We start from the raw sequence: 54,166 nt of genomic DNA, 5'->3' as shown, positions 1-54,166 counted from the left end.
GGAGACGGAACGCCGGTTCTACCTGGCCAACCAGGTGGACCTGCACGTCCGCAACTCCGACGGCGAGGTCTACTTCGAGGTCGAGATGCATGACGCGTGGGTCTGGGACATGTACCGGCCGGCCCGCTTCGTCAAGAACGTCCGCGTGATGACGTTCAAGGACGTCAACGTGGAGGAGCTGGAGAAGCCGGACATCTCGCTGCCGGACGAGGCCGGTTTCGGCGGTAGCTGACCGGGCGCCGCGGTTGTCCACAGGGCGGGTCGCGGCTCATCTCGCAGAAGAGCACCATGCCTGGCATGGTGCTCTTGCTTTCGGCCCTCCTGGTCCTGTCCGGCCTCCCGGCGGCTCTTGAGCGGCCCACTCCGGCCTCCGTGCCCGGCCCGGGCCCGGCGCCGGTCGACCGATGGCGCGCCGGTGGAGAGTTCGGCTGGCCGGTCGATGCCGCGCGGGTCGCGCGGCGGTTCGACCCGCCTCCGCAGCCTTGGCTGCCCGGTCATCGCGGCACGGATCTGGCGGCCGCGCCAGGCGCGGTGGTCCGGGCCGCCGGTGCGGGGACGGTCGTGTTCGCCGGTCAGGTCGCGGGACGCGGCGTCGTCAGCGTGGCGCACGCCGGCGGGCTGCGCACGACGTACGAGCCGGTCGTGGTCGAGGCGCGCAGTCCCGGAGACATCGTCGCGGCGGGGGAGCGGCTGGGCACGCTGGCGGCCGGTCATCCGGGGTGTCCCGAGGCGGCCTGTCTGCACTGGGGACTGCGCCGGGGCGCGGACTACCTGGACCCACTGACGCTGCTCGGGCTGGGGCGCGTCCGGCTCCTGCCGCTGTGATCGCGGTTTCAGCGCAGGGACGCCAGCAGGGGTGGCAGGCGTTCCGCCAGGTTCTCGTACTCCTCCGGGCGGTTGTAGATCTGGGCGCTCAGCCGCAGCCAGCCGCGGCCGCCCCAGGCGTTCACCGCGACCTCGGTCGCCAGCTTGTCGGCGATCTGCTGGCGCAGGGCATGCGCCTCCGGCTGCGTCGTGGCGATCCCCGACGGCAGCGGCAGGATCCGCATGGCCGCCTCGGCCGCGCCGGGTTCCGGCAGGTCGGAGGGCGCCAGGCCGAGACTCGCCCCGACCAGCCGCTGACCGTACGCCGCGAGCGCCGCGTTGTGCCGCCGCACCGCTTCGACGCCCAGGGTGCGCAGCGTAAAGAGCCCGGCCGGCGCGGCCAGCCAGGGCGAATAGTCCATGGTGCCCTGCGATTCCACCGACATCGGGAAACCGGATTCTTGCTCCCAGGACACGACGAGCGGCTCGATCCGCCGGCGCCAGCCGGGGGCGACGGCGAGCAGGGCGGTGCCCCGCGGGGCGAAGGCCCACTTGTGCAGGTTGCCGACCCAGAAGTCGGCGCCGAGCCGGTCGACCCGGACGGGCAGCATGCCGGGCACGTGCGCGGCGTCGACCAGCACCGGGATCTCGTGCTCCCGGGCGGCCGCGGCGATCGCGCGCACCGGCAGCACCTTCGCGGTCGGCGAGGTCAGCTGGTCGATGATCAGCAGCTTGGTCTTGCCGGGCCGCAACGCCCCGCGGATCCGCGACACCACCTCGCCGTCGGAGGCATCCAGCGGCAACGCGACGGTCCGCGCACTGGCCCCGTCCCGCCGGCACTGCCGCCGCACAGCGAACGCGTTGGCGCCGTAGCCGTGGTCGGTGAGCAGCACCTCGTCACCGGACGTCAGCCGGACCGACTGCAGCACCAGCGAGACGGCCGCGGTGGCGTTCGGCACCAGAGCGCTGCCGTCCGGGTCGGCGCCCAGAAAGTCGGCCAGATGCCGTCGGGTATGGACGATGCGGTCGGTCAGCCCCGGCGCAGCGAAGAACGACATCGGATTGCGCTCGACCTCGTCCCGCAACCGCTGCTGGGCGCGCTGCACCCCGATCGGGACGGCACCGAAGGACCCGTGGTTCAGGTAGGCGGTGGCCGGGTCGAGCGAGAAGAGGAGCCGCGCTCCCGGGATGGGCGGGGGCGGATCTCCGACGCTCACGCTCCGATCGTACGTGGTGGCGGCGGGTCCGTCGCGGCCGTTCCCCAGACGGGACGACCCGAGAGTCGTGGCTGGCCGGCGGTCGGGGTCAGGCTCGGGGGTGGGCTTGCTTGAAGGCGGCGCGGAGGCGCTCGGTGGAGACGTGGGTGTAGATCTGGGTGCTCGACAGTGAGGAGTGGCCCAGGAGGTCCTGGACCGCGCGCAGGTCGGCGCCTCCGTCCAGCAGGTGGGTGGCCGCTGAGTGGCGCAGGTCGTGCGGGCTGGTGTGGGGCAGGCCCACGGCCTGGGCGGCTGCGGCCACGATCCGGCGGACCACGGTCTGCTGGAGCCGGCCGCCGCGTGCGCCCAGGAAGACGGCATCGCCGCTGCCGGGACGGACCAGGGGCGGGCGGCCGTGGCGCAGCCAGTCGTCGAGGGCCTTCTCGGCCGGGATGCCGTACGGGACCATGCGTTCTTTGGCGCCCTTGCCGAAGACCCGGATCACCCGGCGGCCCTCGTCGATGTCGGCCGTGTCCAGGCCGCAGAGCTCGCTGACCCGTACGCCGGTTGCGTAGAGCAGTTCCAGGACCGCCCGGTCGCGTACTGCATGGGGGTCGGCCGTGGTGACGACCAGGTCCGCCGCCTGGTCGGCGCGCAACACCGACGGCAGGTCGCGGTGTGCCCTCGGGCTGGCCAGCTGCGCGCCGGCGTCGGCCGGGCAGAGCCCGGACCGGTGCGCCCAGGCGGTGAAGGTCCGGGCCGCGGCGGCCCGACGTGCCTGAGAGGTACGCGCGGCGCCGTCGGTCATCCGCTGCGCGAGCCAGCCCCGCAGCACCGTGATGTCCAGGTCGGCCGGGGCGGCACACCCGGCAGCCGCAGCGTGGTCGAGCAGCGAGACGACATCTCCGACATAAGCTCGCACAGTGTGCGCCGAGCGGTTGTCGACGCGGGCCAGGTGCACCGCGAAGTCGTCGACCGCGGAACGCATCGCGGGCGGCAGCGATTCGTGTACGTCACGGGTGCTCACTGTTCTTGCTCCACGCCCTTATCATTCCGCCTTGGGGAGGTGACGTGTCAGCAGCGCGCGGACGGGCCGGGCTGGGCGGGGCGATCATGCTGGTGGCGGTCCTGACGGCATGTTCGGCGTCGCCGGATCCGGTGGAGCCACGGCCGACCACCCAGGCGGTGGCCACGAACGCGGCGCTGGGTGACGCGCCGCCGCCGGGAGCCGCGTCACCGTCGCCGGAGCCGCCGGAGAAGGTCAGCGAGGCGAACTTCGTGTCGCCGTCCGGCAACATCGGCTGCTACCTGGACGAGTCGGGGGCCCGCTGCGACATCGTCCGCAAGAACTGGCAGCCCCCGCCGGCGCCGGCTGACTGCGATCTCGACTGGGGGTCGGGCATCTCCGTGCACCAGGCGGAAGAGGCGACATTCACGTGTGCTGGTGACACTGTGCTGGGTGGGAAGCAGATGCTCGCCTACGGCAAGTCGCTCCGGGCCGGGGACTTCCTGTGCAGCAGTGACAGCAAGGCGATGCGCTGCGAGAACACCGAGTCCGGTCACGGGTTCACGATCGCGATCGAGCAGTACAACCTGTTCTGATTTTTGTCGGACCCGGCTCATAGGGTCGGTGCATGGCGAGGTGGCAGGAGATCGAGGACGAGTTCGCCGAGTTCGCGGCGAAGGTGCGGGCCCGCTTCGACGCGGGGACCAACAAGACGATCGCGACGTTGCGCCGGGACGGTGCGCCGCGGATCAGTGCGACGGAGTTGACGTTCGACAACGGCGAAGTGACGTTCGGCATGATGGGCGGCTCGATGAAGCTGCTCGACGTGCGGCGCGATCCGCGGATAGCGGTGCACAGCCCGACCCTCGAGCCGCCGGTGGACGCACCGGAGAAGTGGCTCGGCGACGCGAAGCTGGCCGGCAAAGCGGTGGAGATGCCGCCGCCAGGGGAGGAGCCGGTGCCGGGGGCAGGCTACTTGCGGGTCGACGTGACGGAGGCGTCCCTCACTTATCTCGGGGTGCCCGCGGATCACCTGGTCATCGAGTCGTGGGATGCGACCCACGGATACCGCCGCCGGACTCGGAAGTGAAGGGCCGCACCCGGCTCAGGGGCGGGTCAGCTGGACCCGGTCCGCCGGGTGCACGGTCGTGGTGCCGTCCGGTGCCGTGATCACCAGGACCGGCACGCCTTCGGCCAGCCGGTAGGCACGGCGCTCCGCGTCGGTCGGCATGCGGGCGCCGGCTTTCTCGCCGCGGCGCAAGGTGATGAGCTCGGTCGGCTCCGGGACACGGACGAAGGTCCCTCGTGGGCGGTCGACCGTGACCAGGCCCTCCGTGCGGAGCTGGCCGATCGCCTGACGCACGGTGGTGCGGCTGATGCCGTGCTCCTGGGCCAGCCGCAACTCGCTCGGCAGCGGCTCGCCGGGTGCGAGGGCGCCCGACTGGATCTGGTCGCGCAGGAGATCGGCGAGCTGGCGGAAAACCGCGCGATCAGCCGAGGGGTCGATCATGACCTTTACGGTACGTCATCGTATTGCCGGTCAGACGGTTACCTGTGGTGAGGAGGGGCGGGATGGTGGAGATCAGCCTCTTGACCGAAGAGGATCACGCTGAGTGGGAGGCTCTCACCCGGCGCTACAACGAGCACTTCGGCACCGAGATCAGTGACGAACTCTATGACCGGACCTGGCGCCGGATGGTCGCCCGCGACGAGATCCGCGGGGTCGCCGCCCGGCTCGACGGGACGATGGTGGGTCTGGCTCACTACTACTTCCACACCAGCCTGTGGGGAGCCGGCCGCTGTTATCTGGCCGATCTGTTCGTGGCTCCGCAGGCCCGGCGGCAGGGCGTGGCCAGGGCCATCCTGCACTGGGTCGCTCGGGACGCGGAAGAACACGACGCGCCCCGTTTGTACTGGAACACCACGTTGGACAATCGCGATGGGCGGGCGCTGTACGACACCTTGGCGGACTACAGCGGCTTCATCGTCTACAACTACCGACGTGATCAGGGAACGGGCGGGTAGCGCGAAAGCTGTGCCGAAGCGCGGTCGCGGCCGTGGCGGTGTGGGTGCCGCGGACGTCGCGGTGATGATCACGGCAGGCGGCCGATCGCGGCATACGCGACCGCCTGGTAGGGGGTGGCCTCCGGCTGCGGGTCGCGCTCCGGGCGCCACTCGACGGTCGACACCAAGCCCGGCTCGACGAGCTCCAAACCGTGGAGGAACGCCGCGACCTCCTGGCGAGTGCGTGCCTTGAACGGTCCGTGGTCCCTGCTGTCCGCCAGCTCGGCGAGCTGCGCGGCCGTCCTCGGTTCGAGCGGGTCGTAGGTGACATGGGTCAGGGCCACGTACGAGCCGGGGGCCAGGGCGGCTCTGATCTGGTCGACCGCCGCGTGGGCCCGCTGGTCGTCGACGATGAAGTGCAGCACGGCCAGGAGCAGCACCGCGATCGGCTGGCTGAAGTCGAGCACCTCGCGGGTGGTCTCGTGGCTCAGGACCGTACCGATGTCGGTCAGGTCGCCGTCCAGGAACTGGATCGTGCCTTCCGGGCTGCCGATGAGCAGCGCGCGGGAGTGGGAGCCGACCAGTTCGTCGCAGTCGACGTACACGATGCGGCTGGTGGGGTCGACGGCTTGGGCGACCTCGTGCACGTTCGGCTCCTGCGGCAACCCGCATCCGATGTCGAGGAACTGTCGCACGCCCTGCTCGGCGAGGTAGGCGACCTGACGTTCCATGCACCGGCGTAGTTCCCTGGCCGCCAGGCGGATGCTGGGCAAGGCCTGCTGCAAAGTCGCGGCGGAGTCACGGTCGGCCCGGAAGTTGTCCTTGCCGCCCTGCAGATCGTTGTAGCGGCGGGCCGGCGACGGACGGGTTACGTCGATCGGACTCTCGCCGTAGGCGGCGACGTGACGCGTGAGGTCACGTCGCCGCTCCGCGATCAGGGCGTCGGGGTCGCGCGGATCGGGTGAGGGTTTCGTCATGGCGATCGGGGTCCTAGGTCGAGCGTCGGGCATGGCCTGGGGAGGGGCGTGGGGTCGTCAGCCGTTCCGCGCAGGTCTCCACATGCGGTACAGCACGGTGTCGCCGGTGACCGTGATGGCCGGCGGGTCCATGTCCCGGTAGCCGTGCCGCCGGTAGAGGGCCCGGTTCTGCAGACCGGTGGCTTCCAGGTAGGCGGGGGTGCGGTCGGTGTCGAGCCGGCTGTGGGTGTGGTCCATCAGCCGGCTGCCCAGCCCGTGGCTCCACCGGTCGGGGCGTACGGCGAGGAACAGCAGGTGCCAGTGCGGGTCGGTGGGGTGGTGGGCTTCCATCTGCAGATCGAGGTGCTGGAAACGGGGCAGGTGCTCCCCGGCGAGATCGGCCAGGTGTTTCTCGTACCCCTCGGGCTCGTGCGCTTCGTGGGTGCGGTCGAACCAGACGGCGGCGGCGCCGGCGTCTGTGGTCACGACGACCTGTCCCGCGCCGTTGATGGCGTGGGTGACGTAGAGGCGGTACCAGTCCCGGGTGATCGTCCGGCGCCGGGACGGGTCGGGGACGAGATAGTGGATGACCTTCAAGTGGTCGAACGCGTCGGCGATGATGTCGGCCACCGTGTCGATGTCGTCCGGCCCGGCGAGGCGCAGCGTCGGGGTGGTGTCGGTGCTGGTCATGCGGGTGGGTCCTTTCGGTCAGAGGATGGCGGACAGGCCGGAGGACGAGGCGGTGGCGCTGCGGGCACCGCGGCCGATGCCCTCGTAGACGTCGGGCCGGGTGCGCCGCAGGATCAGGCCCCAGGCGGTGCCGGCGCCGAAGATCGTCAGTAGAGCGATGGGCACGATCCGGGCGGGGCCGGTGCCGGGGGTGACGCCGTAGAGGCCGGCCAGGTTGTCGATGGCGAGGTAGGCGACGACCAGCAGGACGGTGGTGGCGAGCAGGGGTGCGATGCGGCGTTGCCACAGGTTTTCGCCATGGGTGTTGCCGGTGAAGAAGCCGATGACGGCGATGCTGGTCAGGGTGTAGAGCAGCAGGATGCCCAGGCCGCCGGTGGTGGAGCCCCAGTAGAACAACTGCACGAGGGGGTCCCAGCCGGCGATGGCGTAGAGGATCAGCACGGCCAGGGCGAGGGTGGTCTGGGCCAGGGAGGCGTTGCGGGGTGCGCCTTTGATGGTGGTGCGGCCGAACAGCCGGGGGAGGACGCCTTCGCGGCCGAGGGCGAAGGTGTAGCGGGCGATGGCGTTGTGGAAGGCCAGCAGCGCGGCGATCAGGCCGGTGCCGAGCAGGATCTTCCCGACGGTGACGGCGGCGTGGCCGAGCATGACGGTGGCTTCGTTGAAGAACAGGTCGGCGCCTTCGGCGGCGGCCCGGTCGATGGGCTTCGGTCCGGCGGCGGAGATCTGCACCCAGGAGGCGAGGGCGTAGGCGGCGCCGATGACGGCGATGGTGACGTAGGTGGCGGTCGGGATGGTGCGTCGGGGGTCTTTGCTTTCCTCGATGTAGACCACCGATTGTTCGACGCCGGCGAACGAGGTCGCGCCGAGCACGATGAGCACGCCGAGGCTGGGTCCGGACAGGTCGCTGATGTTCATGGCCGGGCCGGAGAACGTGAAGCCGGAGGTGAACATGATGGCCAGGCTGTAGAGCACGACCAGGGCGGTTTCGGCGATGACGAGGAAGACCAGGACGTAGCCGGAGAGTTTGACCTCGTTGGCGCCGAGGAGGGCGACCAGGGCCCAGGCGAGGACGGCCGGGATGAACCAGTGCACGTCGAAGCCGAGCCAGTCGCTGAGCAGGGGTGCGCCGATGGCGGCGCCGAACGCGCCGTAGCAGCAGAGTTGGAAGCTGGTGTAGGTGGCCAGGGCGAACCAGGAGGTGCCGACGCCGAACGGGCGGCCGATGCCGTGGGCGACGTAGGCGTAGAACGCGCCGGCGTTGGGGATGTGCCGGGCCATGGCGAGGTAGCCGACGGCGTAGATCATCAGGATGGCGGCGACGGCGATGATCGCGATCGGAAAGCCCAGCAGTCCGGTCGCCGCCAGGGCGAGGGGCACGACGAGGGTGATGACGGTCAGCGGGGCCACGGACGAGGCGATGGCTGAGCCGATGGCGAACGGGCCGAGCCGGTTACGTGCGAGCGCGTAGGAGACGCTGGTCTGGACGACAGAGGGAGGTGCGGACACCGGGGGTTCCTCCTGCAAAAGGGTTGAGGGGTAAGGAGATGCGTGGGGTGGTCAGCGCATGGCGGCCTCGCCGATCGCGGCGTCGGCCGCGTGCAGCAGCTCGCGCAACATCGCTCTGATGCCGGGCTCGTGGGGGTCGGCCAGACCGGTCTGGATCTGCTGGGTGAGCAAGGACCGCTCGTACGGCGACAGCGTGGCCAGGGCGTGGTGGTGCAGCCCGGTGGCCAGGAACAGACCGGCGAGAATGACGTCGGCCCTGGGCAGGGCTCGTCCGGTCTGCACGGCGTGCGTGATGGAGTTCGCCGGTGTCCCGGACGCGTACGAGTCGAAGGGCACGTATCGCACCGTGGTGCCGCCGAACAGCCGGCGGTGCTCTTCCCGCTGGACCAGGCCGGTGCGGGACAGCCGGTCGAGAACTCGGGCCTCCGCGCGGCTGTCGTAGGCCAGGTAAGAGATCCACGCGTTGAGTGGGTGGCCGGGCCGGCGGTGCCGGGTCTCCTGCTGCACCGGCGGTGGCCAGGCACCGCGTTCCCAGGCCCGTGGTCCCCACTGCTCCTCGTGCGCTGTCGCCCGTACCTGCGCCGGGGCCGGCTGGGGAGGCCAGGTCTGCTCCTCGGCCTGCATGGTGACCAGCACCGGGCGCAGCGCCGGATCGCTCGGCAGGGCGGCCGCCCCGTCCTGCGTGCGGAACAGTTCGCCCTCGCGCAGCTCCAGGAACCGGCCGTGGATCAGCTCGGCCAGCAGCCCGGTGGCCAGCCCGACCCCGAGCGGCCAGTCACCGATCAAGCAAGCGCCTTTGACGCCGTCGTGCGCGGCGAGCCACAGATCGTCGGTGAGCCGCGTCGGCTCCGCTGACGGCATGACGATGTTCCTTTCTGCGTGGGGAGTTCGCGGTCGAAGGCGTAGCGGAGTAGCGACCGGTGCCGGCTCCGGACCGGGCGCTCAGCGGGCGGACAGGCGGGGGACGCCGGCGCACGTCCGCCGGGTGTCCTCGCCTGGGTCGAGGTCCGGCTCTGGGCGCCACCACCCTGGGGTCAACAGTCCGGGGTCGACCAGCAGCAGCCCGTCGAACAACCCGCCGATCTGCGCGGTGGGGTGGGGAATCGGCGGCGTGGTGACATCCGGGTAGGGAGCATCTGCAGCGTTGCCGGTCGCTTCTGGTCGGCTGTTGCTGAGATGTGTCAGCGTCACGTAACTGCCGGGTGGGGGCGCTTCGACATGGGCTTTGCGCGCCCCGGAATTGGCGGCCTGGGCGACCTCGTATGTGGCGGCCTGGGCGACCTCGTGCGTGGCGGCTTGAGCGACCTCGTATGTGGCTGCCTGAGCGACCTCGTGCGTTGCCGCGTGAGCGACGCCGTGTGTGGTGACCTGGTGCGCCGAGTGGGCCGGTGCGCGAGCGGTGCCGGGCCCGGTCGGTGCGCTTGCTGGCCAGCTCGCCTGGTGGTGCCAGGCACTCGCGACGTCCGGCATGCTGACACTTCTGGTGTCGCCGCCCGGCTGCAGGCGGGTGACCGGTGCATTTCGTTTGTTCCGGGCCGGAGGGAACGGCAGTCGTGGTGCGGGGACCAGGCGGTCCACACATGGGGCTGAGAGTCCGCACGAGCAACGTCGCCACCACGATCGCCAGACGCGTTTGTGGGACGGCTCGTGCGGGACCGGGTCAAGACGCCGCCTGCGACGAATGCTCATCCGGCCGCCTTTCCGGGGGTCCGATTGTCAGGGTTGGCCATCCGGCTTCCGGCTCTCGAGGCTGCGCCCGTGCGCAATGGCCGTGAACCCGCGACCAACCGGCGGACGGTCGGCTTGGGAAGTCATGCGGTCACCGTAGTTGACGAGCGACTAGCTGTCCTTTGCGAAGTTGACCCATGACTAATAGTCATACGTCTACGGTCGATCATGTGGGAAGCAAGCCGATTCGATTGATGGGCGCGCACGAGATCCGCCTTCGCCTGGGTGGGGTCAGTCGTCAGCGCGCGTACCAGATCACCAGCAGGGCGGACTTTCCCGCGCCTGTCGCCGATCTGGCCCAGGGCAAGGTGTGGGCGACCGAGGACGTCGAGGCCTGGATGAAGGCGCACCGGCGGGACGTCGACGACGCCGAGGCCTGACGCCGCCGTCTACACCGGATCCGGCGGCGCTCGTCTGGCCGGGCGGGCCAGTGCCACGCCGTCGCTCCGGCGTACCACCAGGCCGGCCATCTCCAGCAGGGAGAGCCGGCGCAGCACCGTGCGTACGCCCAGCCCCGCCCTGGCCGCCAGTTCCTCCGGGCCGACCGTTCCGCGGCGGGGGATCGCCTCCAGCACCAGCGCGGAATCCTCGTCCAGGTCGTCCCGGGCGTGATCCCGGCCCCGGGGTATCTCTGCCAGGTACTCGCCGATCCGGCCGACTTCTTCGAGCACCTGGGCCGGGCCGGTCACGACGACCGTCTCCGGATGCCGGCGCAACAGCTCATGACAGCCCACCGACATCGCTGACGTCACCGGGCCCGGTACGACCATGGCCCGCCGCCCCAGCGCGACCGTCCTGCTCAGGGTCTGCACCGCGCCGCTGCGGGCGGCCGCCTCGACGATGACCGTTCCCACTGTCGCCGCCGCGATGACCCGGTTGCGGATCAGGAACCTGTGCCTCAGCGGGTCCGAGCCCGGCGGCCACTCGCTCATCAGCAGACCGCTTTCCGCTATCTGCTCGAACATGGCGGAGTTCCCCACCGGGTACGGCCGGTCGACCCCGCACGCCAGCACGGCAACCGTCAGCCCGTCCGCCGTCAGCGCCGCCCGGTGCGCCGCCGCGTCGATGCCGAACGCGCCGCCGGACACCACCGTCCAGCCGTGGTCGGCCAGCCCGTACGCGAGCTCGTTCGTCACGTGGATGCCGTAGCTGGTCGCCGCGCGGGCGCCCACCACCGCGACCGAACGAGCGAATGCCTCGTCGAGCCGCCGCGCGCCCCGGACCCACAGGCACAGCGGCGGGCGGACGTCACGGTTGATCCGGTCGCCGCCGTCGAGTTCGAGGGTGCTGAGGGTGTCCACGCCGTCCGGCCACTCCGGATCGGCGGGGACCACCACGCGAGCGCCCAGCCGGTCGGCCCGGCGCAGCGTCGCCTCGGCCAGCCTGCGCGGGTCGCCGGCGCTCGACCGGGAGATGACAGCGGCGCGCAATGTCGACTCCGGGATGTCCCCCTCCAGCAGCCGATGGAGTGTGGCCTCGGCCCCTCCCGCCTGCACGAGCTGCCACACGGCCCGGTTGCCGGGCTCGGCCAGCCAGGTGAGGGCGACCCGCGCCATCCGGTCGGCGTCGTCGCCGGGTCGCGACCCGCTCATGCCGCCCTCCCGCCGTCGTCGTCCCCGGACGGGATCGGGGAGGTGAGGGTCAGCCAGGGCCGGCGTCTGCGGCGGTGCCGCCCGCCGAGCGGCCACCTGGTCAAGGCCCTCGACCCGCCCTCCGGCCACAGCGGGAGGACTGGTGCCAGCTCCGCGCCCGATGCGGCCGGATCCCGCGCCGCACCAGACTCCGCAACGACCCGTGGCGAGGTCAGCGCCGCGGATTGCCGGGCATCCCGGGGCGAGGAGGGTGACAGCTGCTGGTCAGGTCTGGTCTCTTCGGTCATGGGCCTCTCCCATTCGTAGTTGTGCCGCCTCGTGGACGTGCGGGCCCGTCGGCCGGTCCCGCCCGTCCAGATCCGCGATAGACCAGGCGAGTCGCAGGATCCGGTCGAATCCCCGCGCCGACAGCGACCCCCGGTCCAGCCCCGCCCGCAACGCCGCCGTGTCCTTCGCCGCGAGTCGCCACGGCGGCCGCCGCAGGTGCGAACCCGGCACTTCCGCGTTCACCCGCCACCCCGCCTCCGACCACCGTTCGGCGGCCGCCGCCCGCGCTCGGGCCACCCGGGCCGCCACCACGGCCGATGACTCGGCGGGGCCGGCGGTCGTCATCAGCTGGGCGGCACTCAGCGGCTGGATCCGGATCTGGATGTCGATCCGGTCGAGCAGGGGGCCGGACAGTTTCGCCAGGTACCGGCGGCGGGCCGTGGCCGAGCACACGCAGAACTGGTCGCCCGCCGGGTTCGCGCACGGGCACGGGTTCGCCGCCAGCACCACCTGCACCCGGGCCGGATATTCGGTGCTGCCCCGGGCCCGGGCCAGCCGCACCCGCCCGCTCTCCAACGGCTGGCGCAGCGCCTGCAGGGTCGCGTTGGCGAACTCCGGGGCCTCGTCCAGGAACAGGACCCCGCGGTGCGCCAATGACAGCGCGCCCGGCCGGGCCAGGCCCGAACCCCCGCCGACCAGCGCCGCCAGGCTCGCGCTGTGGTGGGGTGCCTGGAACGGCGGGCGGCGTACCAGGCCGCCGTCCGGTGGGAGCACGCCCGCGATCGACTGCAGCGCTGTCACTTCCAGGGCCGAGGTGTCGTCCAGCTCGGGCAGGAGTGACGGCAGGCGCTCGGCCAGCATGGTCTTTCCCGCGCCGGGCGGCCCGATCAAGGCGAGGTGGTGGCCGCCGGCCGCCGCCACCTCGAGCGCGTATCGACCCAGCTCCTGCCCGGCCACGTCGGCCAGGTCGGGTCCGCCGGAGGCCGGCGCCGGCTGCGCGGGTGGCGGCTCCAGCAGGCGGTCCTCGCCCCGGACGTACGCGACCAGCCGGTGCAGCGAGTCGACCCCGCGCACCGTCATCCCGGGCACCACCGTCGCCTCGCGGGCGTTGCCCAGCGGCACGATCACCCGGCTGATCCCCGCCCGCGCGGCCGCCGCCACCATCGGCAGCACCCCGCGGATCGGCCGCACCGCGCCGTCCAGGCCGAGCTCGCCCAGCACCACCACGCCCTCCAGCGGTGCCGGTGGCAGCTCGCCCGCCCCGGCCAGCAGCGCGCACGCGATCGCCAGATCGAACGCGCTGCCGTGCTTGGGCACCGTGGCCGGCAGCAGGTTCACCGTGATGCGCCGGTTGGGCCAGTTCTGACCCGAGTTCACCACCGCCGCCCGCACCCGGTCGCGGGCCTCGTGCAGCGCGGTGTCCGGCAAGCCGGTGAGGACGACCGCCGGCAGGCCGGGCGACAGGTCCGCCTCCACCTCGACCAGGTGTCCTTCGACGCCGACGAGCCCGACGCACAGCACCCGCGCGTAGCTCACCTAGAACGCCGCTCGGACGTGCTCGACCACGGTCGCTCCGCGCGGCTGGGGGAGCACCGCCACGACGTCGAAGCGGACCTCCCGGGGGCGCACTCCCGCCTGCTCGAGCCAGCGGGCCGCCAGCCGGCGCAGGCGACGGACCTTGGCCGGGCGGATCGCTTCGGCCGGCGTGCCGAAGGAGGCGCCGCGGCGGGTCTTGACCTCGCAGAAGACGACGTCGTCACCGTCGCGCAGGATCAGGTCGACCTCACCGTCGGCGCAGCGCCAGTTGCGGGCGAGCACCACCAGGCCCTGATCGCGCAGATGCCGTTCGGCCAGTCGCTCGCCGTACGCGCCGACCGCCCTTCTCTCGGTTGTCATGGCGGCGACCGTCGCGCATCCGGGGGTCCTCGCGCGGGACCGGTTGTGGACAGAGGGCGATTGTGGATAACCGCAGCGTCATCGTCGGCATCTGATAAGTCCCAGCGGTGGCATCCGGACCCCGCGTCACCTACGGTGCGAAATCGTGGAAGGACATCGCCGGTACGCCGAAGAGCCGGAACCCAGCTGGTACACGGGGCAGCGGGCAACCGAGGTCCCGAGCCCGTACGCAGCTCAGGTGCCCGAGACGAACCCGTACGACTCGGCTGTGCACGAGCGTCCCAGTGGTGCGTTCCGGTTGCCGGACCAGCGCTCCGCCGACCCGTACTCGGCGCCACCGGCCGGTTATGCGTCCCCCGATCCGGTGACGACCTCCGGCAGCCACGCGTTGTCGTCCGCCGATTCCGGCTCGATCCGGATCCCCGTACGCGGCCCGGAATATCCGGCGGTCCGGCCGAGCAGCGGCGCCACGTCGCTCGCCGACGCCCCGGCCGTGTCCACGGTCACCACGACCACCACGTACGGCGCCACGCCGGAGCCCCCGCCGCCGGCGGCCTCCCCCTACAACGAGCCGACCAGCATGGTTCCGATGACGGGCGGAGGCGTGCGCGCCGGAGCCCCTGACCCGGTGTACCGCTCGCGCCGTCCGGTTTCGGCCATGATGTTCGCCGGCGTCACCGTCGTCCTGTTGATCCCGGCGTTGCTCTTGCTGATCCGGGCCGCGTTCATCGACGACGCCACTGCCCGGGGCGTCGTGCCCGCGGTTCTGCTGACCCTCGGGCTTCCGCTGACCGGTTTCGGGTTGTACTCGCTGGCCGGTGCCGGCCGGGCGAGTGCTCGTGAGGCCTGGCTGCGCCCGCCGCTCGCGTACCTTCCGATCGGTCTGGTCCTGCTGCTGGCCGCCGCGCTCGCCGTCGCTTAATCCGACAAAAGGCCCGGAATTCGGGCGGCGTCCGCCCGGAAGCGGGCCGCGTCGCTCACGGCGTATGCTTGTCGACGGCGACCGCCCCGTGCGGTCGACTTCGCGCGCCTTCTGCACGAGCCATGATTGATCACTCACCGGCTGCACCTGTCCGGCGAGGGTCATGAGCCGTCAGCGACGGTCCTCCCTGGTCCCGATCCTTTCGGGCCCGCCTGGGCCGGCGACCGGGCGCCAGGACGCACACCGCCGGTGAGCGTGACAACCAGGGAATAGCAGGGAGCAATTCACCATGGCCGTCGTGACCATGCGTCAGCTGCTGGAGAGCGGTGTCCACTTCGGGCACCAGACCCGGCGCTGGAATCCGAAGATGAAGCGATTCATCATGACGGAGCGCAACGGCATCTACATCATCGACCTGCGCCAGACCCTCGACTACATCGAGAAGGCCTACGCCTACGTGCGGGACACCGTCGCCGAGGGTGGCCACATCCTCTTCGTCGGCACCAAGAAGCAGGCCCAGGAGGCGATCGCGGAGCACGCGACCCGCGTGGGCCAGCCGTACGTCAACCACCGCTGGCTCGGTGGCATGCTGACCAACTTCCAGACGGTGTACAAGCGGCTCCAGCGCATGAAGGAGCTCGAGGCGATCGGCGACCTCACCGGTACCGCCGCCGGCTACACCAAGAAGGAGACCCTTCAGCTGTTCCGTGAGCAGACCAAGCTCACCAAGACCCTCGGTGGTCTGCGGGACATGACGAAGGTGCCGTCGGCGATCTGGGTCGTCGACACCAAGAAGGAGCACATCGCCGTCGACGAGGCCCGCAAGCTGGGCATCCCGGTCATCGCGGTGCTGGACACCAACTGCGACCCGGACGAGGTCGACTTCCCGATCCCGGGCAACGACGACGCGATCCGCTCGGCCGAGCTGCTGACCAAGGTCATCGCCGCCGCCGTCGCGGACGGTCTGATCAAGCGCTCCGGCCGCAACCGCGGCAACGCCGACGACAAGCCCGAGCCGGGCACCGTCGCCGCCGGTGAGCCGCTGCCCGAGTGGGAGCGCGACCTCTACGAGGGCGCCGACAAGAAGGCCGCTGACACCGAGACCGCCACCGCGCCGGTCGCCGGGGAAGCCGCGCCCGCCGTTGCCGGCAACGACGCCACCTCGGCCGTCGACGCCGTTCCGGACAACCCGACCGCGGTTGCCGAGCCCGTCGCCGCCACCGCGGAGTAACACCTCAAGGACGCCGGCCGCCGCCCCGCGGCGGCCGGCCCCCGGAAGATCCCGGACCTCAAGCATCGAGAGAGAGTCATGGCCAACTACACCGCCGCGGACGTGAAGAAGCTCCGCGACCTCACCGGCGCCGGCATGATGGACTGCAAGAAGGCGCTCGACGAGTCGGACGGTGACTTCGACCAGGCCGTCGAGTTCCTGCGCATCAAGGGTGCCAAGGACGTCGGCAAGCGGGCCGGCCGGACCGCCGCCAACGGCATCGTGGCGCACTCCGGCAAGGCGCTGCTCGAGCTCAACTGCGAGACCGACTTCGTCGCCAAGACCCCCGACTTCGTCGCGCTGGGTCAGACCCTGGTCGAGCACGGCGAGCAGGCCAAGCTGGCCGACGCCGCCGCGCTGCTGGCCTCCACGCTGGCCGACGGCCGCGCCGTGGCCGACGTGATCCAGGACTTCTCGGCCAAGATCGGCGAGAAGATCGTGCTCAACCGCTTCGCCATCCTCGACGGCAACGTCGCGGTCTACCTGCACCGCAAGGCGCAGGACCTGCCGCCGCAGGTCGGCGTGCTGGTGGAGTACACCGGCAAGACCGACGAGGCCGGCGACGACGACGCCCGCGCGGTCGGCATGCAGATCGCCGCCATGCGGCCGAAGTTCCTCACCCGCGAGGAGGTGCCCGCCGAGACCGTGGAGTCGGAGCGTCGCATCGCCGAGCAGACCGCGCGCGAGGAGGGCAAGCCCGAGCAGGCGCTGCCCAAGATCGTCGAGGGCCGGGTGAACTCGTTCTTCAAGGACTTCGTCCTGCTGGAGCAGCCGTCGGTCACCGACAACAAGAAGACCGTCAAGCAGGTCACCGCCGATTCCGGGATCGAAGTCACCCGCTTCGTCCGGTTCGAGGTCGGCCAGGAGTAATCCAGGCACCAGCGCACTGCGCGGGAGGCCGGGACGCGAGACAAGCGCCCGGCCTCCCCGTCACATAGGGTCTCGGAGTCAGCGAAGGAAAGGGCGGACCGGCATGACGATGGTGACCGAGCAGGCTGTCGTGATGGACGAGGTCACGGCGCCCCGGGCCGAGCGGCCCCGGCGGGTCGTGCTGAAGCTCTCCGGTGAGGTCTTCGGCGGCGGCGCGGTCGGTGTCGACCCCGACGTCGTGCAGGGCATCGCCCGGCAGATCGCCACGGCCACCCGCCGCGGCGTGCAGATCGCGGTCGTCGTCGGTGGCGGCAACTTCTTCCGCGGCGCCGAGCTGCAGAAGCGCGGCATGGACCGCAACCGGGCCGACTACATGGGCATGCTCGGCACGGTCATGAACTGCCTGGCCCTGCAGGACTTCCTCGAGAAGGAGGGCATCGAGACGCGGGTGCAGACCGCGATCACGATGGCCCAGGTCGCCGAGCCGTACATCCCGCTGCGCGCCATCCGGCACCTCGAGAAGGGCCGCGTCGTCATCTTCGGCGCCGGCGCCGGCATGCCGTACTTCTCCACCGACACGGTCACCGCCCAGCGCGCGCTGGAGATCCACGCTGATCTCGTGCTGATGAGCAAGAACGGCGTCGACGGGGTCTACACCGCCGACCCGCGGACCGACCCGGACGCCCGCAAGATCGACCACATCACCTTCGCCAGCGTGCTCCAGCAGGGCCTGCGCGTCGCCGACCAGGCCGCGTTCAGCCTCTGCGAGGAGAACGGCCTGCCGATGCTGGTCTTCGGCGCCCAGGGCGACGACACGATCGTCCGCGCCGTCAGCGGTGAGAAGATCGGCACCCTGATCACCACGTGATCCCGCGCTTACCCCACACTTTCGCAACGACCACGAGGAACAAGGAGGCGACGGAGCGGTGATCGACGAGACCCTCTTCGAGGCCGAAGAGAAGATGGAGAGCGCGGTCGAGCACGCCAAGGAGGAGTTCGCCGCGATCCGTACGGGCCGTGCCACGCCGGCGATGTTCTCCAAGATCGTCGTCGACTACTACGGCGCCCTGACCCCGATCACCCAGATGGCCTCGGTCGGCGTGCCGGAGCCGCGCATGGTGATCGTCAAGCCGTACGACGCGTCCCAGCTGGGCCCGATCGAGCGCGCGATCCGCGACTCGGACCTGGGGGTCAACCCCAACAACGAAGGTACGCAGCTGCGGATCAACCTGCCCCAGATGACCGAGGAACGCCGCCGCGAGATGATCAAGGTGGCCCGCACCAAGGCCGAGGAGGGGCGCGTGGCGATCCGCAACGTGCGCCGCAAGGCCAAGGAGCAGCTCGACCGTCTGGTCAAGGACGGCGAGGCCGGCGAGGACGACGGCCGCCGCGCCGAGAAGGAGCTCGACGACGTCACGCACCGCTATGTCGCGGTGGTCGACGAGCTGGTCAAGAACAAGGAAGCAGAGCTGCTCGAGGTCTGATGTCGTACCTCGAGCCCCGCGGTGGGCAGACCCCTTCCGGTGGCCGGGCGTCCGGGCAACCCGACGTCCCGGCCCCGTACGGCCTCGACGGGCCCGCCGAGGAGCCCGACCCGTACGCCGCGCACCGCCGCCAGGCCGCCCAGGAGGCAGCCGAGAGCGGCCCGGTGTGGAACGCCTTCACGCCCGGCCCCGAGCCGGTCGCCCCGCCCTGGGATCCGCCGGTGGCCGCCACCTCGACGTCCCAGGCCGAGTGGGAGCTGACCGCGACCGAAGCGGAGGGATCCCGTGGGCCGGGCCGGCGCCGCGCCGGGCGTGGCGGCAAGCCACCGGTGAAGCCGGCCGGCCGCGCGGGCCGCAACCTGCCCGCCGCCATCGCGGTCGGGGTCAGCATGATCCTGGTCGTCCTGGCCTCCCTGTTCGTCTGGAAGCAGGCCTTCCTCGGGGTCATCGCGCTCGCCGCCGGCCTGGGCATCTGGGAGATGGTCCGGGCGCTCAAGGTCACCGGCGCCCGGCCGCCGCTGATCCCGCTGGTCGCCGGCGGCGTGCTGATGACCGGCCTGGCCTGGTACGGCAGCACCGACGCGCTGATCCTCGGCCTGGTGGTCACCGTCCTGGCCACGCTGCTGTGGCGGGTGGCCGACGGCCCCCAGGGTCTCGGCAAGGACTTCGCCGCCACCGCGCTGATCGCCGTCTACGTGCCGTTCCTGCTCAGCTTCGGCGTGCTGCTGGCCAAGCCCGACGACGGCCACTACCGGGTCCTGATCACCCTGCTCGCGGTGGTGCTGTCGGACACCGGCGGTTACGCGGCCGGCGTCTTCTTCGGCAAGCGCCCGATGGCCCCCACGATCAGCCCCAAGAAGTCCTGGGAGGGCTTCGCCGGCTCGGTGGTCGCGGCGGCTGTCGGCAGTTCCGCCCTGGCGTACTTCCTGCTCGACGTCCCGTTCTACTGGGGCCTGCTGTTCGGTGCCGTGCTCTCGGTGGTCGCCGTGGTGGGCGATCTGGCGGAGTCGATGCTCAAGCGCGACATCGGCATCAAGGACATGAGCAACCTGCTGCCCGGTCACGGCGGCCTGATGGACCGGCTCGACTCGATCCTCTTCGCGGTGCCGACGGCTTTCCTGCTGCTCTGGCTCATCGCGCCGCCGGGGTAGGCATGTGTGCCCGACGTGGGAGACTGGATACGCCATGACGATTCTTCCGGTCATCCCGACCAGCCCCGACACCCCCGACGCGGTGGTCACCCGCCGTCGCCCCGCGATGCCGCCGCGCCACCTCGCCGACCTTGACCTGGCCGGCCGTCGCGCCGCCGTCGCCGAGCTCGGCGAGCCCGCGTTCCGTGCCCAGCAGCTCTCCACCCACTACTTCGGGCGGCTGGTGCGTGACCCCGCCGCGATGACCGACCTGCCCGCCGCGTCGCGCGCCAAGCTCACCGAAGACCTGCTGCCCATGCTGCTCACCCCGCAGCGCGAGCTGGCCTGTGACGACGGCGCGACCCGCAAGACGCTGTGGAAGCTGCACGACAACGCCATGGTCGAGAGCGTCCTGATGGGCTATCCCGACCGGATCACCGCGTGCGTGTCCAGCCAGGCCGGGTGCGGCATGGCCTGCCCGTTCTGCGCCACCGGCCAGGCCGGCCTGACCCGCAACCTATCCGTCGCGGAGATCGTCGACCAGGTCGTCTATCTCGCCGGTGTCGCCGCCTCCGGCGCGGTGACCGGGTCGCCGCCGCGGCTGTCCCGGGTCGTGTTCATGGGCATGGGCGAGCCGCTGGCCAACTACCCGCGGGTGATCGAGGCCGTGCGCCGGCTGGTGGCTCCGGCCCCGGAGGGCCTGGGTCTGTCACAACGGCACATCACCGTCTCCACCGTGGGCCTCGTGCCCGCAATGCGGCGGTTGATCGCCGAAGGGTTGTCCGTGACTCTTGCGCTGTCCCTGCACGCCCCCGATGATGATCTGCGCGATGAGCTTGTGCCCGTCAACCAGCGTTGGAAGGTGGCCGAGGTGCTCGATGCCGCGTTCGACTACGCGGCGCAGACCGGTCGTCGGATCTCCATCGAATACGCCCTGATCAGGGACGTAAACGATCAACCCTGGCGTGCCGACCTGCTTGGCCGGCTCCTGCACGGCAAGCTGGCGCATGTGAATCTCATCCCGCTCAACCCGACGCCGGGCAGCAAGTGGGACGCCAGCCCCAAGCCGGTCGAGCGGGAGTTCGTCCGCCGGCTGCGCGACGCGGGCGTGGCGACCACGGTCCGAGACACCCGGGGGCGGGAGATCGACGGTGCATGCGGCCAATTGGCCGCAAGCGAGCTGACGGTGGTGGACGCTGGGGGCGCCGTCGCCGACGCGGAGGTGGCACGATGACGGGGCTCAGTTCCCTGCGGACGCTGATTTGGGAGACGTTGTGACGAGTCAGGGACAGCGTTTCCGGCGGCGCGCGCTGCGCCGCGGTTACAAGGTCGACGAGGTCGACGCTTTCCTGGACCGGGTCGAGGCGACCCTGGCCGGCGAGCAGTCCGGGGCGCCCGTCGGTGCCCAGGAGGTGCACGACGTCGTCTTCCGCGTGCGCTTCGGTGGCTACGACGAGTGGCAGGTGGACCTGCACCTGGACCGGGTCGAGCGACAGCTGGCCGAGTTCGAGGACCGCGGCGGGCGGGCCTCCGACCCCCGGATGACCCCGGAGCGGATGCAGCCGGAGCCCATGCGGGGCGGCATGCCGGGCGACCGGATGAGCCAGGCGCTGGGCCGGTCCGCGCCGCCCACCGAGCGCCTGCCCGCACCGGTCCGCGACGACCGGCAGTTCGCCCGCGAGGACCAGTACGCCCGCGACGACCAGTACGCCCGCGAGAGCCAGTTCGCCCGCGAGGACCCGTACGGCCGCGAGGACCGGATGCAGCCGCAGCAGCTCCCGCAGCGCCCCCAGATGCCCGCTCCGGACCCGTACGGCCGCTATGAGGAGCCCGGGTACGGTCAGCCGCAGCAACAGCAGCGGCCCCCGGCTCCGGCGGGCTACGACACGGGCAGCTACGACGGCTTCGAGCCGGGCCGGCACGGCAAGACCGACATGACGGCCGAGATCCGCATGCCCGACCGGGACCGGGGTGGCTTCGGCGGCCCGTCGCCGATGAGCGCGCCCCCGATGAGCGGCCCGCCGATGGGCGGCCCCCCGATGGGTGGCGGCCCCGGCGGCAGCCCCGAGCTCTACCGGGTCGATCAGCTGCGCCGCACGTTCCAGCCGCGCCGGTTCGGCAGCGGTTACGACCCGGTGCAGGTGGACCGGCTGTTCGAGAGCATCCTGCAGGCCATGACCGGCCGCGGCCCGATGCCCGTCCCCGAGAACGAGCTCGACACGCTGCAGTTCGGGCTGGTTCCGGGTGGCTACTTCGAGGCCGAGGTCGACGCGGCCCTGCGCGAGGTCAAGGACATCCTGCTGCGCCACCGCTGAGCACGTACGGCAAAGGCCCGCCCCCGTCGGGGAGCGGGCCTTGCTCGTGTCCGGGGGTTACTGGTCGTTCGGCCGCAGGCCGTTGCGGCGCAGCACGACGTCGATGATGACGATGGCGATCAGCCCGACGGCGATGCCGATGATCCAGATGTTCTCGGTGTTGCCCTCGTGGTTTCCCACCAGGTACAGCAGCAGGACCACGGCCGCGCCGATCGCGCCGCGCTGAGCGCCCTTGCGATTGCCCGGCTTGAGCTGGTCGGGCGCGTAAACCGGCTCGTTCTCGGCTGCCACTGTCGGTTCCTCCTCAGGCACGGACACATCTGCCGTCCAGTCTGACACGGGGCCGATGCGGGCATCCGGGCAACCCGGCGGTACCTTCGATGCCGTCGGATATGGGTGAACCGAGGGAGCTGAACGGTGCGGATCACGGGCACTGGCCACGCGAGCATGCGGATCGACACGGCCGCGGGCAGCATTCTGTGCGACCCGTGGGTCAACCCGGCGTATTTCGCGTCGTGGTTCCCGTTCCCGGACAACTCCCAGCTCGACTGGGAGAGCCTCGGCGACGTCGACTACCTGTACGTCTCGCACCTGCACCGCGACCACTTCGACGCCGAGCACCTGAAGCGCTTCATCAGCAAGAAGGCCACGGTGCTGCTGCCGGAGTATCCGACCAGCCAGCTCGAGGACGAGTTGCGGGAGCTGGGCTTCACCAGCTTCTTCAAGACCCGCAGCAACGAGGTGCACGAGCTCGACGGCGGGCTCAAGGTCATGATCCAGGCGTTGATCAGCCCCACCGACGGCCCGATCGGCGACTCGTCGCTGTGGATCGAGCACGACGGCGTCCGGGTGCTCAACCAGAACGACGCCCGCCCGACGGACCTGTCCACCTTCGCCGAGCTGGGCCACGTGCACGCGCACATGCTGCAGTTCTCCGGCGCGATCTGGTATCCGATGGTCTACGAGCTGCCGCAGGCGGCCAAGACGGCGTTCGGCAAGCAGAAGCGCGACCGGCAGTTCGACCGCACCTGGCGCTACATCGACGACCTGAAGGCCGACCACGTCTTCCCGATCGCCGGCCCGCCGTGCTTCCTGGACGACGAGCTGTGGCAGTTCAACGACATCCACGGTGACGAAGGCAACATCTTCCCGGACCAGTCGGTCTTCATGAGCGAGTACGCCAAGGTCGGCGGCACCAACGGCGTCGTGCTGCTGCCGGGCAGCGTGTCCGAGCTCACCACCGGCTCCATCGAGACCACGCACCCCACCGACGTGGACGGGTTCTTCGCCAACAAGAAGGCCCACCTCGAAGAGATGCGCGAGCGCAAGGCGCCGATCATCGCGGCCGAGAAGGCGTCGTGGCGGCACCCCGAGATCGACGTGCTGGGCGAGCTCAAGAAGCGCATCGAGCCGCTGCTCGAGGAGTCGATCTACCTGGCCAAGGGCGTCGGCGGTCCGGTCCGCTTCGACCTGCTGTCCTACGACGGCGAGTCGGTCGAGTCGATCGTGGTCGACTTCCCGGGCAAGCAGGTCCGGCCGTACGCCGACGAGAAGGTCCGCTACCGCTTCAAGACCCAGCGGGAGCTCATCGAGCACCTGATCTTCATCGACGAGGGCGACTGGGTGAACTCGCTGTTCCTGTCCTGCCGCTTCTCGGCGGCCCGGATCGGCCAGTACAACGAGTTCGTCTACGCGTTCTTCAAGTGCCTGTCCGAGGAGCGCCTGCAGTACGCCGAGGGCTGGTACGACGAGCACGAGAAGTCGGTCGACGCCGAGGACACCGAGCTGGGCGGCTGGACGGTGCAGCGCCGCTGCCCGCACCTGAAGGCGGACCTGAGCCGCTTCGGCATCGTCGACGGCAACGTGCTGACCTGCCAGTTGCACGGCTGGAAGTTCGACCTGCCGACCGGCAAATGCCTCACCAGCGTCGGCCACAAGATCCGCGCCGAGAAGACGGCGGCCGAGCCGGCCGCGCGAGCGGAGTAACGCCGGGCCGTCCCGGAGCGCTCTTATCTCTGGCATTGATCGTCAGAGCGCTCCGGGAGGGACCCATGGACGACATCTGGGCTTACCGTGTCAGCCGGCAGGGCGAGACGTCCCTCGTCACCCTGTCCGGCGAGGTCGACATGAGCGCGGAGGACGAGCTGGCCGAGGTCCTGCTGGCTGAGGTGTCGCGTTCCGGCATCTCGTGCGTGGAGATCGATCTCGACGCGGTGGAGTTCCTGGACTCGTCCGCGATCAACGTCCTGGTCCGGGTCTTCAACGCCGCCCGGGAGGCCGGCCGGGAGCTCCATCTCGTCCGGGCCCACCAGACGCCGCTGAAGGTGCTGGAGATGACCGGGCTCATGCCCCTGCTCGCTCCGGGTGGCGGTGCTCCGGTCAGCGGCCCAGGTCAGTGAGGATGCGCTTGGCGGCGTTGTGACCGGCGGCGCCGATCACACTGCCGGCCGGGTGCGCGCCCGCTGAGCCGGCGTAGAGGCCGTCCAGCCCGGTGGCGTACGGCATGCGCTCGTCGAAGGCCACCGTGTTGTCGACGTGATGGATGTGGCCTCCGGTGATGCCGAAGTGCCGCTCGATGCCCGGCGGGGTCAGCGGCATGGTGTCCGCCACCAGCTCCGACGTGCCCGGTGCGTAGCGGTCGACGATGGCCAGCAGGCGCTCGACGTAGCCGGGCAGCTCCGCGTCCCACGACGACGACGCCAGCTCGTAGGGCACCGACTGGACGAACAGGGCCGACGAGTGGTGGCCCGCCTCGTCCTGCAGCGACGGGTCGACGGTCGTGTGCAGGTACCACTCGATGGTCGGTTCCGCCGGCAGCCGGCCGGCCTGCACGTCCGCCCACATCGCGCGCAGCGCGGCCATCGGCGAGTCCGTCTCGGCCAGGCCGGCCAGACCGGCCGAGCCCGGCAGCAGGTGGATCGTCGAGCCGAACGGCGACGCCGCGTCCCCGGGCAGGCAGGAGAAGCGCGGCAGCCCGCTGAGCGCGAGGTTGACCTTCAGGGTCGTGCCGGGGCGGCGGACCGCCGCCATCCGGTCGGTCAGGGCGGTGGGCAGCGCGCCCTCCGGGACCAGGCTCATCAACCTGTACGGGTCACACGAGCCGAGCACCACCCGGGATGAGATCGCCCGCCCGTCGGCCAGGACCACGCCCGTGGCAGAGCCATGGGACACGGTCACCTCGGCGACCGGGGTGCTCGTGAAGATCGACGCACCGGCGGCGCGGGCCGCGTCGGCGAACGTGCGCGAGACCGTGCCCATCCCGCCCGCCGCGATCATCCACGTGCCGTCCGAGCCCGGCAGCCGGCACATGTTGTGCACCAGGAAGTTGTGGCCGGTGCCGGGGTCGTCGGGGCCGGCGTTCAGCCCGGACAGGCCGTCGGTCACCGTGTACATGCTCATCAGCAGTTCGCTCTTGAAGCCGAACCGGGACAGGTAGTCGGCGACCGAGCCGCGGACCAGGTCGATGAAGGTGCTCTGCAGCTGGGGGCGGATGTGCCGGTCGGCGACCTCCTCGACCGTGCCGGGCTCGCGCAGCCAGGCCGGCGCCAGGTCGGCCCGCAGGGCCGCGATCTCCACCTGCATCGCCTCGTCGGCGGCCACGTCGCGCGGCGAGAAGAACCGTTGCATCTGCGCCCGGGTCGCCTCGCGGTCCGTGCCGAACAACAGGTACGGCGAGCCGGGGCCGCCCGGGGTGGGCAGGAAGTAGTGCGGGTCGCGGCGCAGCACCGGGATGTCCACGTCGAGCGTGCGCAGCAGCTCCGGCGGCATCAGCCCGAGCAGGTAGGAACCGGTGGACTGGCCCAGGCCGGGCACCCGCGGGAACGGCCGCTCGGTGCGGGTGGCCCCGCCGAGCACGTCGGCCGCCTCGAGCACGACGACGTCCAGTCCGGCGCGGGCCAGCAGCACGGCGGAGACCAGGCCGTTGTGGCCGGCCCCGATGATCACCACGTCCGCGCGTTCGGGCAGAGAGCTCATGGCAGCGGAGCCTAGCGCGCCAATCGGCTGACGGTCCGGGCCAATTCGACCTCGAAAAGTGGCTCCACGTCCGTCATGGCCCACCTGAGGTGGCCGAAAACCTCCATCGCGACGATGCCGTACAACCGGGTCCAGGCGGCCACGAAGAGGTAGATCACGGGCAGCGGGAAACGGTCACCGAAGGTGTCCAGGTACGGCTTGAACAGCTCGCGCAGGGCCGGGTCGGGCAGGTCGGGCGCCTCGCCGCCGAACGGGTGCCGGGCGTAGTGCTCACCCAGCACCGTGAAGAACGTCTCCCCGAACCGGGCCCCGGCGTCGTTGAGCGGGCCGCAGCGCTCGGCGTACGGGGTGACGCCGGGCACCGGGCTGCCGAACATCAGCGCGAACTCGGCCGGCCGGTCGAGGGACCACCGGCGGAAGGCCCGGGCCATGTGCCCGACGCGGACCAGCGGCTCCTCGTCGCTGTGGGCCTGGGCGGCGTCGGCGACCGCGGCCCGGAGATCGGCGAACAGATCGGTGACGATAGCCAGAATCAGGGCATCAAGGCTGGCGAAGTACCGATACAGGGCGGGGGCGGTCATGCCGAGGTCGCGGGCGATGGCGCGCAGCGAGATGGCGGCCGGGCCACCGGCGACGAGCAGACGGCGGGCGGCTTGCTTGATCTCGGTGACGGTCTCCGCGCGCAGCCGTTCGCGGCGGCTAGGGGGTGTCTCGTCGATCATGGCGTCGCCGAGCCGAGGTCCAGGTTTCGCGTCGCAAGTGGGCCGGGCGGTCGAATACCGGGGTTGTATTCGGCCGTTCGGACCGCGCCGCGAGGCGGAAGCTGGGCCCGGCGCAGGCCGTCATGATCGACGAGACACCCCCTGAGCGTGGTCGTCGTCATAAGAGGGCTCCGTTGACGAGGCTGAACGGTGTTTGCGAGGGTGAACGGCGTTCACTGAGGTGGCCAAGATCTGAAGCGACTCTAACGGGCCGTACGGGAGGCAGACACATGTTCGGCTGGTGGGGCAGGGCGGTCGTCCGGCTGCGCTGGTGGGTCATCGCCGTCGCGTTTGCGCTGGTCGTACTGGGCGCGACCTGGGGCGCCGGGGTCTTCGGCTCGCTCACCGGCGGTGGTTACGACGACCCGAACAGTCAGTCGAACAGGGCAGCCGCGGGCATCGCCGAGCAGCTCGGCCGGCGGGACCCAGACCTGCTCGTGCTCTGGTCCAGCCCCACCGGCACCGTCACCGACCCGGCCTTCCGGACGGCGGTCAGCCAGGCGGTCGGGCGGATCCGGGCCGAGGCGGACGTCGACCGGGTCGCCGCGTACACCGACGAGAACGCGCCACCGGCTCTGGTCAGCACCGACCGGCGATCCACCTACGCCGCGGTCTACCTGCGGGCCACCGACGAGGACGGCCAGGCCGACGCGTACCACCGGATCGAGCCGGCCTTCGCCGCGCCCGGCCTGACCACGCAGGTCGGTGGGGTGGTCGCCTTCACCGACCAGGCCAACACGCAGACCAAGGAGGACATCACCCGGGCCGAGATCTTCTCGCTGCCGATTCTCTTCATCCTGCTCGTGGTGATCTTCCGAGGGCTGATCGCGGCGCTGTCACCGCTGGTCATCGGCGGTATCGCGATCCTCGGGGCGTTCGTCGCGGTGCGGCTGCTGACCTACCTGACCGACATCTCGGTCTTCGCGATCAATGTGATCACGCTGCTCGGGCTGGGCATGGCCGTGGACTACTCGTTGTTCGTGGTGAGCCGCTTCCGTGAGGAGCTGGCCAACGGGCAGGACGTCAACGGCGCCATCCGGGCGACTGTGGCGACTGCCGGCCGTACCGTCGCGGTCTCGGGCCTCACGATCGTGCTGGCCCTCTCCAGCTTGCTGATCTTTCCGCAGCCCTTCCTGGGCGGCCTGGCCATCGGCGGCATGGCCGCCGTGCTGATCGCGATGCTCGCCGCGCTGACCGTGCTGCCCGCGGCGCTGGTCCTGCTCGGCCACCGCATCGACAAGTTGCGCATCCCGCTGCCGCGCAGTTCGCACCCGGGCGCCGGCTGGGCCCGCATCGCGCACAGCGTGATGCGCCGCCCGGTGCTGTACGTCGTCGGCGTGCTGGTCGTGCTGGCCGCCTTCGCGGCACCGTTCCTGCGGGTGGAGTTCGGCGGCTTCGACGAGCGGGTGCTGCCGCCCGGCACCTCCGCCCGGGTCGTCGGCGAACGGCTCGACAGCGGCTTCCCGGGCGGCGGCGAGGACCCGATCACCGTCCTGGTGACCGGGGCGCCGGCCCCCGGGCTGGCCGAGCGGATCGCCGGGCTGCCCGACGTCACCGCCGCCACCGTCACCGCCGAGCGCGGCGCCTCGTCGCTGATCACCGTGACCTACCCGGGTGAGCTGCCCCGCGCCGGGTCCCGCGAGATCGTCTCGCGGATCCGGGAGCTGCCCGCGCCGGCCGGTGCCGAGGTGCTCGTCGGCGGCCGGCCCGCGATCGACCTCGACCTGCTGGAGAGCCTCGCCGCCGGGCTGCCGTGGATGGCCCTGATCATGGCGGTGGCCACGATGCTGCTGCTCTTCCTGGCCTTCGGCTCCATCCTGCTGCCGATCAAGGCGGTGCTGATGAACCTGGTCTCGATCGGCGCGTCCTTCGGCGTGGTCGTCTGGATCTTCCAGGAGGGCCACCTGGAAGGCCTGTTGCGCTTCGAGTCCACCGGCTTCATCGAGCCCAGCAACATGATCCTCGTGCTGGCCGTGCTCTTCGGGCTGGCCACCGACTACGAGGTGTTCCTGCTCTCCCGGGTGCGCGAGGAGTGGGACGCGAGCGGCGACAACACCGCGGCGGTCGCCTCCGGGCTGCAGCACACCGGCGGCATCATCACGGCCGCCGCGGTGCTGCTGATCACCGTGGTGGCCGGCTTCGCCACCGGCGGGGTGACCGTCATCAAGACCATCGGCATCGGCATGATCGTGGCCATCATCGTGGACGCGACACTGGTCCGGGCGCTGCTGGTCCCGGCGACGATGCGGCTGCTGGGCCGCTGGAACTGGTGGGCGCCGGGTCCGCTGAACCGCTTCTACGGCCGCTACGGGATCCACGAGACTCCCCCTCCACCGAATCCGCCGGCCGCGCCGGAGCCGGATCGGCGGCCCGCACCCGTCTAGCCCGCTGGAAGGCGCTGGCGCTCTGGGTCGCGGCGAAGCCGGCCAGCAGGATGACGTGGAAGAGGTAGAGCCACAGCCCGACGGCGACCACGCCGCCGATCTCGGTGAAGCCGCCGAACGGCACCCCCAGGTCCAGGGGCAGCGAGCAGAAGAGCACGAAGCCGTGCAGGAAGCCGGAGAGGTTGGCCGCGGTGAAGGAGCCGACCAGCGTCGTGGCCAGCCACTCCGGCCGGCCCGGGGCCACCCCGCGGTAGACCCAGATCACCACGGGGGTCAGGACCAGCCAGGCGGCGAAGAAGGACAGGACCACGCCGGCCACCGCGTACCAGCCGCCGCGCACCCAGAGACCGCTGGTCACCGGCAGGGCCAGGAACAAAGCCAGCAGCAGGGCGGGGGAGGCGGCCAGCAGCGGCAGCCACAGGATCCGGCCGCGCCAGCCGACCAGAGCCTCACCCGGCTCGCGCAGGGAGACGAAGGCGCGGCGCAGGCCCTCGCCGTACAGGGTGGCGGGCAGCAGGCTGGCCACGGCCAGCATCGGTGTCAGGTGCAGACCGGCCTCGATCAGGGCGGCGAGCGCGCGGGGCGCCCCGATGGCATCGGGCAGCGCGTCGATCGTGTGCCCGGTGAGCCGGCGGACCCGGTCGGCCCCGGCGATCAGGCCGGTGATCCAGATCGCCAGCAGTGCCACCGGCACCACGGCGATCCCGGCGTAGAAGGTCACCGCGGCCGAGTACAGGGCGAGGTCACGCCCACGGAGCAGCCGGAACGGCGCCGACAGTTTTCGGCGCACGTCCGCCACCCGGGATCTCATGGCACACCCATACCCAGCGCGACGCCACGATCCACCCGCCGGCGCCTGGACGCGGCAGGGGAAGATGAACCTCATGCGTGAGTTGGTACTGCTCGGCTCGACCGGATCCATCGGCGCCCAGGCCATCGACATCGTCCGGCGCAACCCGGACCGGTTCCGGGTGGTCGCGCTCGGCGCCGGCGGTGGCAACGTCGAGATGCTGGCTGCGCAGGCCCTGGAGCTCGCTGTCGACGTGGTGGGCGTGGCCCGCTCCAGCGTCGTGCAGGACCTGCAGCTCGCCTTCTACGCCGAGGCCCAGAAGCGCGGCTGGGCCACCGGCGACTTCAAGCTGCCGAAGATCGTCGCCGGGCCGGACGCGATGACCGAGCTGGCCCAGTGGCCCTGTGACGTGGTGCTCAACGGGGTCGTGGGCAGTCTCGGGCTGCCGCCGACGCTGGCCGCGCTGCGCTGTGGCCGTACCCTCGCGCTCGCCAACAAGGAGTCGCTCGTCGCCGGCGGCCCGCTGGTCAAGGCCGCGGTGACGCGGCCGGGGCAGATCGTGCCGGTCGACTCCGAGCACTCCGCGCTGGCCCAGTGCCTGCGCGGCGGGTCGGCCGCCGAGGTCCGGCGGCTGATCCTGACCGCCAGCGGGGGCGCGTTCCGGGACCGCCGGCGCGCGGAGCTGACGAACGTCACACCCGAGGAAGCGCTCAAGCATCCGACGTGGGACATGGGCCCGGTGGTGACGATCAACTCCGCGACCATGGTCAACAAGGGCCTCGAGGTGATCGAGGCGCACGAGCTGTTCGACGTGCCGTACGACGCCATCGAGGTGATGGTGCACCCGCAGTCGGTGCTGCACTCGCTGGTGGAGTTCGGCGACGGCTCCACGCTGGCCCAGGCCAGCCCGCCGGACATGCGGCTGCCGATCGCCCTCGCGCTGGCCTGGCCGGAACGGGTGCCCGACGCCGCGGCGGCCGTCGACTGGACGCTGGCGCACAACTGGGAGCTGCGCCCGCTGGACGACGAGGCGTTCCCGGCCGTCCGGCTGGCCAAGGCCGCGGGCACGGCGGGCCGGTGCCGGCCGGCCATCTACAACGCCGCGAACGAAGAGTGTGTGGCCGCGTTCGTGTCCGGTCGGCTACCTTTTCTGGGCATCGTCGACACCCTCGAGGCGGTGCTCGCGGCGGCACCCGATTTCGACGAGCCGGGTACCGTCGAGGATGTGCTTACCGCGGAGGCCTGGGCGCGTGCCCAGGCCCAGCGGATGATCGCTACGGCGGCTGAAGGAGCCTGATGCTGTACTGGTTGGGGACGGCGGCCTTCGCGCTGGCTATCTTGATCTCGGTGAGCCTGCACGAGCTGGGCCACATGATCACGGCGAAGCGCTACGGGATGAAGGTCACCCAGTACTTCGTCGGCTTCGGCCCGACCATCTTCTCGTTCCGCCGCGGCGAGACGGAGTACGGCCTCAAGGCCATCCCGCTCGGCGGCTTCTGCAAGATCGTCGGGATGACGCCGCAGGACGACGACGTCTCGGCGCAGGACCAGCCGCGGGCCATGTGGCGCTTCCCGGTGTGGAAGCGCACGGTCGTCATGTCGGCCGGCTCCCTCACCCACTTCGCCCTCGCGATCGTCGCCGCCTGGTGCGCCGCGGTCTTCGTCGGCCTGCCCAACCCCGACGTGCCGCAGACCGTCCAGCAGCAGGTCGCCCTGCCGGCCCGGATCACGGTGGCCGACTGCGTGCCGATCGTGCTCAGTGAGAACGAGTGCAAGGTCGGCGCGGGCACCGATGTTGCCGGGCCGGCCGCCGCCGCGGGGCTCCGGACCGGCGACATCATCACCAAGGTCGGCAACACCCCGATCACCAGCTACGGCCAGCTCACCGACGCCATCCGCGGCAGCAAGCCCGGCCCCACGGTCTTCGAATACACCCGCGACGGCCGGCCCGGCACAGCCACGGTCACCATGATCGCGGCGCAGCGCCCGCCGCTGGACGACCCGGAGGGCAAGGTCACCGAGGTCTCGGTGGTCGGCGTCGGCCAGAGCATCGACATCCCCGGCACGGTCACCTACGGCCCGCTCGACGCCGTCCCGGCCAGCCTGCGCTACGACTGGAGCCTGGTCGAGGGTTCGTTCGTGGCGATGAAGCGGATCCCGGAGAAGATCCCGGCGCTGTGGAACTCGATCACCGGCGACGAGCGCGACCCGAACACCCCGATCAGCGTCATCGGCGCGAGCCGGCTGGGCGGCGAGGCGATCGAGCGCGGCGTGCCCGAGATCTTCCTGCTGATCTTCATCTCGCTGAACGTCTTCATCGGCATCTTCAACCTGCTGCCGCTGCTGCCGCTGGACGGTGGCCACATCGCCATCGCCTGGTACGAGCGGGCCCGCTCGTGGGTCTACGGCAAGCTGCACAAGCCCGACCCCGGCCGCGTCGACTACTTCAAGCTGATGCCGCTGACCTACGCCGTCATCCTGATCGGTGGGGCGTTCACGCTGCTCACCGCCACGGCCGACGTGATCAACCCGATTACCATCTTCTCTAAGTGAGAGTGCGCACATGACCGCTGTCAGTCTCGGTATGCCGGCCGTACCGCCGCCGCCGCTGGCCCCCCGCCGGCAGAGCCGCCAGATCATGGTCGGCAACGTGCCGGTCGGCGGAGGTGCGCCGGTGAGCGTGCAGTCGATGACGACCACGCTGACCGCCGACATCAACGCGACGCTGCAGCAGATCGCGGAGCTCACCGCGTCCGGCTGCCAGATCGTCCGGGTCGCCGTGCCGTCGCAGGACGACGTCGAGGCGCTGCCCGCCATCGCCAAGAAGTCGCAGATCCCGGTCATCGCCGACATCCACTTCCAGCCGCGGTACGTCTTCGCCGCCATCGACGCCGGCTGCGCGGCGGTCCGGGTCAACCCCGGCAACATCCGCCAGTTCGACGACAAGGTCAAGGAGATCGCCAAGGCCGCGGGTGACGCCCGGGTGCCGATCCGGATCGGTGTGAACGCGGGCTCGCTGGACAAACGGATCATGCAGAAGTACGGCAAGGCCACCGCCGAGGCACTGGTCGAGTCGGCGCTGTGGGAATGCTCGCTGTTCGAGGAGCACGGCTTCCGCGACATCAAGATCTCGGTCAAGCACAACGACCCGGTGGTGATGATCCGCGCGTACCGCCAGCTGGCGGAACAGTGCGACTACCCCCTGCACCTCGGCGTCACCGAGGCCGGCCCGGCGTTCCAGGGCACGATCAAGAGCGCCGTGGCGTTCGGCGCGCTGCTGGCCGAGGGCATCGGCGACACCATCCGGGTCTCGCTGTCGGCCCCGCCGGTCGAGGAGATCAAGGTCGGCCAGGGCATCCTGGAGGCGCTGGGTCTGCGCGAACGCGGCCTGGAGATCGTCTCGTGCCCGTCCTGCGGCCGGGCCCAGGTGGACGTCTACACGCTGGCCGAGCAGGTGACCGCGGCGCTTGAGGGCTTCCCGGTGCCGCTGCGAGTGGCGGTCATGGGCTGCGTCGTGAACGGCCCGGGCGAGGCCCGCGAGGCCGACCTCGGTGTCGCGTCCGGCAACGGCAAGGGTCAGATCTTCGTCCGGGGCCAGGTCATCAAGACGGTCCCGGAGTCGATCATCGTGGAGACGCTGGTCGAGGAGGCCCTGCGGCTGGCCGACCAGATGGGCGCCGAGCTGCCGGACGAGCTCCGCGAGCTGCTGCCCGGCCCCACCGTCACCGTCCACTGAGCATGCCGCCGCCCGGTTCCGGCCCCCTCAGCGGGGACCGGGCCGGTCGGCGTGGCGCCACTGGGCCGGGGTCGCCTGGTGCTCGGCGCGGAACCGTTTGATGAAGTAGCTGACATCGGGATACCCGACCCGGTGGCTGATCGCCGCCACGGTCAGGTCGGTCCCGCTCAACAGCAGCCGGGCCTGCTGCATGCGCCGCTGGGCGATCCACTGCTGGACGGTGCGGCCGGTCTTGCGGCGTACCACGGTGGTGAGGTGCCCGGTGGTCAGGGCCAGTTCGGCGGCCACATCGCTCAACGAGATGGGCTCCTGGAAGCGCCGCTCGATCACCTCGAAGACGGCCGCCAGCAACGGCTCGTCGGACGACCGCAACTGGCCGGCGACGTCGTCGGACAACCGGGACGCGCCCACCAGCGCCAGCGTCAGGTGGGCGAGCGCGGCCTCCTGGTAGCCGTCGCGCCGGGCCCGCAGCTCGGCATCAAGCACGGCGAAACGGGCCATCCAGCCGTCCCGGTCGGCGGCGGCCACCTGGAGGCGCTGCGCGCGGTCGATGCCGCGGGCGAACGGGAACAGCAGCGGGTGCGAGCGCCAGGACGAGTAGGCGCCGGGCGTGCCGGGGCGGATGACGTCGGCCGGGAACCAGACCACCCAGCCGTCGGCGGCGACGTCCTCGTGCGGGCCGGTGAAGGACACGACCTGCCCGGGAGCGACGAAGAACAGGTCGCCGTCGGTCACCGGCCACTCCCGTTCGTCGATGACGATCGTCCCGGCGGCCCGGTGCGCGTAGAAGAGCACCAGGAAGTCATGGGTGTGCGCGCCGACGGGCGGCTCTCCGGCCGGGGGGAAGTCCGGAAGGCGGTTGATCGCGATCGGGGCGGCTCCGGGAACGTGGCCGAAGGCGATGACCGGCACACCTTGCCCGGTCGCCCCCACCTGCCGGGTCCGCCCTCGCGCCGGCACCGAAGAACGTCGCATCCCGGCCACGGATCCGCCGTTGTTCGCTCCACCGTCCCGCATGAGGCTGAGAGTACGACGTAATTTCGTCGGACTCGACAGGAGCGCGACATGACCGGACAGGCGCACGCCCGGGACGACCAGCACTATCTGCCCGCCATGGGCAAACACTGGCTGCTGCCCCTCTACGACCCGTTCACCCGGCTGGCCCGGATCGGCCGCATCCACGGGCAGCTGCTCGACCGCGCGGACCTCCGGCCCGGCGGGCGGGTCCTGGAGATCGGCTGCGGCACGGGCAACCTGCTCACGGCCCTCGGGCGCCGGGCGCCCGGCATCGAGGCCGTCGGCATCGATCCGGACCCGGCCGCACTGCGCCGGGCCCGCCGCAAGGCCGCCCGGCGCAAACTACCGATCCGGTACGAGCAAGCCTTCGCCGGCAACCTGCCCCTGCCTGACGCGAGCTTCGACCGCGTCCTGTCCTCGTTCATGCTGCACCACCTCGACGACGAAGAACGCCGGCGTGCCTTGGGCGAGGTCCGGCGCGTCCTGCGCCCGGGCGGCGAGTTCCACGTGGTCGACATCGACGGCACGCCGTCAGGCACCCGCAGAACGCACCGCCATCCACTGGTGGCGGCCAGTGTCCCGGAACGCCTGCTGGCGGCAATGGCAGAGGCGGGCCTGACCGGCGTCACCGAGAACGGCCGCGAACGGGCCCGCTTCGGCGCCTACGCCTTCTACCGCGCCGAGAAGTGACAGCAGCGGTGTGGTGGGGCCACCTTAAGATCGGCCGATGAGAAAGCCGGCTCCGGACGCCGCGATCATCACCGGCGTCCTGCTGACCGCGGTCGGTTACCTGCTGCCCTGGTTCCGCCTCACCCCACGGTTCGAGTGGTGGTACTCCGGAACGCGGTACCTCTCCGAGGGCGCCGGCTGGACCTGGTGGGTGTACGTGTTCCTGGGCCTGACGTTGGTGGCGGGACTGTGGGCCCGTACGTCCCTGGACGCGGCCATGGCGGCAACGGCAGCCGGCGTGGCGAGTGCGCTGTTCGCCGCCGCCGTCGTGGCGTTCAGCTTCGCGCAGTACGACGTCGACAAGGGCATCACCTGGGCGCAGGACATGCCGTTCGGGATCGGCCTGCCGGTCCTGGCCACCGGCCTGGGCCTGCTCGCGGCCGCGTGCGTCCGGGCCGTCGCGGTCAACGCCGTCGAGACCAGCCCCAACTGAAGCGCACCCGATGCGGAGCGCGTCCGATCGCGTGAAGGCCGGCGCGACGGGCGGGTGCCCGGGCGACCATCGCTCTCAGCCCGGCGGCGGGTGATCAGCGGGAGATTCTCCCGGCTCGCCGGTGTGCGGGTGGCCGACGGTGTTGCGGTTGTGGGCTACCGGCCGCCGTAGCGGAAAAGCATGAGAGGGGCGCACCCACCGGAATGGATGCGCCCCGGCGGATCACTCGTCGGCGAGGATCGCGTAGAGCTTGCGCTTGGTCTCGTTCAGGACTTCCAGGGCCTTGTCGCGCTGCTCCGGAGTGCCGTTGAAACCCACCTGGCGCAGCGCGTCCATGATGCCGACCGCCGCGTCGCGGAAGTCCTGGACCTGCGACATGGTGTCGTTGCTGAACTGGGCCCACGGCGGGTTCTCCGCCGCGACGGTGGCCTCCTCGCGGCCCGCGTCCGTCAGGGTGAAGCGCTTGCGGCCGCCGGCCGCCTCGGCCTCGATGAGGCCTTCGTCCTCCAGCAGCTGCAGGGTCGGGTAGACCGAGCCGGGGCTCGGGCGCCAGATGCCGCCGGTGCGGCTCTCCAGCTCCTGGATCATCTCGTAGCCGTGCATGGGCCGTTCGAGCAGCAGCGCCAGCAGGGCCGGTCGCACATTGGGCCGGCTGCCGCGGCCGCCGCGTCGATGGCCGCGTCCGCCGGGGCCGAAGCCTCCGGGCCCGAAGCCGCCGCCGGGACCGCCGAAGCCGGGGCCGCCCTGGCCGAACGGGAATCCGGGCGGGAAGCCGAAGCCGCGCATGAGGCCCTCGCGCAGGCTGCCGGGGTGGACGTGTCCCTCGCGCATGTGGTGGTGTCGCATGACTTTCTCCGATCTGTTGTCGATAGTTAGACGATATATCGGCAACATGTCAGGCGCAAGGGTTTCTCCGATCCGAGGGGGCGGCACGGGTGTATCCGGGCTGCCATCTGGCAATCTGGTACCTGTGTTGACGGTGCCCATCCGCCAGCTCGGCGAGTCCGAGCGGGCGACGGTCGAGCGGATCCTCGACCAAGACCCGTACGCCGGCGCCCAGATCGCCGAGCGCGTGGCGGCGTATGGGCTCAACTGGTGGCGCTCCGACGGCCGGATCTACGGGTACGGCCCGGGCCGCCGCATCGAATCGCTCTGCTGGTCCGGGGCCCACCTCGTGCCGGTGTGCACGACGCCGGCCGCGGTGGCCGCCTACGCCGACCTGCTCGGCGCCGAGCCGCGCATCTGCTCGTCGATCATCGGGCGGGCCGACGCCGTGCTCGACCTCTGGGAACGTCTCGGCGGGCAGTGGGGTCCGGCCCGGGACGTGCGCCCGCACCAGCCGCTGCTGGTCGCCGACCGGGAGGCGCCGATCGCGCCCGACCCCGAGGTGCGCCTGGTGCAGCCCGGCGAGGTGGACCAGCTCTTCCCGGCCGCGGTCGCGATGTACACCGAGGAGGTCGGCGTCTCGCCCCTGGTCGACGACGGCGGCCGCGGCTACAAGCGGCGGATCTCCGAGCTGGTGCGCTCGAAGCGGGCCTACGCGCGGTTCGTCGGCGACCGGGTCGTGTTCAAGGCCGAGCTGGCCATCGTCACCCGGCGCACCACGCAGGTGCAAGGGGTCTGGGTCGACCCGGAGTTCCGGGGGCACGGAATGGCCGCGGGCGCCATGGCGGCGGTGCTGCGCGACGCCCTGCGCCGGGTCGCGCCGACCGTGAGCCTGTACGTCAACGACTACAACGCACCCGCCCGCCGGCTCTACGCCCGCTGCGGCTTCGTGCCGAACGGCAGCTTCGCCACCGTCCTCTTCTAGACCCGGCCCAGCTCTGTTCTAGGGCCGGCCCAGCCCTGTGATGAGCTCGCCCAGAGCTGCCGCGCCACCCTGCTGCAACTCGGGCGTCGGCACCAGGGCCATCACCGGCACGTCGACGCCGGCCGCCGCGTAACGCGCCACGTGCTCGCGGCACTGCGCCGGTGAGCCGTGCACGATCAGCTCGTCCACCACCTCGTCCGGGATCGCCGCCAGCGCGCCCTTGCGGTCGCCCGCCGCCCAGGCCGTCCACATCGGAGCCAGGGCGGGCTCGCGGCCGAGCCAGCGGTGGAACTCCGCGTACGCCGGGACGGTCAGGTAGGCCGCGATCATCCGGCGGCCGACCGTGCGGGCATAGGTCGCGTCCTCGGTCGGGCACACGAAGATGCGCGCCACCACGTCGAAGTCCGGCCGGTCGGTCTTGGCCTCGGCCAGCGCCCGCGGCACGTCGGTGGCTGCCAGCCAGTTCAGGATCACGCCGTCGGCGGCGGACGCGGCCAGCCGGAGCATGCCGGGACGCAGCGCGGCGAGCAGCACTGCCGGCGGGGTCGCGGGTGGGCGTTCGAGGCGGAAACGGCGTACCCGGAAGGTCTCGAACTCGCGGTCGACCACCTCGCCGGCCAGCGCCGCGCGCAGGAACTCCAGCATGTCCCGGCTGCGGGCGAACGGCTTGGTGAAATCGGCCGCGTTCCAGTCGCCGACGACGACCGGGGACGACGCGCCGATGCCGAGCTGGAACCGGCCCGGCGCGGCCTCGGCCAGCGCGGCGGCCGTCATCGCCAGCAGGGCCGGGCCGCGGGTGAAGACGGGGGTGATGGCCGTCCCGAGCCGGGCCCGCGGCTGCCAGGCGGCGGCCAGGGTCAGCGGGGTGAAGGCGTCGGTGCCGGCAACCTCGGACGACCACAGGTCGGTGAAACCCGCGTCGGTCAGGGCCGCGAAGACCGCGGCGTGCTCGGCCAGCGGCACCCCGCCCAGCGGTACGGTCATTCCCCATCGCTTCGGCATCTCCCGATCCTGCCCTGTGATCGAGGTGAGGTCCACCACTGTCACTTCCATCGACGGCCATCACGAGCAACTATTTGTACTGACCAGTCAGTTTGAAAAGTGGGTGCTGTGATGCCGGTTCTGACCGCTTCCGGGGCGGGCGTACGCCACCGCCGCCGGTGGCTCTTCCAAGACCTCGACGTGAGCGTCGAGCCGGGAGAGATCGTGGCGATCGTCGGCCCGCCGGGCAGCGGGCGCACGACGGTGCTGCTCGCGCTGTCGCACCGCTTCAAGCTCTCGGCCGGCCGGGTCACCGGGGCGGCCGCGCTGGGCTGGGTGCCCGGCGTGACGTCGCCCGAACCGGTGCTCACGGTGATCGAGCACGTCCGGGAACGGTTGCTGCTGACCGGTACATCCCCGCGGGAGGCCGGGCAGGTGCCACTGCTCGGCCTTGACCCGCGGATGAAGGGGTACGAGCTGAGCCCGTTCCAGCGGCAGTTGCTCGGGCTCGTGCTGGCCCGGCTGGAGCAGCCCGCGGTCATCGCGCTGGATGCGGTGGACGAGGGGCTGGACGAGGGCGAGACGCGGGAGTTGTGGGCTCAGCTGGAGTCGATCGCCCAGGACGGCGTTGCCGTGCTGGTGACAGCGCGCGAGGTCGACCCGGAGCGGGTGTCCATAGTGGTGCGGCTCGGGGCGACGGTCCGGCCGGCGGAGCAACGCGGAGCGGAACCGGAGCCCGGCGCAGCGGCCGAAGGCGATTCGGCAGCCATGGCCGAGCCCCCGGCCGGGACCGAGCCGACGACCGGAACCGAGACGGAGACGCGGGCCGACGATGAGCACGCGCCAGCGGAGAGCGACATCCAGCCGGACGACGACGCGCAGGAGGAGAAGTCATGACCGGTCCGTCCAGCGTCCGGCTCGCCGGGTTCGAGCTGCGCCGCTTCCTGCGCGGCCGCCTCCCCGCGGCCGCCCTCGTCGTCCTCTGCGTGGTCCCCCTGCTCTACGGCGCCCTCTACCTCTACGCCTTCTGGGATCCCTACGGACGGCTCAACCACATCCCCGCCGCCCTCGTCGTCGAGGACGTCACCGCCACCGCCGGTGACGGCACCAAGGTCCACGCCGGCCAGGATCTCGCCGACGAACTGATCAAGCGGGAGGTCTTCGACTGGCACGTCACCGACGAGCGCGGCGCCGAGGCCGGGCTGGCCGACGGCAGCTACCAGCTCGCGCTGCGCATCCCGCGGGACTTCTCCCAGGACCTCACCACCGGGCCGGATCCCGACGCCACCCCGACGTCCTCGCGGCTGGTGGTCATCAACGACGACGCCACCAACTACCTCTCCGGGGTCTTCTCCCGGACCGCGTTCCAGGAGGTCCAGGCGGCCGCCGCGCAGCGGGCCCAGGCCGGCTACTTCGACAAGATGCTGATCGGGTTCACCGACGCCAAGAAGGAGTCCGAGCGGGCCGCCGACGGCGCCGCGAAGCTGGCCGACGGCGTGAGCGACGCGAGCAGCGGCGCCGACCGGCTGGCCGGCGGCCTCACCGACGCCGACCGCGGCGCCGGGCAGCTCTCCGACGGTCTGGGCAGTGCCGCGCAGGGCGCCGACGACCTCGCCGACGGCCTGGCCACGTTGCAGGCCGGGGCGGCCCAGCTCGCCACCGGTACGCAGCAGGCGGCGACCGGCGGCCGGCAGCTCGCGACCGCGGTCGACACCGCCGCCGACAAGGTCGAGCCGTTGCTGCGGCAGAACGCCGAGCTGATCGCCGACGCCGCCGACCAGGTCGCCGACGGCGCCGAACTGCTCGCCCGCAACGTCGACAAGCTGGACGACGCGGCCGGCGATGCCGTGCAGCGGGCCCGGGAGCTGCAGAAGTACGTCGACGCGCTGCCCGGGGACATCCCGCAGCGGGCCGAGATGAAGGACCTCGCGCGGCAGCTGGTCGCCACCGCCGAGCGGGTGCAGTCCGCGGTCCACTCCGCCGACCTGGACGCGCTGAGCGCCCGGCTGCACGAGGTCGCCGCGACCGCCCGTCAGGTCGCCGCGGCCGCGCCGCACCTGGCCGACGACGTCGCCGCGGCCCGCAGCAGCGTCGACCGGCTCGCCGCCGGTCTCGGCGAGCTCGCCACCGGGGCCCAGCGGCTCAACAGCGGTGCCACCGATGCCGCGGCCGGTGCCGACGACCTGCGCGGGGGCATCTTCCGGCTGGCGTCCGGCGCGCGTGAGCTGGACGGCGGCCTCGACTCGCTGACGGCCGGCGGCCATCAGCTCGCCTCCGGCCTCGGCGACCTGCGCAGCGGTACCGCCAAGCTGGCATCCGGGCTGGCCGACGGGGCGGAGCAACTGCCGGGGTACGGCGACGACCCGTCCCACCGCGCGGACGTGCTCAGCGACCCGGTCGCCCTGAACCGCACGGTGCGCCACCCGGCCGCCACGTACGGCGTGGGTTTCGCCCCGTACTTCCTGGCTCTGGCCCTCTGGGTGGGTGCCATGATCACGTACATGGTGCTGCGCCCGCTGAACCGCCGGTACGTGGTGTCCGGGGCGCCCGCGTACCGGGTGGCGCTGGCCGGGCTGTTGCCGGCGGTGGCGATCGGGCTGACCCAGGCGTCGCTGCTGTTCGCGGTGGTGGTCTTCGGCCTCGGCCTCAACCCGGTGCACCCGCTGCTCACCCTGGGCCTGCTGATGCTCACGGCGACCGCCTTCGCGGCGATCATGCAGGTGCTCGGGGCCGCCCTCGGTCCGGCGGGCCGGATCGCCGCGCTGGCCCTGCTGATGCTGCAGCTGACGTCGTCGGGTGGCACCTACCCGGTGCAGACCTCGCCGGACTTCTTCCAGGCCGTGCACCCGCTGCTGCCGATGACCTACGTCGTGGACGCCCTGCGCCACGCGATCGACGGCGGCCCGGCCGGTACGGTGGTCACCGGCGCACTGGCGCTGCTCGGCTACGGGCTCACGGCGCTGGCCCTGACCGTGGCGGTGGCCCACCGGTCGCGGCGGCTGACCCCGTCCGACCTGCATCCGGAGCTGGTGATCTGACAATCGTGGACGGACGGACCCGCAGGCGCGAGGACACCCGGCAACGCCTGTTCGAGGCGGCGGTGGAGCTCATCGCCGAGCAGGGCTTCTCGGCGACCACGGTCGACGACATCGCGCTGCGGGCCAAGGTCGCCAAGGGCACCGTCTACTACAACTTCGCCTCCAAGACGGCCCTCTTCGAGGAGCTGCTGCGGCACGGGATCGGGCTGCTCACCGACGAGTTCCGCGCGGCGGTCGCCGGCCTGCCACCCCGGGACGCGGTCGACGCCCTGATCCGGGCCCAGCTGGAGTACATCCGCCGGTACCGGGCCTTCGCCCAGCTGCTGCTGTCGGAGATGTGGCGCACCAACCGGGAGTGGCAGCAGACGCTGGTGCTGCTGCGGGAGCAGGCGATCGGAGTGATCGCCGAGACCGTCCAGGCCGGGGTCGACTCCGGGGATCTGCCCGGGGATCTGGACGTGCGGGTGGCCTCGTCGGCGCTCTTCGGGGTGGGGCTGGTCGTGGCGGTCGACTGGCTGGTGTTCCAGCCGGAACGGTCCATCGAGGACGTCGAGCAGTCGCTGCTGTCGATCGTCCGCCGGGTCGCCTGAGCAACCCGGCGGACCAGAAACTCAGCCGACCGTGGAGCGGCTGCGCCAGGCGGTCGCGAAGGACGTCCGCCCGTTGGTGCGCAGCAGCGACCCCTCGTAGACGCGGGCGCCGACGGCGAGGAACACCACCGTGGAGACCGCCAGCACGAGCAGAGACACCACCGGCTCCCAGCCCGCCGCGTCCCCGGTGAACAGGCGCACCGGCATCGCGATCGGCGCGGAGAAGGGGATGTAGGACAACGCCGTCATCGCCGCGTCGTTCTCCCGCAGGAACAGCACCGCGAAGAACGGGCCCATGACCGCGAGCTGCAAGGGTGCCGAGGCGCCGTTGATGTCCTCCTGCCGTGCCGCGAGCGCGCCCACCCCGGCCCACAGCGTGGCCAGCATGACGAAGCCGATCAGGAAGAACGGCAGGAACCAGGCGATCGTCGGCCCGACCAGCGCGGTCACGTCCGCGTCCACCCCGGCGATCTGCATCCCGACCAGCGCGACCACCGCGATCAGGGCGATCTGCCCGAACGCCAGCAACGTCATCGCCGCCACCTTGCCGGCCAGCAGGGCCCGCACCGGCACGCTGGCCACCAGGATCTCGACGATCCGGGTCTGCTTCTCCTCGGTCACGCTCATCGCGATCTGCAGCCCGAAGGTGAACGAGGTCATGAAGAACAGGAAGGCCAGGGCGAACGGCACGACGAAGGCCAGGAACGGGTCGGTGGCGTCCGGGTCGAGCAGCCGCACCGGCGGCGCGGTGCTGAGCGCCTCGACCACCTCGGCCGGTGCTTCCTCCAGGGCGAGCACGGCCGGGCCGGCGACCACGGCCGCCTCCACGTCGCCGTCGCGCACGAGCCGTTCCGCCTCGGCGTCGGTGGTGACCGTACGCACCTCCAGGCCGGCCCGCTGCAGCGCCGTGGCCACCGTGCGGTCGGCCGTGGCGACCTTGGCCGGGCCGCCGTCGAGCAGCCCCGGCAGCACGGTGCTGGCGATGGCGATCAGCAGGAAGAAGGCCGTGCTGATCAGGAAGGTCTTGTCCCGGAGCTTGACCCGGATCTCGCGGGCGGCGACGAGCCGGGCGGCGGCAAGGGTGGTCACTGGTTCACCTCTCGGAAGATCTCGGCGAGCGACGGCGTGACGGGACCGAAGGAACGGACCGGGCCCCGGGCCAGCGCGGCGCGCAGCACCTCCTGGTCGTCGGCCCCGGAGGCGAGGTCGAAGACCGCGCGGGCGCCGTCCAGGTCGACCAGCGTCACCCCCGGGTGGTCGCGCAGCCAGCCGGCGTCGGTGTCGACCTCGACGGCGAAGCGGGGGAGCGCGTAACCGGCCCGCAGCTCGCCCCGGCTGCCCGAGGCCCGGATCCGGCCGGCCGCGATGATCACCAGGTCGTCGCAGAGCCGCTCGACCACGTCGAGCTGGTGGCTGGAGAAGAGCACCGGGGCGCCCGCGGCCGCGCGTTCCCGCAGGACGCCGACGACCACGTCGACGGCGAGCGGGTCGAGCCCGGAGAACGGCTCGTCCAGCACCAGCACCTCGGGGTCGTGGACCAGCGCGGCGGCGATCTGCACGCGCTGCTGATTGCCGAGCGACAACTTCTCCACCTGCTCGCCACCCCGGTCGCTCAGCCCCAGGCGCTCCAGCAGGGCGGCGGTGTTGCGGCGGGCGGCCTCGGCGCTCAGCCCGTGCAGGCGGCCCAGATAGACGATCTGATCGGCCACGGTCATCTTCGGATAGAGGCCACGTTCCTCCGGCATGTAGCCGAAACGGTGCCGCAGCTCCCGGGTGAGCGGGACGCCCTGCCAGGTCACCTCGCCGGCGTCCGCCGCGAGCACGCCGAGCATGATCCGCATCGTCGTGGTCTTGCCGGCGCCGTTCGCGCCGACGAAGCCGGTCATCCGCCCGGCCTCCACAGTGAACGAGACGTCCTCGAGCACCCGCCGGTCCCCGAAGCTGCGACTGACGGCCTCGACTTTCAGCACGTTGGTCATGCTCACCACGCTAGGCGGCGGGCGGCGTCCGCGAGTCCGGCCCGAGGATGATCACCGGGGTCCTCCGCTAGGAGGACCCCGGCCGCACCACTCCCAGCTCGTACGCGAGCACGACCGCCTGCGTCCGGTCCCGCGCCCCGATCTTCATGAGCACCCGGCTCACGTGCGTCTTGACGGTGGTCTCGCCCAGCCGCAGCCGCCCGGCGATCTCGGCGTTGGTGGCCCCGCCGGCCATCAGCACCAGCACCTCGTGCTCGCGCGGGGTCAGCTCGGCCAGCCGGGTCCCGGCGCCGGGCTGCCGCAGGGCCGGGTTGGCGAAGGTCTCGATGACCCGGCGGGTGATCGCGGGCGCGAGCAACGCGTCGCCCGCCGCGAGGACCCGGACCGCCTCGGTCAGCGCCTCCGGGGTGCCGTTCTTGAGCAGGAAGCCGCTGGCCCCGGCCTGCAGCGCGGCGAACAGGTAGTCGTCGCGATCGAAGGTGGTCAGGATCAGCACCGACGGGCCGTCGTGGGCGGTGACCCGCCGGGTGGCCTCCAGCCCGTCCATGCCGGGCATCTCGACGTCCATCAGGATCACGTCGGGCCGCAGCCGGCCGGCCAGGGCGACCGCCTGGGTGCCGTCGGCGGCCTCGCCCACGACCTCGATGTCGTCCTCGCTCTCCAGGATGGCCCGGAAGCCGGTGCGCACCAGCTGGTGGTCATCGGCCAGCAGAACCCGGATCATCGCTGCTCCCCGGCGGTGGTCGGGGTCCGGGAGAGGGGCAGCCGCGCGCGGACGCGGTAGCCGCCGCCGGTGCGCGGTCCGCTCTCCAGCACGCCCTCGTGCACCGCCACCCGTTCGCGCATGCCGATCAGGCCGAGCCCGCCGGCCGGAGCGGGGACGGCGCCGCGGCCGTCGTCGGCCACGTCGACCTCCAGCTCGCCGGCCAGGTAACGGATCCGGATGTCGAGCGTGGACGCGTGGGCGTGCTTCAGGGTGTTCGTCACGGCCTCCTGGATGATCCGGTACGCCGCCTGCGACACGGAACCGGGTAGCGGCACAGGGTCGCCGTACACGTTGCAGGTCGCGGTGAGGCCCGCCTCCCGGGCGCGGGCCACCAGCTCGTCGACCCGGTCCAGGGTGGCCTCAGCCGGTGGCTGCTCGCCGGCGCCGCCGGTGTCGCGCAGCGCGCCGAGCATGCGTCGCAGCTCGTCGACGGCGGTCCGGGCGCTGTCCTCGACGGCCGTCAGGGCCGTACGGGCCCGCTCGGGGTCCTTGTCCAGCATCCGGCGGCAGGCCGAGGCCTGGATGCCCATCACCGACACGTGGTGGGCCACCACGTCGTGCAGCTCGCGGGCGATCCGGACCCGCTCGCCGATGACCGCCCGCTCACCGGCCACCGCCTGCGCCGCCCGCAGCTCGGTCGTCCGCCGTTCGAGCTGCCACTGCCGCCGGGCCGCCTCGCCCAGGGCGTACGCGAAGCCGAAGAACGCCACGTTGATGATGGTGCTGTTGAGCAGGGCGGCCAGCAGCGGGGGCAGCTCGCCGGAGGCGCCGGGCGGACCGTCGGCGAGGACTTCGTCATGGGCGAGGAACCAGGCGATGGCCAGCCAGAGGAACATCACGGCGATGATCGTCAGGCGCAGCCGGCGGCTCCGGCGCCGGTTGCGCCCCCAGGCGCCGAGGGTGTAGATCGCGACGAAGAGAGCCCCGGAGGCCAGCTGCTGCTCCTGCGAACCACGGACCTGGGCGCCGATGAAGAAGATCGCGACCAGCACCGCGACGACATCCGGATGGCTGCGGCGCCAGATCAGCGGCAGCGTCACCGCCAGTGTCCAGCCGAGCTGCTCGGTCACCGTGGGCACCGGACCGGAGGCGAACAGACCGACGCTGCGGGCCAGGAAGACGTTGAGCACCGCGACCGTGGCGATGGCCAGGGCGATGCCGAGGTCGATGCGGCGCTGGCGGGGAGTCGGTCCGGGCCGCGGCCCGTCGTCGACGGTCGGGGAGGTCATCCACCGACGATCGCACGGCTGCCGGGCCGGGGCTCCGGTCGGGTACGGCGGACCGTAGCGGCCACGATCGACGTGCCGACCAGCCAGCTCACCGCCACCACCAGGGCTGCCCGTTCGAGACCGGCGCTCACCGGCCCGCGGCCGGACAGCAGCATGGTCAGCCCGAGCACCGCACCGAGCGGCACGATGATCGCGACAGCGGTGGTGGACAGGCGGCGCAGCACGGGTCCGAAGGGTGCGGAGAGGGCCACCAGGGCCATGGCCCCGGCCAGCAGCACCATGCCGATGACGCTGGCCGCGGTGTGGCTGACGTCGGCCACGGTCGTCGGCTCGTACGGCGGGAGCGGGCAGCCGCTGGTGCACGGCACCACGCCCGACGTGCCGGCCAGCAGCGCCGCGAGGCCGAGCAGGGTGGCCACCGGCCGTGAGTCGCGCCCCAGGACCCGGCCCAGCAGCGCCACCCCCACCGCCAGCCCGACGAGCCCGCAGCGGTACGCGACAGCCAGCGGCATGCCGGTCGTGCCGGCCTCGCTGACGTAGCCCTCGGTCCAGGGACCCGGCGCGGCGACCAGCCCGGCGAGCATGGTGAGCGCACCCACCAGGACTGCCACGCCGGCCAGGGCGGCAACCCGGTCGTGGCGGTACCCGAGCGCAACCATGATCTCCACCGTAGCCCGGCGGAGCTCCCGGACTGATCCAATGGTGGGTGTGGGAGAGCGGCGCACGATCGTGGTCACGGGTGGCAGTTCCGGTATCGGGCTGGCCGCGGCGGCCGCGTTCGCCCGCGACGGCGACGAGGTGGTGCTGCTGGGCCGCGATCCGGGGCGGCTGCGGCACGCGGTCGACGTGGTGCGGGAGGCCGGCGGGAGCACGCCGGCGGCGTACCGGGCCGACTTCGCGGTGCTGGACGAGGTGCGGGCGGCCGGGGCCGCGCTGGCGGCGGCCCACGAGCGGGTCGACGTGCTGGTCAACAACGCCGGGCAGCTCGCGCCGGCCCGGCGGCTGACCGCCGACGGGTTCGACCCGTGCGTCCAGATCAACCATTTCGGCGGCTTCCTGCTCGCCCACATGCTGCTGGACCGGCTGCGGGCGGCGGCGGCCGCGCGGATCGTCACGACCGGCTCCGCGGCCGAGGCGTGGGGCACGCTGGACGTGCGGCGGCCCGGCCGGCGTCAGGTCAGCCGGTGGACCGCGTACGGCGCCAGCAAACAGGCCAACCTGCTCTTCACCATCGAGGCGGCCCGCCGCTGGGGCCCGTACGGGATCGTGCCGACCTGTTTCTTCCCCGGCCTGATCCGCAGCCGCTTCGGCCGGCAGAGTCCGCTCTTCTCCCTCGGCAAGCTGGTCTTCCGCAGCCCGGAGCAGGGCGCGGACACGTTGCTGTGGCTGGCGGACGATCCGGCCGCCGCGGTGCCGGGCGGCTACTTCGCGTGGCGCCGGCCGTTCGGCGCCACCGGGCGTTCCGTCGATCCGGCCCGGGCTCGGCAGCTCTGGGAGGCCAGCCTGGCCGCCGTCTACGGCGCGGAGGGGGAGCGGTCGCCGCGCGGTGAGCCGTAGTAGTGCGTGGTCGCGATGTCCGGCCGGGTCGGGGTCGGCAGGTCCGCGTCGTCGTCGGCGGTCAGCGTGCCACCCAGGTCGACGATGCGCCGGTGCGCCGCCGCCAGCCGGTCCTCCAGCGTCACGATCCGGCAGGCGGCGCTGAGCAGCATGCCCTCGTCCAGCAGTTGCCGGACCCGGACCGCGAGCTGCAGCTGGTGCCGCGAGTAGCGGCGGTGCCCGCCCAGCGAGCGTTCCGGCTCGATCAGGCCGGCGGTGCCCAGGCTGCGCAGGAAGGCCGGCGTCACGCCGATCATGTCGGCGGCCCGGCCCATGGTGTACGCCGGGAAGTCGGCGTCGTCGAACGCGGTGCTCATGGTGCCTTCCGTGCGGGTCTGGACACAGTCCAAGGCCCCGGCGGGTTACCGGGGCCTTGGCTGTTCAATTCTGTGGCCGACCGTCGTCGGCGAGGCTCATCTGCTTGCGTGCCGCTAGCGGATGGCCTGAGTGATGGGCATCGGCTGCGATCACCTCTTGTCGGGTCGGGGACTTGGCGAGTTCGCGTTGCTGCGGTATCTCGTCCTCCTTACCAACTCAGAGTCATTGCCAGTTGCGTGCCGGCTGTGCGTGGCCGACCTCTGTGATGTTATGCCTGCTACTGGCAGATTTCTAGTCTCGCCGCTGTAGATTTTTAGGGCGAAAGGGGCGGCGGCACGGGACGGGCGCGTGGCACAGCGCGATGCTGCGTCGAGAGAGAGGTGACCGCGCCCCGCGCCGCCGCGGGTTGGGGAGCCGTGGGCTGCCCCGAGTCTTCCGCGAAGCCTGCCGAGGGCTCGCGCGCCGAGTGGCGTCGTCAGGGAAGTTGCCCTGACATGTCTACGAGTGTGCGGGTTGCTTCCGGCGCCCGGCAACGCAATTAACGCCGTTCATTGACGGGCGTAACACCGGGGGGAGATCATCACCGGACAGCGGTGGCCCAGGTCACATCTGCCCCTCGGATCCAGGGAGTCGTTATGAGCGTTGAGCCTCCCAGCACCGACGAAGAACGCCTTGCCCAACTCGGCTACCAGCAGGAACTGCACCGCCGACTGTCCGGCTTCTCGAACTTCGCGGTCTCCTTCTCGATCATCTCCATCCTGGCCGGCGCGATCACCTCGTACGGGATCGCCATGAACGCCGGTGGCCCGCTGGCCATCACGCTCGGCTGGCTCTTCGTCGGCATCATGGTCACCTTCGTGGCGCTGGCGATGGCCGAGGTCTGCTCGGCCTATCCGACCGCCGGTGCCCTCTACTGGTGGGCCGCCGCGCTCGCCAAACGCAACAAGGCCGCGTGGGCCTGGTTCATCGGCTGGTTCAACTTCCTCGGCGAGGTGGCCGTCACCGCGGCGATCGACTTCGGCGCGGCCATCACCACGTCGGCGTTCCTCAGCCTGACCTTCGACATGGAGGTCACCAAGGGCCGTACGTTCCTGATCTTCCTGGTCCTGATCGTCGCGCACGGCCTGCTGAACACCTTCGGGGTGAGCCTGGTCCGGCTGCTCTCCGACGTCAGCGCCTGGTGGCACCTGGTCGGCGTCGCGGTGATCGTGGTGGTCCTCGCCGTCGTACCGGACCAGCACAAGCCGATCTCCGAGGTGTTCTTCGAGGTCAGGAACGAGACCGGCTTCACGTTCCAGGGAGCCGCGTTCTACGCGGTGCTGATCGGTCTGCTGATGGCGCAGTACACGTACACCGGTTATGACGCCTCGGCGCACGTGGCCGAGGAGACCCACGACGCCGCCCGGGCCGCGCCGCGCGGCATCGTGCTCTCGGTCGTGGTCTCGATCATCGCCGGCTTCGTGCTGCTGGTGGCCATCACCTGGTCGATCCAGGACTACGACGCGCAACGGACCACCGAGCTCGGACTGCCGCCCGCGCAGATCTTCATCGACGCGGCCGGCCACAACCTGGGCACGTTCCTGCTGTTCATCTGCGTGGTCGCCCAGTTCTTCTGCGGCATGGCGTCGGTGACGGCCAACTCCCGGATGTCGTACGCGTTCGCCCGGGACGGCGCGCTGCCCGGCTCCCGGCTGTGGAAGAAGGTCAACCCCCGGACGGGTACGCCGACCAACTCCATCTGGCTCTGCGTGACCATCTCGACCCTGCTGGTGCTGCCGTCGCTGTGGAACACCACCGCGTACGCGGCGGCGACCTCGATCGCGGTCATCGGGCTCTACATCGCCTACGTCGGCCCGGTGCTGCTGCGGCGGCTCAACCCGGACTTCCGGCCGGGGCCGTGGAACCTGGGCCGGTGGAGTGCGGCGGTCGGCTGGATCGCGATCGTCTGGGTGGTGCTCATCTGCGTGCTGTTCGTCCTGCCGGTGGCCGGCCCGATCACCGCGGCGAACTTCAACTACACGATCTTCGCCGTCGTGGTGGTCGTCGGCGGGGCCACCCTGTGGTGGTTCGCCAGTGCCCGCAAGTGGTTCACCGGGCCGAAGCAGAACCTGATCGAGAAGGCCGCGCACGGAGAGCAGACGATGCCGGCCGGGGAGTGATCTGCTAGAGGCGGGGCCGGGCAGCCGCCCGGCCCCCACACCCTCCGAAGGGAACCGGATGGATCTCGAAGACCTCGACGTCGCCGTCACCAACGGCAGCATCGACACGGTCCTGCTCGCGCTGACCGACATGCAGGGGCGGCTCCAGGGCAAACGACTGCACGGCCGGTTCTTCATGGACGAGGTCGCCTCCGGGGCGAGCGAGGGCTGCAACTATCTGCTCGCGGTCGACGTCGACATGAACACCGTCGACGGGTACGAGATGTCGTCGTGGAACAGCGGCTACGGCGACTTCGTCATGCGTCCCGACTTCAGCACGCTGCGGCCCGTACCGTGGCTGCCCGGCACGGCCATGGTCCTCGCCGACCTGGAGACCACCGACGGCGGGCCGGTCTACGCCTCGCCCCGGCAGATCCTGCGCCGCCAACTCGACCGGCTCGCCGAGCACGGCCTGACCGCGTTCGCCGGCACCGAGCTGGAGTTCGTGCTCTACAAGGACACCTACGAGCAGGCGTTCAGCAAGAGCTACCGCGACCTGACCCCGGCGAATCAATACAACGTGGACTATTCGCTGCTCGGCACCACCCGGGTCGAGCCGCTGCTGCGCCGCATCCGCAACGAGATGTACGGCGCCGGCCTGGTGCCGGAGAGCGCCAAGGGCGAGTGCAACCTCGGCCAGCACGAGATCGCCTTCCGCTACGCCGACGCGCTGACCTGCGCCGACAACCACGTGATCTACAAGAACGGGGCCAAGGAGATCGCCGCCCAGGAGGGCATGGCACTGACCTTCATGGCCAAGCCCAACGAGCGGGAGGGCAACTCCTGCCACATCCACTTCTCGCTGCGCGGCGAGGACGGCCGGTCGGCGATGCTCGGCGACGGCCCGGCCCACCTGAGCGTGACCGGGCAGCGGGTGCTGGCCGGCCTGCTCGCCACCATGCGCGAGTTCAGCCTGCTCTTCGCCCCGAACATCAACTCCTACAAGCGTTACCAGCCCGGCTCGTTCGCGCCGACCGCGCTGCGCTGGGGCGTCGACAACCGCACCTGCTCGCTGCGGATGGCCGGGCACGGCCAGGGCATGCGGGTGGAGAACAGGGTGCCCGGCGGGGACGTGAACCCGTACCTGGCCATCGCGGCGCTGATCGCGGGCGCGCTGCACGGGCTGGAGAACGAACTGGAGCTGGAGGACGAGTTCCGGGGCAACGCCTACGACGACGCCTCCGCGCCCCGGGTGCCCGGGCATCTGCGCGACGCGGTGGAGTTGTGGGAGCTCAGCCCGGTGGCAGCGGAGGCATTCGGGCCCGAGGTGGTCGCTCACTACGCGAACATGGGCAAGATTGAGCTGGCCGCCTTCGACGCGGCGGTCACCGACTGGGAGCTTAAGCGAGGTTTCGAACGCCTGTGACAGATGTCATCAATCCGGCTACGGGGACTGTGCTCACCTCCGTACCGTTGCTCGGTCTGACAGAAACCGACGCCGCGATCGAGCGGGCCCACCAGGCCTTCGGATCCTGGCGCCAGGTGGCGCCCGGGGACCGGGCGCGGCTGCTGCGGCGCTTCGCCGCGCTCGTCGACGACCACCTCGAGGAGCTCGCGGCGCTGGAGGTCGGCAACGCCGGGCACACCATCGGCAACGCCCGTTGGGAGGCCGGCAACGTCCGGGACGTCCTCAACTACTACGCGGGGGCGCCGGAGCGCCTGTCCGGCCGGCAGATCCCGGTGGCCGGCGGGCTCGACGTGACGTTCCACGAGCCGCTCGGCGTGGTCGGGATCATCGTGCCGTGGAACTTCCCGATGCCGATCGCCGGCTGGGGCTTCGCCCCGGCCCTCGCGGCCGGCAACACCGTCGTGCTCAAGCCGGCCGAGCTCACCCCGCTGACCGCCATCCGGCTCGGTGAGCTGGCGCTGGCGGCCGGCCTGCCGGAAGGCGTGTTCACCGTGCTGCCGGGCAAGGGCAGCGTGGTCGGGCAGCGCTTCGTCACCCATCCGGCGGTCCGCAAGGTCTGCTTCACCGGCTCCACCGGGGTCGGGAAGTCGATCATGGCGGGCTGCGCCGACCAGGTGAAACGGGTGACGCTGGAGCTCGGTGGCAAGAGTGCCAACATCGTCTTCGCCGACGCCGATCTGGAACGGGCCGCCGCGGCGGCCCCCGGCGGGGTCTTCGACAACGCCGGCCAGGACTGCTGCTCCCGGTCCCGGCTGCTGGTCCAGGAGTCGGTGTACGACCGTTTCCTCGCCCTGCTGGAACCGGCGGTCAAGGCGTTCCGGGTCCAGGACCCGGCCCTGGAGACCGCCGAGATGGGCCCGCTGATCTCCGCCGGGCACCGGGACAAGGTGGCGTCGTACACCGCGGACGCGGACGTCGCGTTCGCCGGAGAGGCACCCGCCGGGGACGGCTGGTGGTTCCCGCCGACCGTCCTGCTGGCCCACTCCACCGGGGACCCGCACTGGCGCGAGGAGGTCTTCGGGCCGGTGCTGTCGGTGCTGCCCTTCCGCGACGAGGAAGAAGCGGTCCGGCTGGCCAACGACACCGAGTACGGCCTGTCAGGTTCGATCTGGACCCGCGACCTGGGCCGGGCGCTGCGGGTCTCACGCGGGGTCGAGACCGGCAACCTGAGTGTCAACTCGCACTCGTCGGTGCGCTACTGGACGCCGTTCGGCGGGATGAAGCAGTCCGGCCTGGGCCGGGAGCTCGGCCCCGACGCGCTGCTGTCGTTCACCGACGTCAAGAACGTGTTCATCTCGACGGAAGCCTGAGAGGTCAGCTGTGGAGCGTTTGCAGGATCGGGTCGCCGTCATCACCGGTGCCGGTAGCGGTATCGGACTGGCCACCGCCCGGCGGTTCGCGGCCGAGGGGGCCAAGGTCGTCTGCGTCGACATCTCGACGGACGCGGGCAAGGCCGCCGCCGACGAGGTGGGCGGCGAGTTCGTCGCTTGTGACGTCACCGACGAGGAAGCGGTCAAGGCGCTGTTCGACGGGGTGGCCGAGCGGTACGGCCGGGTCGACATCGCGTTCAACAACGCCGGGATCTCGCCCCCCGACGACGACTCGATCCTGGTCACCGGCCTGGACGCGTGGGAACGGGTGCTGCGGGTGAACACCACGAGCGTGTTCTTCTGCTGCAAGTACGCGATCCCGCACATGCAGCGCCAGGGCAAGGGGTCGATCATCAACACCGCGTCGTTCGTGGCGCTGCTGGGCGCGGCGACCTCGCAGATCGCGTACACCGCGAGCAAGGGCGGGGTGCTGGCGATGACCCGCGAGCTGGGCGTGCAGTTCGCCCGCGAGGGCATCCGGATCAACGCGCTGTGCCCCGGACCGGTCGCTACGCCGCTGCTCATGGACCTTTTCGCCAAGGATCCGGAGCGGGCCGCGCGCCGGCTGGTGCACGTCCCGATGGGCCGCTTCGCCGAGCCGGCCGAGATCGCCGCCGCGGTCGCGTTCCTGGCCAGCGACGACGCGTCGTTCATGACCGCGTCCCAGTTCGTCGTCGACGGTGGCATCACCGGTGCGTATGTAACTCCGCTTTGACATCCTCTCCGAACTGAAGGACGGAGATTCCCTCCACGCTGCGCGTGTAACACGCAACGTCCGGGTGGGTTACCGCTTCGCCGCGCGGCGCCGGGACGAGTCCTGGTCTTACCTGCGCTCCACGGTCGTTTCCGTTGTCCGCCTGTCCGGCGGCCAACACGTTCTGGGCGGCGTTCACGTCTCGGTCGTGGTGACTGCCGCACGGGCAGTCCCACGTCCGGACGTCGAGCGCCATCTTGGCGTTGATCCGGCCACACTGCGAGCACATCCGGGTGGACGGGAAGAACCGGTCCACCCGGCCGAACGCCCTGCCGTACCGGGCGGCCTTGTACTCCAACATGCCGATGAAACTGGCCCAGCCCGCATCGTGCACGGACTTCGCCAGCCGGGTCCGGCCGAGACCGGCCACGCACAAGTCCTCGACGTACACCGCTTGCTTCTCGCGGATGATCGTCGTGGACAGCTTGTGCTGCCAGTCGCGCCGGGTGTCGGCCACCTGGGCGTGTGCCCTGGCGACCTTGACGACGGCCTTCTTGCGGTTCTGGCTCCCGCGCTGTTTGCGGGAGAGGGCCTGCTGCAACCGCTTGAGCTTGCGGGCCGCACGCCGCAGGAATCTCGGCGCCGCGACTTTCGTGCTGTCCGAACAGACGGCGAAGTGCGTCAGCCCCAGGTCGATACCGACCTCGGACTCGACTGTCGGCAACGCC

At 71.4% G+C, this 54,166-nt stretch carries 55 protein-coding genes and 1 pseudogene (1 of these 56 cut by a window edge); 31 read left to right on the top strand and 25 right to left on the bottom strand.

Going from position 1 to position 54,166, the window contains the following annotated elements:
* A protein-coding gene (locus tag ACWEOZ_RS35195; protein WP_023561849.1) for a DUF2469 domain-containing protein crosses the window boundary here: on the top strand, positions 1-232 show its 3' portion. It extends 95 nt beyond the left edge of the window; the window shows 232 of its 327 coding nt (coding positions 96-327); the start codon falls outside the window, past its left edge; the stop codon is at positions 230-232.
* A gap of 56 nt (positions 233-288) precedes the next feature.
* Entirely contained in the window at positions 289-825 is a 537-nt protein-coding gene (locus ACWEOZ_RS35190) for a murein hydrolase activator EnvC family protein (protein ID WP_451914979.1), read from the top strand.
* Positions 826-833: 8 nt separating this feature from the next.
* Here the strand turns inward: ACWEOZ_RS35190 and ACWEOZ_RS35185 are convergent, their stop codons facing one another.
* Together ACWEOZ_RS35185 and ACWEOZ_RS35180 are read right to left on the bottom strand one after the other, a co-directional pair.
* Entirely contained in the window at positions 834-2,021 is a 1,188-nt protein-coding gene (locus ACWEOZ_RS35185) for an aminotransferase class V-fold PLP-dependent enzyme (RefSeq protein WP_451914978.1), read from the bottom strand.
* Between the two features lie 88 nt (positions 2,022-2,109).
* Positions 2,110-2,988: a tyrosine recombinase XerC gene (locus ACWEOZ_RS35180; protein WP_451914997.1), complete on the bottom strand. Its 879-nt coding sequence runs from the start codon at positions 2,986-2,988 to the stop codon at positions 2,110-2,112.
* Positions 2,989-3,071: 83 nt separating this feature from the next.
* Here ACWEOZ_RS35180 and ACWEOZ_RS35175 point away from each other — a divergent pair, with 83 nt between their 5' ends.
* Both ACWEOZ_RS35175 and ACWEOZ_RS35170 read left to right on the top strand, forming a co-directional pair.
* Positions 3,072-3,602 (top strand): DUF6636 domain-containing protein, encoded by a 531-nt coding sequence (locus ACWEOZ_RS35175; protein ID WP_451914977.1) that lies wholly within the window; start codon positions 3,072-3,074, stop codon positions 3,600-3,602.
* Positions 3,603-3,634: 32 nt separating this feature from the next.
* Complete coding sequence (locus tag ACWEOZ_RS35170) at positions 3,635-4,096, top strand: pyridoxamine 5'-phosphate oxidase family protein (RefSeq protein WP_451914976.1); 462 nt, start codon at positions 3,635-3,637, stop codon at positions 4,094-4,096.
* 15 nt (positions 4,097-4,111) lie between these two features.
* On the opposite strand, the gene ACWEOZ_RS35165 is transcribed toward ACWEOZ_RS35170, so the two are convergent.
* Positions 4,112-4,516, bottom strand: coding sequence for a GntR family transcriptional regulator (locus ACWEOZ_RS35165; protein ID WP_360549911.1), 405 nt, complete (start codon positions 4,514-4,516; stop codon positions 4,112-4,114).
* A gap of 62 nt (positions 4,517-4,578) precedes the next feature.
* Here ACWEOZ_RS35165 and ACWEOZ_RS35160 point away from each other — a divergent pair, with 62 nt between their 5' ends.
* Positions 4,579-5,031: an N-acetyltransferase family protein gene (locus ACWEOZ_RS35160; protein WP_451914975.1), complete on the top strand. Its 453-nt coding sequence runs from the start codon at positions 4,579-4,581 to the stop codon at positions 5,029-5,031.
* 68 nt (positions 5,032-5,099) lie between these two features.
* On the opposite strand, the gene ACWEOZ_RS35155 is transcribed toward ACWEOZ_RS35160, so the two are convergent.
* From ACWEOZ_RS35155 to ACWEOZ_RS35135, 5 genes are all read right to left on the bottom strand, one after another.
* Positions 5,100-5,987, bottom strand: coding sequence for an SAM-dependent methyltransferase (locus tag ACWEOZ_RS35155; protein WP_451914974.1), 888 nt, complete (start codon positions 5,985-5,987; stop codon positions 5,100-5,102).
* Positions 5,988-6,044: 57 nt separating this feature from the next.
* Positions 6,045-6,656, bottom strand: a complete 612-nt coding sequence (locus ACWEOZ_RS35150; protein ID WP_451914973.1) for a GNAT family N-acetyltransferase — start codon at positions 6,654-6,656, stop codon at positions 6,045-6,047.
* Between the two features lie 18 nt (positions 6,657-6,674).
* A complete protein-coding gene (locus tag ACWEOZ_RS35145) occupies positions 6,675-8,162 on the bottom strand; it encodes an APC family permease (protein ID WP_451914972.1) in 1,488 nt (495 codons plus the stop codon).
* A 51-nt stretch (positions 8,163-8,213) separates the two neighbouring features.
* On the bottom strand, positions 8,214-9,023 hold the full coding sequence (locus tag ACWEOZ_RS35140; RefSeq protein ID WP_451914971.1) for a GOLPH3/VPS74 family protein: 810 nt from the start codon (positions 9,021-9,023) through the stop codon (positions 8,214-8,216).
* 81 nt (positions 9,024-9,104) lie between these two features.
* Positions 9,105-9,632, bottom strand: coding sequence for an SAM-dependent methyltransferase (locus ACWEOZ_RS35135; RefSeq protein ID WP_451914970.1), 528 nt, complete (start codon positions 9,630-9,632; stop codon positions 9,105-9,107).
* Positions 9,633-10,084: 452 nt separating this feature from the next.
* Between ACWEOZ_RS35135 and ACWEOZ_RS35130 the strand changes: the two genes are divergently transcribed.
* The gene (locus ACWEOZ_RS35130) at positions 10,085-10,270 is read left to right on the top strand and encodes a DNA-binding protein (RefSeq protein WP_451914996.1); all 186 of its coding nucleotides are present in this window, start codon (positions 10,085-10,087) and stop codon (positions 10,268-10,270) included.
* Between the two features lie 9 nt (positions 10,271-10,279).
* Here ACWEOZ_RS35130 and dprA read toward each other — a convergent pair whose 3' ends face one another.
* The 3 genes from dprA to ACWEOZ_RS35115 all read right to left on the bottom strand — a co-directional run bounded on the left by dprA (position 10,280) and on the right by ACWEOZ_RS35115 (position 13,645).
* Positions 10,280-11,482, bottom strand: coding sequence for a DNA-processing protein DprA (dprA, locus tag ACWEOZ_RS35125; protein WP_451914969.1), 1,203 nt, complete (start codon positions 11,480-11,482; stop codon positions 10,280-10,282).
* Positions 11,483-11,746: 264 nt separating this feature from the next.
* Entirely contained in the window at positions 11,747-13,285 is a 1,539-nt protein-coding gene (locus ACWEOZ_RS35120) for a YifB family Mg chelatase-like AAA ATPase (RefSeq protein ID WP_451914968.1), read from the bottom strand.
* Positions 13,286-13,645, bottom strand: a complete 360-nt coding sequence (locus tag ACWEOZ_RS35115; RefSeq protein ID WP_451914967.1) for a YraN family protein — start codon at positions 13,643-13,645, stop codon at positions 13,286-13,288.
* Positions 13,646-13,883: 238 nt separating this feature from the next.
* On the opposite strand from ACWEOZ_RS35115, the gene ACWEOZ_RS35110 reads away from it, so the two are divergent.
* The 8 genes from ACWEOZ_RS35110 (at position 13,884) to ACWEOZ_RS35075 (ending at position 21,636) form a co-directional block, all read left to right on the top strand.
* Positions 13,884-14,567, top strand: a complete 684-nt coding sequence (locus ACWEOZ_RS35110; protein WP_451914966.1) for a hypothetical protein — start codon at positions 13,884-13,886, stop codon at positions 14,565-14,567.
* Between the two features lie 289 nt (positions 14,568-14,856).
* Positions 14,857-15,798, top strand: a complete 942-nt coding sequence (gene rpsB, locus ACWEOZ_RS35105; protein WP_451914965.1) for a 30S ribosomal protein S2 — start codon at positions 14,857-14,859, stop codon at positions 15,796-15,798.
* A gap of 78 nt (positions 15,799-15,876) precedes the next feature.
* Entirely contained in the window at positions 15,877-16,707 is an 831-nt protein-coding gene (gene tsf / locus ACWEOZ_RS35100) for a translation elongation factor Ts (protein WP_451914964.1), read from the top strand.
* Positions 16,708-16,840: 133 nt separating this feature from the next.
* Complete coding sequence (gene pyrH, locus ACWEOZ_RS35095) at positions 16,841-17,575, top strand: UMP kinase (RefSeq protein ID WP_433732242.1); 735 nt, start codon at positions 16,841-16,843, stop codon at positions 17,573-17,575.
* A 58-nt stretch (positions 17,576-17,633) separates the two neighbouring features.
* Positions 17,634-18,191 carry a ribosome recycling factor gene (gene frr / locus ACWEOZ_RS35090; RefSeq protein WP_360549888.1) on the top strand — a complete coding sequence of 186 codons (558 nt, stop codon included), beginning with the start codon at positions 17,634-17,636 and terminating at the stop codon, positions 18,189-18,191.
* Positions 18,191-19,342 (top strand): phosphatidate cytidylyltransferase, encoded by a 1,152-nt coding sequence (locus ACWEOZ_RS35085; RefSeq protein WP_451914963.1) that lies wholly within the window; start codon positions 18,191-18,193, stop codon positions 19,340-19,342. Before frr ends, ACWEOZ_RS35085 begins: the two co-directional genes overlap by 1 nt.
* Positions 19,343-19,376: 34 nt before the next feature.
* Positions 19,377-20,555 (top strand): 23S rRNA (adenine(2503)-C(2))-methyltransferase RlmN, encoded by a 1,179-nt coding sequence (gene rlmN / locus ACWEOZ_RS35080; protein ID WP_451914962.1) that lies wholly within the window; start codon positions 19,377-19,379, stop codon positions 20,553-20,555.
* A 40-nt stretch (positions 20,556-20,595) separates the two neighbouring features.
* Positions 20,596-21,636: a DivIVA domain-containing protein gene (locus tag ACWEOZ_RS35075; RefSeq protein WP_451914961.1), complete on the top strand. Its 1,041-nt coding sequence runs from the start codon at positions 20,596-20,598 to the stop codon at positions 21,634-21,636.
* Positions 21,637-21,693: 57 nt separating this feature from the next.
* Here the strand turns inward: ACWEOZ_RS35075 and ACWEOZ_RS35070 are convergent, their stop codons facing one another.
* Positions 21,694-21,948 carry a DUF2631 domain-containing protein gene (locus tag ACWEOZ_RS35070; protein ID WP_451914960.1) on the bottom strand — a complete coding sequence of 85 codons (255 nt, stop codon included), beginning with the start codon at positions 21,946-21,948 and terminating at the stop codon, positions 21,694-21,696.
* Positions 21,949-22,059: 111 nt separating this feature from the next.
* On the opposite strand from ACWEOZ_RS35070, the gene ACWEOZ_RS35065 reads away from it, so the two are divergent.
* Positions 22,060-23,622: a Rieske 2Fe-2S domain-containing protein gene (locus ACWEOZ_RS35065; protein ID WP_451914995.1), complete on the top strand. Its 1,563-nt coding sequence runs from the start codon at positions 22,060-22,062 to the stop codon at positions 23,620-23,622.
* A gap of 65 nt (positions 23,623-23,687) precedes the next feature.
* On the top strand, positions 23,688-24,035 hold the full coding sequence (locus ACWEOZ_RS35060; protein WP_451914959.1) for an STAS domain-containing protein: 348 nt from the start codon (positions 23,688-23,690) through the stop codon (positions 24,033-24,035).
* On the opposite strand, the gene ACWEOZ_RS35055 is transcribed toward ACWEOZ_RS35060, so the two are convergent.
* Together ACWEOZ_RS35055 and ACWEOZ_RS35050 are read right to left on the bottom strand one after the other, a co-directional pair.
* Positions 24,016-25,611, bottom strand: a complete 1,596-nt coding sequence (locus tag ACWEOZ_RS35055; RefSeq protein WP_451914958.1) for a phytoene desaturase family protein — start codon at positions 25,609-25,611, stop codon at positions 24,016-24,018. The genes ACWEOZ_RS35060 and ACWEOZ_RS35055 overlap by 20 nt on opposite strands.
* A gap of 11 nt (positions 25,612-25,622) precedes the next feature.
* Complete coding sequence (locus ACWEOZ_RS35050) at positions 25,623-26,333, bottom strand: TetR/AcrR family transcriptional regulator (protein WP_451914957.1); 711 nt, start codon at positions 26,331-26,333, stop codon at positions 25,623-25,625.
* 269 nt (positions 26,334-26,602) lie between these two features.
* Here ACWEOZ_RS35050 and ACWEOZ_RS35045 point away from each other — a divergent pair, with 269 nt between their 5' ends.
* Complete coding sequence (locus tag ACWEOZ_RS35045) at positions 26,603-28,756, top strand: MMPL family transporter (protein WP_451914956.1); 2,154 nt, start codon at positions 26,603-26,605, stop codon at positions 28,754-28,756.
* Here ACWEOZ_RS35045 and ACWEOZ_RS35040 read toward each other — a convergent pair.
* Positions 28,752-29,567, bottom strand: a pseudogene (locus ACWEOZ_RS35040) (YhjD/YihY/BrkB family envelope integrity protein); the annotation flags it as partial. The gene ACWEOZ_RS35045 and the pseudogene ACWEOZ_RS35040 overlap by 5 nt on opposite strands.
* A gap of 64 nt (positions 29,568-29,631) precedes the next feature.
* On the opposite strand from ACWEOZ_RS35040, the gene dxr reads away from it, so the two are divergent.
* The 3 genes from dxr to ispG are packed head-to-tail and all read left to right on the top strand — an operon-like array spanning position 29,632 to position 33,282.
* The gene (gene dxr / locus ACWEOZ_RS35035; protein ID WP_451914955.1) at positions 29,632-30,843 is read left to right on the top strand and encodes a 1-deoxy-D-xylulose-5-phosphate reductoisomerase; all 1,212 of its coding nucleotides are present in this window, start codon (positions 29,632-29,634) and stop codon (positions 30,841-30,843) included.
* Entirely contained in the window at positions 30,843-32,099 is a 1,257-nt protein-coding gene (locus ACWEOZ_RS35030; RefSeq protein ID WP_451914954.1) for a M50 family metallopeptidase, read from the top strand. The genes dxr and ACWEOZ_RS35030 overlap by 1 nt, the downstream gene beginning before the upstream one ends.
* A gap of 10 nt (positions 32,100-32,109) precedes the next feature.
* Positions 32,110-33,282, top strand: coding sequence for a flavodoxin-dependent (E)-4-hydroxy-3-methylbut-2-enyl-diphosphate synthase (gene ispG / locus ACWEOZ_RS35025; RefSeq protein WP_360549866.1), 1,173 nt, complete (start codon positions 32,110-32,112; stop codon positions 33,280-33,282).
* Positions 33,283-33,309: 27 nt separating this feature from the next.
* Here the strand turns inward: ispG and ACWEOZ_RS35020 are convergent, their stop codons facing one another.
* A complete protein-coding gene (locus tag ACWEOZ_RS35020) occupies positions 33,310-34,194 on the bottom strand; it encodes an AraC family transcriptional regulator (protein ID WP_451914994.1) in 885 nt (294 codons plus the stop codon).
* A gap of 153 nt (positions 34,195-34,347) precedes the next feature.
* On the opposite strand from ACWEOZ_RS35020, the gene ACWEOZ_RS35015 reads away from it, so the two are divergent.
* Together ACWEOZ_RS35015 and ACWEOZ_RS35010 are read left to right on the top strand one after the other, a co-directional pair.
* Entirely contained in the window at positions 34,348-34,989 is a 642-nt protein-coding gene (locus ACWEOZ_RS35015; RefSeq protein ID WP_451914953.1) for a class I SAM-dependent methyltransferase, read from the top strand.
* A gap of 37 nt (positions 34,990-35,026) precedes the next feature.
* Positions 35,027-35,461 carry a hypothetical protein gene (locus ACWEOZ_RS35010; protein ID WP_451914952.1) on the top strand — a complete coding sequence of 145 codons (435 nt, stop codon included), beginning with the start codon at positions 35,027-35,029 and terminating at the stop codon, positions 35,459-35,461.
* A gap of 222 nt (positions 35,462-35,683) precedes the next feature.
* On the opposite strand, the gene ACWEOZ_RS35005 is transcribed toward ACWEOZ_RS35010, so the two are convergent.
* Positions 35,684-36,307 (bottom strand): PadR family transcriptional regulator, encoded by a 624-nt coding sequence (locus ACWEOZ_RS35005; RefSeq protein ID WP_451914951.1) that lies wholly within the window; start codon positions 36,305-36,307, stop codon positions 35,684-35,686.
* Positions 36,308-36,431: 124 nt separating this feature from the next.
* Here ACWEOZ_RS35005 and ACWEOZ_RS35000 point away from each other — a divergent pair, with 124 nt between their 5' ends.
* On the top strand, positions 36,432-37,271 hold the full coding sequence (locus ACWEOZ_RS35000; protein WP_451914950.1) for a GNAT family N-acetyltransferase: 840 nt from the start codon (positions 36,432-36,434) through the stop codon (positions 37,269-37,271).
* Between the two features lie 18 nt (positions 37,272-37,289).
* Here the strand turns inward: ACWEOZ_RS35000 and ACWEOZ_RS34995 are convergent, their stop codons facing one another.
* The gene (locus ACWEOZ_RS34995; protein WP_451914949.1) at positions 37,290-38,273 is read right to left on the bottom strand and encodes an LLM class F420-dependent oxidoreductase; all 984 of its coding nucleotides are present in this window, start codon (positions 38,271-38,273) and stop codon (positions 37,290-37,292) included.
* Between the two features lie 111 nt (positions 38,274-38,384).
* Here ACWEOZ_RS34995 and ACWEOZ_RS34990 point away from each other — a divergent pair, with 111 nt between their 5' ends.
* Genes ACWEOZ_RS34990 through ACWEOZ_RS34980 form a run of 3 tightly spaced genes read left to right on the top strand, consistent with a single transcriptional unit; the run spans position 38,385 to position 41,880 of the window.
* Entirely contained in the window at positions 38,385-39,149 is a 765-nt protein-coding gene (locus ACWEOZ_RS34990) for an ABC transporter ATP-binding protein (RefSeq protein WP_451914948.1), read from the top strand.
* Positions 39,146-41,290, top strand: coding sequence for a YhgE/Pip family protein (locus ACWEOZ_RS34985; protein WP_451914947.1), 2,145 nt, complete (start codon positions 39,146-39,148; stop codon positions 41,288-41,290). The genes ACWEOZ_RS34990 and ACWEOZ_RS34985 overlap by 4 nt, the downstream gene beginning before the upstream one ends.
* 2 nt (positions 41,291-41,292) lie before the next feature.
* Positions 41,293-41,880: a TetR/AcrR family transcriptional regulator gene (locus ACWEOZ_RS34980; RefSeq protein ID WP_451914993.1), complete on the top strand. Its 588-nt coding sequence runs from the start codon at positions 41,293-41,295 to the stop codon at positions 41,878-41,880.
* 21 nt (positions 41,881-41,901) lie between these two features.
* Here the strand turns inward: ACWEOZ_RS34980 and ACWEOZ_RS34975 are convergent, their stop codons facing one another.
* The 5 genes from ACWEOZ_RS34975 to ACWEOZ_RS34955 all read right to left on the bottom strand — a co-directional run bounded on the left by ACWEOZ_RS34975 (position 41,902) and on the right by ACWEOZ_RS34955 (position 46,513).
* Positions 41,902-42,969: an ABC transporter permease gene (locus ACWEOZ_RS34975; protein WP_451914946.1), complete on the bottom strand. Its 1,068-nt coding sequence runs from the start codon at positions 42,967-42,969 to the stop codon at positions 41,902-41,904.
* Positions 42,966-43,859 (bottom strand): ABC transporter ATP-binding protein, encoded by an 894-nt coding sequence (locus tag ACWEOZ_RS34970; RefSeq protein ID WP_451914945.1) that lies wholly within the window; start codon positions 43,857-43,859, stop codon positions 42,966-42,968. Before ACWEOZ_RS34970 ends, ACWEOZ_RS34975 begins: the two co-directional genes overlap by 4 nt.
* 67 nt (positions 43,860-43,926) lie before the next feature.
* A complete protein-coding gene (locus tag ACWEOZ_RS34965) occupies positions 43,927-44,583 on the bottom strand; it encodes a response regulator (protein WP_451914944.1) in 657 nt (218 codons plus the stop codon).
* On the bottom strand, positions 44,580-45,854 hold the full coding sequence (locus ACWEOZ_RS34960) for a sensor histidine kinase (protein WP_451914943.1): 1,275 nt from the start codon (positions 45,852-45,854) through the stop codon (positions 44,580-44,582). The genes ACWEOZ_RS34965 and ACWEOZ_RS34960 overlap by 4 nt, the downstream gene beginning before the upstream one ends.
* Positions 45,851-46,513, bottom strand: coding sequence for a DUF998 domain-containing protein (locus ACWEOZ_RS34955; RefSeq protein ID WP_451914942.1), 663 nt, complete (start codon positions 46,511-46,513; stop codon positions 45,851-45,853). The genes ACWEOZ_RS34960 and ACWEOZ_RS34955 overlap by 4 nt, the downstream gene beginning before the upstream one ends.
* A gap of 67 nt (positions 46,514-46,580) precedes the next feature.
* On the opposite strand from ACWEOZ_RS34955, the gene ACWEOZ_RS34950 reads away from it, so the two are divergent.
* Positions 46,581-47,411, top strand: coding sequence for an SDR family NAD(P)-dependent oxidoreductase (locus tag ACWEOZ_RS34950; protein ID WP_451914992.1), 831 nt, complete (start codon positions 46,581-46,583; stop codon positions 47,409-47,411).
* Here ACWEOZ_RS34950 and ACWEOZ_RS34945 read toward each other — a convergent pair.
* The gene (locus ACWEOZ_RS34945; protein WP_451914941.1) at positions 47,369-47,767 is read right to left on the bottom strand and encodes a helix-turn-helix domain-containing protein; all 399 of its coding nucleotides are present in this window, start codon (positions 47,765-47,767) and stop codon (positions 47,369-47,371) included. The genes ACWEOZ_RS34950 and ACWEOZ_RS34945 overlap by 43 nt on opposite strands.
* A 636-nt stretch (positions 47,768-48,403) precedes the next feature.
* On the opposite strand from ACWEOZ_RS34945, the gene ACWEOZ_RS34940 reads away from it, so the two are divergent.
* The 4 genes from ACWEOZ_RS34940 to ACWEOZ_RS34925 are packed head-to-tail and all read left to right on the top strand — an operon-like array spanning position 48,404 to position 53,459.
* Positions 48,404-49,927 carry an amino acid permease gene (locus ACWEOZ_RS34940; protein WP_451914940.1) on the top strand — a complete coding sequence of 508 codons (1,524 nt, stop codon included), beginning with the start codon at positions 48,404-48,406 and terminating at the stop codon, positions 49,925-49,927.
* Positions 49,928-49,985: 58 nt separating this feature from the next.
* Positions 49,986-51,332 carry a glutamine synthetase family protein gene (locus ACWEOZ_RS34935; RefSeq protein ID WP_451914939.1) on the top strand — a complete coding sequence of 449 codons (1,347 nt, stop codon included), beginning with the start codon at positions 49,986-49,988 and terminating at the stop codon, positions 51,330-51,332.
* Positions 51,329-52,684: an aldehyde dehydrogenase family protein gene (locus ACWEOZ_RS34930; protein ID WP_451914938.1), complete on the top strand. Its 1,356-nt coding sequence runs from the start codon at positions 51,329-51,331 to the stop codon at positions 52,682-52,684. Before ACWEOZ_RS34935 ends, ACWEOZ_RS34930 begins: the two co-directional genes overlap by 4 nt.
* A gap of 10 nt (positions 52,685-52,694) precedes the next feature.
* The gene (locus tag ACWEOZ_RS34925) at positions 52,695-53,459 is read left to right on the top strand and encodes a 3-oxoacyl-ACP reductase (RefSeq protein ID WP_360549836.1); all 765 of its coding nucleotides are present in this window, start codon (positions 52,695-52,697) and stop codon (positions 53,457-53,459) included.
* Here ACWEOZ_RS34925 and ACWEOZ_RS34920 read toward each other — a convergent pair.
* Positions 53,431-54,166 (bottom strand): RNA-guided endonuclease InsQ/TnpB family protein (locus tag ACWEOZ_RS34920; RefSeq protein WP_451914937.1); only part of this gene is annotated, 736 nt, incomplete at its 5' end. The two genes, ACWEOZ_RS34925 and ACWEOZ_RS34920, sit on opposite strands and share 29 nt — an antisense overlap.

Source organism: Actinoplanes sp. NPDC004185, assembly GCF_053603475.1.
Note: the sequence above shows the minus strand (reverse complement) of the source record. Positions and strands in the feature narration are given on the sequence as shown.

What these genes read in the sequence shown, in the direction of transcription:
- ACWEOZ_RS35190 (WP_451914979.1), top strand. Translation starts at nt 289, where the DNA reads ATGCCTGGCATGGTGCTCTTGCTTTCGGCCCTCCTGGTCCTGTCCGGC.
- ACWEOZ_RS35180 (WP_451914997.1), bottom strand. Translation starts at nt 2,988, where the DNA reads ATGCGTTCCGCGGTCGACGACTTCGCGGTGCACCTGGCCCGCGTCGAC.
- ACWEOZ_RS35170 (WP_451914976.1), top strand. Translation starts at nt 3,635, where the DNA reads ATGGCGAGGTGGCAGGAGATCGAGGACGAGTTCGCCGAGTTCGCGGCG.
- ACWEOZ_RS35165 (WP_360549911.1), bottom strand. Translation starts at nt 4,516, where the DNA reads ATGATCGACCCCTCGGCTGATCGCGCGGTTTTCCGCCAGCTCGCCGAT.
- ACWEOZ_RS35160 (WP_451914975.1), top strand. Translation starts at nt 4,579, where the DNA reads ATGGTGGAGATCAGCCTCTTGACCGAAGAGGATCACGCTGAGTGGGAG.
- ACWEOZ_RS35155 (WP_451914974.1), bottom strand. Translation starts at nt 5,987, where the DNA reads ATGACGAAACCCTCACCCGATCCGCGCGACCCCGACGCCCTGATCGCG.
- ACWEOZ_RS35150 (WP_451914973.1), bottom strand. Translation starts at nt 6,656, where the DNA reads ATGACCAGCACCGACACCACCCCGACGCTGCGCCTCGCCGGGCCGGAC.
- ACWEOZ_RS35140 (WP_451914971.1), bottom strand. Translation starts at nt 9,023, where the DNA reads ATGCCGTCAGCGGAGCCGACGCGGCTCACCGACGATCTGTGGCTCGCC.
- ACWEOZ_RS35135 (WP_451914970.1), bottom strand. Translation starts at nt 9,632, where the DNA reads ATGCCGGACGTCGCGAGTGCCTGGCACCACCAGGCGAGCTGGCCAGCA.
- ACWEOZ_RS35130 (WP_451914996.1), top strand. Translation starts at nt 10,085, where the DNA reads ATGGGCGCGCACGAGATCCGCCTTCGCCTGGGTGGGGTCAGTCGTCAG.
- dprA (WP_451914969.1), bottom strand. Translation starts at nt 11,482, where the DNA reads ATGAGCGGGTCGCGACCCGGCGACGACGCCGACCGGATGGCGCGGGTC.
- ACWEOZ_RS35115 (WP_451914967.1), bottom strand. Translation starts at nt 13,645, where the DNA reads ATGACAACCGAGAGAAGGGCGGTCGGCGCGTACGGCGAGCGACTGGCC.
- rpsB (WP_451914965.1), top strand. Translation starts at nt 14,857, where the DNA reads ATGGCCGTCGTGACCATGCGTCAGCTGCTGGAGAGCGGTGTCCACTTC.
- tsf (WP_451914964.1), top strand. Translation starts at nt 15,877, where the DNA reads ATGGCCAACTACACCGCCGCGGACGTGAAGAAGCTCCGCGACCTCACC.
- pyrH (WP_433732242.1), top strand. Translation starts at nt 16,841, where the DNA reads ATGGACGAGGTCACGGCGCCCCGGGCCGAGCGGCCCCGGCGGGTCGTG.
- ACWEOZ_RS35085 (WP_451914963.1), top strand. Translation starts at nt 18,191, where the DNA reads ATGTCGTACCTCGAGCCCCGCGGTGGGCAGACCCCTTCCGGTGGCCGG.
- rlmN (WP_451914962.1), top strand. Translation starts at nt 19,377, where the DNA reads ATGACGATTCTTCCGGTCATCCCGACCAGCCCCGACACCCCCGACGCG.
- ACWEOZ_RS35060 (WP_451914959.1), top strand. Translation starts at nt 23,688, where the DNA reads ATGGACGACATCTGGGCTTACCGTGTCAGCCGGCAGGGCGAGACGTCC.
- ACWEOZ_RS35055 (WP_451914958.1), bottom strand. Translation starts at nt 25,611, where the DNA reads ATGAGCTCTCTGCCCGAACGCGCGGACGTGGTGATCATCGGGGCCGGC.
- ACWEOZ_RS35050 (WP_451914957.1), bottom strand. Translation starts at nt 26,333, where the DNA reads ATGATCGACGAGACACCCCCTAGCCGCCGCGAACGGCTGCGCGCGGAG.
- ACWEOZ_RS35045 (WP_451914956.1), top strand. Translation starts at nt 26,603, where the DNA reads ATGTTCGGCTGGTGGGGCAGGGCGGTCGTCCGGCTGCGCTGGTGGGTC.
- dxr (WP_451914955.1), top strand. Translation starts at nt 29,632, where the DNA reads ATGAACCTCATGCGTGAGTTGGTACTGCTCGGCTCGACCGGATCCATC.
- ACWEOZ_RS35030 (WP_451914954.1), top strand. Translation starts at nt 30,843, where the DNA reads ATGCTGTACTGGTTGGGGACGGCGGCCTTCGCGCTGGCTATCTTGATC.
- ispG (WP_360549866.1), top strand. Translation starts at nt 32,110, where the DNA reads ATGACCGCTGTCAGTCTCGGTATGCCGGCCGTACCGCCGCCGCCGCTG.
- ACWEOZ_RS35015 (WP_451914953.1), top strand. Translation starts at nt 34,348, where the DNA reads ATGACCGGACAGGCGCACGCCCGGGACGACCAGCACTATCTGCCCGCC.
- ACWEOZ_RS35010 (WP_451914952.1), top strand. Translation starts at nt 35,027, where the DNA reads ATGAGAAAGCCGGCTCCGGACGCCGCGATCATCACCGGCGTCCTGCTG.
- ACWEOZ_RS35005 (WP_451914951.1), bottom strand. Translation starts at nt 36,307, where the DNA reads ATGCGACACCACCACATGCGCGAGGGACACGTCCACCCCGGCAGCCTG.
- ACWEOZ_RS34995 (WP_451914949.1), bottom strand. Translation starts at nt 38,273, where the DNA reads ATGCCGAAGCGATGGGGAATGACCGTACCGCTGGGCGGGGTGCCGCTG.
- ACWEOZ_RS34990 (WP_451914948.1), top strand. Translation starts at nt 38,385, where the DNA reads ATGCCGGTTCTGACCGCTTCCGGGGCGGGCGTACGCCACCGCCGCCGG.
- ACWEOZ_RS34985 (WP_451914947.1), top strand. Translation starts at nt 39,146, where the DNA reads ATGACCGGTCCGTCCAGCGTCCGGCTCGCCGGGTTCGAGCTGCGCCGC.
- ACWEOZ_RS34970 (WP_451914945.1), bottom strand. Translation starts at nt 43,859, where the DNA reads ATGACCAACGTGCTGAAAGTCGAGGCCGTCAGTCGCAGCTTCGGGGAC.
- ACWEOZ_RS34965 (WP_451914944.1), bottom strand. Translation starts at nt 44,583, where the DNA reads ATGATCCGGGTTCTGCTGGCCGATGACCACCAGCTGGTGCGCACCGGC.
- ACWEOZ_RS34960 (WP_451914943.1), bottom strand. Translation starts at nt 45,854, where the DNA reads ATGACCTCCCCGACCGTCGACGACGGGCCGCGGCCCGGACCGACTCCC.
- ACWEOZ_RS34955 (WP_451914942.1), bottom strand. Translation starts at nt 46,513, where the DNA reads ATGGTTGCGCTCGGGTACCGCCACGACCGGGTTGCCGCCCTGGCCGGC.
- ACWEOZ_RS34945 (WP_451914941.1), bottom strand. Translation starts at nt 47,767, where the DNA reads ATGAGCACCGCGTTCGACGACGCCGACTTCCCGGCGTACACCATGGGC.
- ACWEOZ_RS34940 (WP_451914940.1), top strand. Translation starts at nt 48,404, where the DNA reads ATGAGCGTTGAGCCTCCCAGCACCGACGAAGAACGCCTTGCCCAACTC.
- ACWEOZ_RS34935 (WP_451914939.1), top strand. Translation starts at nt 49,986, where the DNA reads ATGGATCTCGAAGACCTCGACGTCGCCGTCACCAACGGCAGCATCGAC.